General features: G+C 42.5%; 47 protein-coding genes, 1 tRNA gene and 3 pseudogenes (1 of these 51 only partly in view). 23 read left to right on the top strand and 28 right to left on the bottom strand.

What is annotated here, in order from left to right:
- The first annotated feature begins 222 nt into the window (after nt 1–222).
- The 9 genes and pseudogenes from IPP77_00200 (at nt 223) to IPP77_00240 (ending at nt 12,020) form a co-directional block, all read left to right on the top strand.
- Nucleotides 223–1,769, top strand: a pseudogene (locus tag IPP77_00200) (type I restriction-modification system subunit M).
- Nucleotides 1,766–2,863 (top strand): restriction endonuclease subunit S, encoded by a 1,098-nt coding sequence (locus IPP77_00205; GenBank protein MBL0308160.1) that lies wholly within the window; start codon nt 1,766–1,768, stop codon nt 2,861–2,863. Before IPP77_00200 ends, IPP77_00205 begins: the two are co-directional and overlap by 4 nt.
- A gap of 164 nt (nt 2,864–3,027) precedes the next feature.
- Nucleotides 3,028–3,477, top strand: a complete 450-nt coding sequence (locus IPP77_00210; GenBank protein ID MBL0308161.1) for a GxxExxY protein — start codon at nt 3,028–3,030, stop codon at nt 3,475–3,477.
- Nucleotides 3,478–3,495: 18 nt separating this feature from the next.
- Entirely contained in the window at nt 3,496–6,603 is a 3,108-nt protein-coding gene (locus IPP77_00215; GenBank protein ID MBL0308162.1) for a type I restriction endonuclease subunit R, read from the top strand.
- 480 nt (nt 6,604–7,083) lie between these two features.
- Nucleotides 7,084–7,827, top strand: coding sequence for a fibronectin type III domain-containing protein (locus IPP77_00220; GenBank protein ID MBL0308163.1), 744 nt, complete (start codon nt 7,084–7,086; stop codon nt 7,825–7,827).
- A gap of 224 nt (nt 7,828–8,051) precedes the next feature.
- Complete coding sequence (locus IPP77_00225; GenBank protein MBL0308164.1) at nt 8,052–9,341, top strand: ABC transporter permease; 1,290 nt, start codon at nt 8,052–8,054, stop codon at nt 9,339–9,341.
- A gap of 12 nt (nt 9,342–9,353) precedes the next feature.
- Nucleotides 9,354–9,632: an acyl carrier protein gene (locus tag IPP77_00230; GenBank protein ID MBL0308165.1), complete on the top strand. Its 279-nt coding sequence runs from the start codon at nt 9,354–9,356 to the stop codon at nt 9,630–9,632.
- Complete coding sequence (locus IPP77_00235) at nt 9,629–10,816, top strand: beta-ketoacyl-[acyl-carrier-protein] synthase family protein (protein MBL0308166.1); 1,188 nt, start codon at nt 9,629–9,631, stop codon at nt 10,814–10,816. Before IPP77_00230 ends, IPP77_00235 begins: the two co-directional genes overlap by 4 nt.
- 163 nt (nt 10,817–10,979) lie before the next feature.
- The gene (locus IPP77_00240; protein MBL0308167.1) at nt 10,980–12,020 is read left to right on the top strand and encodes a beta-ketoacyl synthase chain length factor; all 1,041 of its coding nucleotides are present in this window, start codon (nt 10,980–10,982) and stop codon (nt 12,018–12,020) included.
- On the opposite strand, the gene IPP77_00245 is transcribed toward IPP77_00240, so the two are convergent.
- The 11 genes and pseudogenes from IPP77_00245 to IPP77_00295 all read right to left on the bottom strand — a co-directional run bounded on the left by IPP77_00245 (nt 12,021) and on the right by IPP77_00295 (nt 24,871).
- On the bottom strand, nt 12,021–12,455 hold the full coding sequence (locus IPP77_00245) for a 3-hydroxyacyl-ACP dehydratase (protein MBL0308168.1): 435 nt from the start codon (nt 12,453–12,455) through the stop codon (nt 12,021–12,023).
- 72 nt (nt 12,456–12,527) lie between these two features.
- Nucleotides 12,528–13,616, bottom strand: coding sequence for a collagen-like protein (locus IPP77_00250; GenBank protein ID MBL0308169.1), 1,089 nt, complete (start codon nt 13,614–13,616; stop codon nt 12,528–12,530).
- A 197-nt stretch (nt 13,617–13,813) separates the two neighbouring features.
- Nucleotides 13,814–14,596, bottom strand: a pseudogene (cysQ, locus tag IPP77_00255) (3'(2'),5'-bisphosphate nucleotidase CysQ).
- 3 nt (nt 14,597–14,599) lie between these two features.
- A complete protein-coding gene (gene rfbD, locus IPP77_00260; GenBank protein MBL0308170.1) occupies nt 14,600–15,451 on the bottom strand; it encodes a dTDP-4-dehydrorhamnose reductase in 852 nt (283 codons plus the stop codon).
- Nucleotides 15,448–16,008 carry a dTDP-4-dehydrorhamnose 3,5-epimerase gene (gene rfbC / locus IPP77_00265; GenBank protein MBL0308171.1) on the bottom strand — a complete coding sequence of 187 codons (561 nt, stop codon included), beginning with the start codon at nt 16,006–16,008 and terminating at the stop codon, nt 15,448–15,450. The genes rfbD and rfbC overlap by 4 nt, the downstream gene beginning before the upstream one ends.
- Nucleotides 16,009–16,011: 3 nt before the next feature.
- The gene (locus IPP77_00270; GenBank protein ID MBL0308172.1) at nt 16,012–16,770 is read right to left on the bottom strand and encodes a capsular biosynthesis protein; all 759 of its coding nucleotides are present in this window, start codon (nt 16,768–16,770) and stop codon (nt 16,012–16,014) included.
- Between the two features lie 138 nt (nt 16,771–16,908).
- Nucleotides 16,909–18,390, bottom strand: a complete 1,482-nt coding sequence (locus IPP77_00275; protein ID MBL0308173.1) for a gliding motility-associated C-terminal domain-containing protein — start codon at nt 18,388–18,390, stop codon at nt 16,909–16,911.
- Nucleotides 18,391–18,396: 6 nt separating this feature from the next.
- A complete protein-coding gene (locus IPP77_00280) occupies nt 18,397–20,580 on the bottom strand; it encodes a hypothetical protein (protein ID MBL0308174.1) in 2,184 nt (727 codons plus the stop codon).
- Between the two features lie 24 nt (nt 20,581–20,604).
- Nucleotides 20,605–22,635: an OmpA family protein gene (locus IPP77_00285; GenBank protein ID MBL0308175.1), complete on the bottom strand. Its 2,031-nt coding sequence runs from the start codon at nt 22,633–22,635 to the stop codon at nt 20,605–20,607.
- Nucleotides 22,636–22,743: 108 nt separating this feature from the next.
- Complete coding sequence (locus IPP77_00290) at nt 22,744–23,772, bottom strand: PorP/SprF family type IX secretion system membrane protein (GenBank protein MBL0308176.1); 1,029 nt, start codon at nt 23,770–23,772, stop codon at nt 22,744–22,746.
- Nucleotides 23,773–24,154: 382 nt separating this feature from the next.
- Entirely contained in the window at nt 24,155–24,871 is a 717-nt protein-coding gene (locus IPP77_00295) for a hypothetical protein (GenBank protein MBL0308177.1), read from the bottom strand.
- A gap of 1,212 nt (nt 24,872–26,083) precedes the next feature.
- Between IPP77_00295 and IPP77_00300 the strand changes: the two genes are divergently transcribed.
- On the top strand, nt 26,084–26,773 hold the full coding sequence (locus tag IPP77_00300) for a fibronectin type III domain-containing protein (GenBank protein MBL0308178.1): 690 nt from the start codon (nt 26,084–26,086) through the stop codon (nt 26,771–26,773).
- Between the two features lie 106 nt (nt 26,774–26,879).
- Here the strand turns inward: IPP77_00300 and IPP77_00305 are convergent, their stop codons facing one another.
- The 3 genes from IPP77_00305 to IPP77_00315 all read right to left on the bottom strand — a co-directional run bounded on the left by IPP77_00305 (nt 26,880) and on the right by IPP77_00315 (nt 30,638).
- Nucleotides 26,880–28,052, bottom strand: coding sequence for a lamin tail domain-containing protein (locus IPP77_00305; GenBank protein ID MBL0308179.1), 1,173 nt, complete (start codon nt 28,050–28,052; stop codon nt 26,880–26,882).
- A 66-nt stretch (nt 28,053–28,118) separates the two neighbouring features.
- Nucleotides 28,119–29,561, bottom strand: coding sequence for an endonuclease (locus IPP77_00310; protein ID MBL0308180.1), 1,443 nt, complete (start codon nt 29,559–29,561; stop codon nt 28,119–28,121).
- 30 nt (nt 29,562–29,591) lie between these two features.
- Complete coding sequence (locus IPP77_00315) at nt 29,592–30,638, bottom strand: hypothetical protein (protein ID MBL0308181.1); 1,047 nt, start codon at nt 30,636–30,638, stop codon at nt 29,592–29,594.
- 173 nt (nt 30,639–30,811) lie between these two features.
- On the opposite strand from IPP77_00315, the gene IPP77_00320 reads away from it, so the two are divergent.
- Nucleotides 30,812–33,589: a TonB-dependent receptor gene (locus IPP77_00320; protein ID MBL0308182.1), complete on the top strand. Its 2,778-nt coding sequence runs from the start codon at nt 30,812–30,814 to the stop codon at nt 33,587–33,589.
- 36 nt (nt 33,590–33,625) lie between these two features.
- Complete coding sequence (locus IPP77_00325) at nt 33,626–35,032, top strand: hypothetical protein (GenBank protein ID MBL0308183.1); 1,407 nt, start codon at nt 33,626–33,628, stop codon at nt 35,030–35,032.
- A 215-nt stretch (nt 35,033–35,247) separates the two neighbouring features.
- Here IPP77_00325 and IPP77_00330 read toward each other — a convergent pair whose 3' ends face one another.
- The gene (locus tag IPP77_00330; GenBank protein ID MBL0308184.1) at nt 35,248–36,354 is read right to left on the bottom strand and encodes a hypothetical protein; all 1,107 of its coding nucleotides are present in this window, start codon (nt 36,352–36,354) and stop codon (nt 35,248–35,250) included.
- A gap of 144 nt (nt 36,355–36,498) precedes the next feature.
- Between IPP77_00330 and IPP77_00335 the strand changes: the two genes are divergently transcribed.
- Nucleotides 36,499–36,954, top strand: a complete 456-nt coding sequence (locus tag IPP77_00335) for an isoprenylcysteine carboxylmethyltransferase family protein (GenBank protein MBL0308185.1) — start codon at nt 36,499–36,501, stop codon at nt 36,952–36,954.
- Nucleotides 36,955–37,019: 65 nt separating this feature from the next.
- Here IPP77_00335 and IPP77_00340 read toward each other — a convergent pair whose 3' ends face one another.
- From IPP77_00340 to IPP77_00370, 7 genes and pseudogenes are all read right to left on the bottom strand, one after another.
- Entirely contained in the window at nt 37,020–37,544 is a 525-nt protein-coding gene (locus IPP77_00340) for a SulP family inorganic anion transporter (protein ID MBL0308186.1), read from the bottom strand.
- 36 nt (nt 37,545–37,580) lie between these two features.
- Nucleotides 37,581–38,648 (bottom strand): SulP family inorganic anion transporter, encoded by a 1,068-nt coding sequence (locus IPP77_00345; protein ID MBL0308187.1) that lies wholly within the window; start codon nt 38,646–38,648, stop codon nt 37,581–37,583.
- Between the two features lie 731 nt (nt 38,649–39,379).
- Nucleotides 39,380–40,348 carry a N(4)-(beta-N-acetylglucosaminyl)-L-asparaginase gene (locus IPP77_00350; protein MBL0308188.1) on the bottom strand — a complete coding sequence of 323 codons (969 nt, stop codon included), beginning with the start codon at nt 40,346–40,348 and terminating at the stop codon, nt 39,380–39,382.
- Nucleotides 40,349–40,405: 57 nt separating this feature from the next.
- Nucleotides 40,406–40,804 carry a 6-phosphogluconate dehydrogenase gene (locus IPP77_00355; GenBank protein ID MBL0308189.1) on the bottom strand — a complete coding sequence of 133 codons (399 nt, stop codon included), beginning with the start codon at nt 40,802–40,804 and terminating at the stop codon, nt 40,406–40,408.
- A gap of 225 nt (nt 40,805–41,029) precedes the next feature.
- Complete coding sequence (locus IPP77_00360) at nt 41,030–45,625, bottom strand: gliding motility-associated C-terminal domain-containing protein (protein MBL0308190.1); 4,596 nt, start codon at nt 45,623–45,625, stop codon at nt 41,030–41,032.
- A 93-nt stretch (nt 45,626–45,718) separates the two neighbouring features.
- A pseudogene (locus tag IPP77_00365) lies at nt 45,719–45,862 on the bottom strand (SprB repeat-containing protein).
- A gap of 11 nt (nt 45,863–45,873) precedes the next feature.
- A complete protein-coding gene (locus IPP77_00370; protein MBL0308191.1) occupies nt 45,874–46,359 on the bottom strand; it encodes a SprB repeat-containing protein in 486 nt (161 codons plus the stop codon).
- A gap of 183 nt (nt 46,360–46,542) precedes the next feature.
- Here IPP77_00370 and IPP77_00375 point away from each other — a divergent pair.
- Nucleotides 46,543–46,616 (top strand) — tRNA-Met (locus tag IPP77_00375).
- A gap of 8 nt (nt 46,617–46,624) precedes the next feature.
- Here IPP77_00375 and IPP77_00380 read toward each other — a convergent pair.
- Nucleotides 46,625–47,251, bottom strand: coding sequence for a DUF1571 domain-containing protein (locus IPP77_00380; GenBank protein MBL0308192.1), 627 nt, complete (start codon nt 47,249–47,251; stop codon nt 46,625–46,627).
- 479 nt (nt 47,252–47,730) lie between these two features.
- On the opposite strand from IPP77_00380, the gene IPP77_00385 reads away from it, so the two are divergent.
- Both IPP77_00385 and IPP77_00390 read left to right on the top strand, forming a co-directional pair.
- Nucleotides 47,731–48,798 (top strand): acyl-CoA desaturase, encoded by a 1,068-nt coding sequence (locus IPP77_00385; GenBank protein MBL0308193.1) that lies wholly within the window; start codon nt 47,731–47,733, stop codon nt 48,796–48,798.
- Between the two features lie 540 nt (nt 48,799–49,338).
- Nucleotides 49,339–49,902, top strand: coding sequence for a cupin domain-containing protein (locus IPP77_00390; GenBank protein MBL0308194.1), 564 nt, complete (start codon nt 49,339–49,341; stop codon nt 49,900–49,902).
- 169 nt (nt 49,903–50,071) lie between these two features.
- On the opposite strand, the gene IPP77_00395 is transcribed toward IPP77_00390, so the two are convergent.
- Both IPP77_00395 and IPP77_00400 read right to left on the bottom strand, forming a co-directional pair.
- Nucleotides 50,072–51,406, bottom strand: coding sequence for an MATE family efflux transporter (locus IPP77_00395; GenBank protein ID MBL0308195.1), 1,335 nt, complete (start codon nt 51,404–51,406; stop codon nt 50,072–50,074).
- A 32-nt stretch (nt 51,407–51,438) separates the two neighbouring features.
- Nucleotides 51,439–51,873, bottom strand: a complete 435-nt coding sequence (locus IPP77_00400; protein MBL0308196.1) for a PaaI family thioesterase — start codon at nt 51,871–51,873, stop codon at nt 51,439–51,441.
- Nucleotides 51,874–51,997: 124 nt separating this feature from the next.
- On the opposite strand from IPP77_00400, the gene IPP77_00405 reads away from it, so the two are divergent.
- The 6 genes from IPP77_00405 (at nt 51,998) to lipB (ending at nt 55,255) form a co-directional block, all read left to right on the top strand.
- Nucleotides 51,998–52,816 carry a DUF3822 family protein gene (locus IPP77_00405; GenBank protein MBL0308197.1) on the top strand — a complete coding sequence of 273 codons (819 nt, stop codon included), beginning with the start codon at nt 51,998–52,000 and terminating at the stop codon, nt 52,814–52,816.
- Nucleotides 52,813–53,382, top strand: a complete 570-nt coding sequence (locus IPP77_00410) for an RsmD family RNA methyltransferase (GenBank protein ID MBL0308198.1) — start codon at nt 52,813–52,815, stop codon at nt 53,380–53,382. The genes IPP77_00405 and IPP77_00410 overlap by 4 nt, the downstream gene beginning before the upstream one ends.
- Nucleotides 53,363–53,842: a pantetheine-phosphate adenylyltransferase gene (gene coaD / locus IPP77_00415; GenBank protein ID MBL0308199.1), complete on the top strand. Its 480-nt coding sequence runs from the start codon at nt 53,363–53,365 to the stop codon at nt 53,840–53,842. Before IPP77_00410 ends, coaD begins: the two co-directional genes overlap by 20 nt.
- A gap of 3 nt (nt 53,843–53,845) precedes the next feature.
- The gene (locus tag IPP77_00420) at nt 53,846–54,301 is read left to right on the top strand and encodes a hypothetical protein (protein MBL0308200.1); all 456 of its coding nucleotides are present in this window, start codon (nt 53,846–53,848) and stop codon (nt 54,299–54,301) included.
- A gap of 95 nt (nt 54,302–54,396) precedes the next feature.
- Nucleotides 54,397–54,606: a hypothetical protein gene (locus IPP77_00425; protein ID MBL0308201.1), complete on the top strand. Its 210-nt coding sequence runs from the start codon at nt 54,397–54,399 to the stop codon at nt 54,604–54,606.
- Nucleotides 54,607–54,610: 4 nt separating this feature from the next.
- Nucleotides 54,611–55,255, top strand: a complete 645-nt coding sequence (gene lipB, locus IPP77_00430) for a lipoyl(octanoyl) transferase LipB (protein ID MBL0308202.1) — start codon at nt 54,611–54,613, stop codon at nt 55,253–55,255.
- Between the two features lie 27 nt (nt 55,256–55,282).
- On the opposite strand, the gene IPP77_00435 is transcribed toward lipB, so the two are convergent.
- Nucleotides 55,283–55,633: a DUF983 domain-containing protein gene (locus IPP77_00435; protein MBL0308203.1), complete on the bottom strand. Its 351-nt coding sequence runs from the start codon at nt 55,631–55,633 to the stop codon at nt 55,283–55,285.
- Between the two features lie 175 nt (nt 55,634–55,808).
- On the opposite strand from IPP77_00435, the gene IPP77_00440 reads away from it, so the two are divergent.
- On the top strand, nt 55,809–56,156 hold the full coding sequence (locus IPP77_00440) for a T9SS type A sorting domain-containing protein (protein ID MBL0308204.1): 348 nt from the start codon (nt 55,809–55,811) through the stop codon (nt 56,154–56,156).
- 17 nt (nt 56,157–56,173) lie between these two features.
- On the opposite strand, the gene IPP77_00445 is transcribed toward IPP77_00440, so the two are convergent.
- On the bottom strand, nt 56,174–56,725 hold the full coding sequence (locus tag IPP77_00445) for a hypothetical protein (GenBank protein MBL0308205.1): 552 nt from the start codon (nt 56,723–56,725) through the stop codon (nt 56,174–56,176).
- Nucleotides 56,726–56,933: 208 nt separating this feature from the next.
- Nucleotides 56,934–57,671, bottom strand: partial view of a fibronectin type III domain-containing protein gene (locus IPP77_00450; GenBank protein ID MBL0308206.1) — the 3' portion only. 12 nt of this gene lie beyond the right edge of the window; 738 of the gene's 750 nt are visible here — the last part of the coding sequence; its start codon lies beyond the right edge, outside the window — the gene reads right to left on this strand; its stop codon occupies nt 56,934–56,936.

Here is a 57,671-nt window from a genome sequence, read left to right on the forward strand (position 1 = left end):
CGCTATGGTTTGACGTTTCTTTAACAACATCGTGGTGTCAATTAATCTGCGATTAATATTTTTGTGACACATTCCATCTTATGACACAAGGCAATCGGATTTTTGACCAGCAGGGTTTGTTTTTTTGCTTATCAAATGTAAACACAGGCCGTGACGTGGTCCTAGACTACGTCAAACGGGGATATTAGAAGTAAAAACAAAAGACCTATTAAAAGATAAAAAATGACAAGCACAGCACAAAGAGCAGAATTACAAGCTAAAATATGGAAGATAGCCAACGATGTGCGAGGCTCGGTAGATGGATGGGATTTTAAACAGTTTGTTTTAGGTACGCTGTTCTATCGCTTCATTAGTGAAAACTTTACCAATTACATTGAAGGGGGTGATGATAGCATTGACTACGCCAATTTTTCCGCTGAAAAAATATCTTCAGAAATAAAGGACGATGCCATTAAGACCAAGGGGTATTTCATCTATCCCAGCCAGCTTTTCATAAATGTGGCGAAAACAGCCAATACCAACCCGAATCTTAACACGGATTTAAAAGCCATTTTTGATGCTATTGAAAGTTCTGCAAATGGTTATCCATCCGAACCAGATATTAAAGGATTGTTTGCGGATTTTGATACGACAAGCACACGATTGGGTAATACTGTTGAAGGCAAAAACGACCGATTAGCTAAAGTTTTGAAAGGTGTGGAAGAATTGAATTTTGGAGATTTTGAGGATAACCAAATTGACCTTTTTGGTGATGCCTATGAGTTTCTGATCTCTAATTATGCCGCGAACGCGGGAAAATCTGGAGGTGAGTTTTTTACGCCACAGCACGTATCCAAACTCATCGCTCAATTGGCCATGCACAAGCAGGTCAAAGTGAATAAGATATATGACCCAGCGGCGGGTTCTGGCTCTTTACTTTTACAAGCCAAAAAGCATTTCGATAATCATATTATTGAAGAAGGCTTCTATGGACAGGAAGTGAACCACACGACTTACAACCTTGCTCGTATGAACATGTTTTTGCACAACATCAACTACGACAAGTTTAATATTGCCCTTGGCAATACGCTCATAGACCCACACTTTGGCGATGAAAAACCTTTTGATGCCATTGTTTCTAATCCTCCTTACTCTATCAAGTGGATTGGTGACGATGACCCCACGCTGATTAATGATGACCGTTTTGCCCCTGCTGGTGTATTGGCTCCTAAATCAAAAGCCGATTTTGCCTTTGTCCTTCATGCCCTGAGTTATCTGTCCAGCAAAGGCAGGGCAGCTATTGTTTGCTTTCCGGGTATCTTTTACCGAGGCGGTGCGGAACAGAAAATCAGGAAGTATTTAGTGGATAATAATTTTGTAGAAACCATAATCTCCGTAGCACCCAATTTGTTTTATGGCACTCTATTTCAGTTACCATTCTGGTGCTCTCTAAACACAAGACGGATACCAAAACCCAGTTTATAGATGCCAGCGGTGAAGATTTTTTTAAGAAAGTGACCAATAACAATTTGCTGACCCATGCCCATATTGAAAAGATTATGGAAATCTTTGACAGCAAAAAAGAGGTGGCGCATGTGGCTACATCTATAGGCAACAACAAAATTGCGGAGAACGATTATAGCCTATCTGTAAGCTCTTATGTAGAAGCGAAGGATAACCGCGAAAAGCTCGATATAACCGAACTGAACCAAGAAGTTTCAAAAACGGTGGTGAAGATAAATAAGCTGCGTGCCGATATAGATGCTATAATAAAGGAGATTGAAGCATGAGCTATTTGGAGAAATTGTTAGAGGGCGTGGAGGTGGAATGGAAGCCGTTGGGGGAAGTCGCTGAACTTAAACGAGGCAAAACTATTACGGCAAAAACAAAAAACGCTGGTAATATTCCTGTGATTAGTGGTGGTCAGAAACCTGCATACTATAATGCAGAATACAATAGAGAAGGTGAAACAATTACAGTTGCAGGAAGTGGTGCCTATTCTGGTTACGTTATGTATTGGAATGAACCGATATTTATATCAGATGCATTTTCGGTTATACCTAATCTTGCAGTTTTAAATACAAAGTATGTTTTTCATTTTTTACTAAATAACCAAGAGTGGATTCATAATTTACAGAAAGGTTCAGGTGTACCGCACGTGTACCCAAAAGACTTGGCTAAACTCCTCATCCCCATCCCGCCCCTCACCGTTCAAAAAGAAATTGTTCGTATCTTAGACAGCTTTACAGAGCTTACAGCAGAGCTTACAGCAGAGCTTACAGCTCGTAAAAAGCAGTATAGTTATTATAGGGAACAGTTGTTGAGTTTTGAAGAAGGGGAGGTGGAGTGGAAGACGTTGGGGGAGGTCTTCCAGATGAGAGCAGGCCAGCACATTTCAGCAGATAATATAAGTACAATCAAAGATGACACTTATCCTTTCCCGTGCTATGGAGGTAATGGTGTGCGTGGTTTCGTAAAAAATTATAGCCATGATGGTGGGTATGTTTTAATAGGTCGCCAAGGTGCTCTATGTGGAAATGTCCAACGCTTTAAGGGCAAATTTTATGCAACTGAACACGCTGTCGTTGTTACGGCAACTGATTCTATAAATATAGATTATGCCTTTTACTTTCTTACCATTATGAACCTAAATCAATATGCCTCAAAGTCTGCACAACCAGGTTTAGCTGTTGGAAAACTGAGTAATTTAAAAATCCCCCTTCCTTCCCTTGAAGAACAAGAACGCATTGTTACTATCCTCGATAAATTCGACATGCTCACTACCTCAATCAGTGAAGGGTTGCCGAGAGAGATTGAGTTAAGAAAAAAGCAGTATGAGTATTATAGGGATTTGTTGCTGACGTTTAAAATGTCTGTATTATGATTTTTAGGATTTTAAGATTATAGGATAAGGATAATAGGTTAAAGATTATAGGATAAGGGTAATAGGATAAAAATGAAAGGATTCATACTACATACTATTAGGATTGTAAAATTGCACCCTGTAATCTTACAATCCTCTAATCTTAAAAATCAAAATTCCGACAAATGAAACATGATGAATTGACGCATAAAATAATTGGTTGTGCTATGAAAGTGCATAGCACCTTGGGCAATGGTTTTCAGGAAGTCATTTATCAGCGGGCATTGGCTATTGAAATGGAAAAACAGGGTTTAGGTTTTAAGCGGGAAATGGAAATGAGTATTTTTTATGAAGGCGTTGATATTGGAACAAGGCGGGTAGATTTTTTTGTAGAAGATCTTGTAATGGTTGAACTGAAAGCATTAATAAAATTGGAAGATGTGCATTTGGCACAGGCGATGAATTATTGTCAAGCCTATAATTTACCTATTGGTTTACTGATAAATTTTGGATCAAAAAGTTTGGAATTTAAAAGAGTGTATAACGTAAACCACCCTGAAAACAAAGATTATATTAGGATGAATGGATTAAAAGATGATAAGATTTCATCCGACCCCAAAATCCTGAAATCCTAAAAATCCTAATTCAGACAAATGAGCACTTACAAAACCATAGCCGAATCGAACAACTTCATAGTACTTGATAAATACACCAAGTACGCTGAGGTGAATGAGGCACCAGTGGCTTATCAAACGGAGACAACTCTGGAGAAAGAATTAATTCAGGATTTAATCAATCAGGGGTATGAAAATCCGCTTGACCTTAATACCCTTGAAGCCATGTTGGCGAATGTAAGAGTACAGCTTCAGTCGCTTAATAATATGATGTTTACAGATGCTGAATGGACTCGCTTTGTGGAGGAGTATTTAGATAAGCCCAGCGATAACCTGGTTGAAAAATCAAGAAAAATACACGACAACTACATTTATGACTTTGTGTTTGACGATGGTCATATCCAAAACATCTATCTGGTAGATAAAAAAAATATAGCTCGGAATAAGGTGCAGGTCATCTCCCAGTTTGAGCAAAAAGGAACACAAGCCAACCGGTATGATGTCACCATATTAGTCAACGGATTGCCTTTGGTGCAAGTGGAGCTAAAAAAGCGCGGGGTAGCTATTCGTGAAGCATTTAATCAAGTGCATCGCTATACTAAAGAGAGTTTCAATAGAAAAACTTCCCTTTATAAATACATTCAGATTTTTGTGATAACCAACGGCACGGACAGCCGCTATTTTGCCAATACCGTTGCGCGCAATAAAAACAGCTTTGACTTTACCATGAACTGGGCCAAGGCTGACAATACGTTGATTAAAGATCTGAAGGATTTTACGGCAACCTTTTTCCAGAAACACACCCTTTTAAAAGTACTGCTCCACTATTCTGTTTTTGACACGAGTGATACACTGCTGGTCATGCGACCCTATCAGATTGCCGCCACAGAGAGAATTTTATGGAAAATTGAAAGTTCGTATCAATCAAAAAAATGGTGTTCCACGGATGGAGGCGGTTATATCTGGCATACCACCGGCTCCGGTAAAACGCTGACCAGTTTTAAAGCGGCCAGATTAGCCACGCAACTTGAATTTATTGATAAAGTATTCTTTGTAGTAGATCGTAAGGACCTGGACTTTCAAACGATGAAGGAATATCAGCGGTTTTCACCCGATAGTGTGAATGGCTCTGATAGTACAGCAGGTTTAAAGAGAAATATTGAAAAGGATGACAATAAGATTATAGTTACCACTATTCAAAAGCTGAATAACCTGATGAAAAGTGAGGGTGATTTAGCCATTTATCAAAAGCAAGTAGTTTTCATTTTCGATGAAGCACATCGTTCTCAGTTTGGTGAAGCCCAAAAGAATCTGAAAAAGAAATTCAAGAAGTATTATCAGTTTGGTTTTACCGGTACGCCTATCTTTCCTCAAAATGCTTTAGGCGCCGATACAACAGCCAGCGCTTTTGGACGTGAATTACACTCCTACGTTATTACGGATGCTATTAGAGATGAAAAGGTACTGAAATTTAAAGTGGACTATAATGATGTTCGGCCTCAGTTTAAAAGTGTTGAAACCGAAATTGATGAGAAGAAACTAAGTGCTGCTGAAAACAAAAAAGCCCTTCTTCATCCGGCACGCATTAAAGAGGTTTCCCAATACATTTTACAGAATTTCAAATTAAAGACCCATCGCAATCAGGGAAGCAACAAAGGCTTTAATGCCATGTTTGCGGTAAGCAGTATAGATGCCGCTAAATGTTTTTATGAGGAGTTAAACCATTTACAAAAAGGCAGCGATAAGCCTTTGAAAATTGCTACCATCTTCTCTTTTGCCGCCAACGAAGAGCAGAGTGCAATAGGGGAGATAGTGGATGAGAGCTTTGAACCCTCGGCAATGGAAAGCAGTGCAAAAGAATTTCTCGCCAATGCTATCAATGACTATAACGCTATGTTCAAAACCAGTTATGGTGTTGACAGCATAGAGTTTCAAAACTACTACCGTGATTTAGCTAAACGCGTAAAGAATAAAGAGGTGGACCTCGTCATTGTAGTAGGAATGTTCTTAACCGGGTTTGATGCCCCAACTTTGAATACGCTGTTTGTAGATAAGAATTTGCGTTACCACGGTTTAATTCAAGCCTTTTCGCGCACCAATCGTATTTACGATGCTACCAAGACGTTTGGCAATATTGTTACGTTCCGAGATTTAGAGAGGGCAACTATTGATGCCATTACGCTCTTTGGTGATAGCAATACCAAAAACGTGGTTCTTGAAAAGAGCTATAAAGAATACTTAGAGGGCTTTACCGATGTCATCACAAGTGAAGCACGCAGGGGTTATATTGAAGTAGTAAAAGATTTAAATGAAAAGTTTCCTAACCCCGATGCGATTGTAACTGAAAAGGACAAAAAAGAATTTTCAAAGTTATTCGGAGAATATTTGCGAGTAGAAAACATACTCCAGAATTACGATGAATTCAACCACCTTAAAGCGTTTCAGGCCATAGACCAAAATGATGCTGCGGCTATTGAAGCATTTAAAAAGGCTAATTATTTGACAGATGAGGATATAGCCTCTATGCAAAAGATTGATTTGCTGAAAGAACGGACCATCCAGGATTATCGCTCTACCTATAATGATATACGGGATTGGTTGAGACGGGAAAAATTTGGTAAAGAATCAGAAGAATCAAAAATTGATTGGGATGATGTAGTGTTCGAGGTTGATTTATTAAAGTCGCAGGAGATAAACCTTGATTATATCCTTGAATTAATTTTTGAGCATAACAAAAAGACGAAAGACAAAGCGACTTTAATAGAGGAGATTCGCAGAGTTATCCGCGCCAGTGTAGGTAACAGAGCCAAAGAGAATTTGGTAGTTGATTTTATTAATGAAACTGAACTGGATACCCTTCAAGATAAAGCGAATGTTATAGATTCATTCTTTGAATATGCCCAAAGCAAGCAAAAAGCAGAAGCGTCAGAATTAATTGCCGAAGAAAATTTAAATGAGGAAGCAACCAAACGTTATATCACCGTTTCTTTAAAGCGGGAATTTGCAAGTGACAACGGAACCGAACTCAACACCCTTTTACCAAAAATGAGTCCTTTAAACCCTCAGTATTTGTCAAAGAAGCAAAGTGTGTTTCAAAAGTTGACCTTATTTATTGAGAAGTTTAAGGGTGTAGGTGGCAAACTTTAAATACACAAAGATAATCGGTATCGCTCTCGCTCACTCCACTGGCACGAGCGTCCGCTCGTGCCACCTTTTCGCATTTAATTATCGTCACCCAAAAATATATCGCTAACCTTTAGCGGACTTTCGGAGCAGGCGTTGCTGTAAAGATATTTGCTACGAGTGCGGCTCGCAAATCCTCTTTCTCAAAAATATTTTCATCCCTATGTATTACGATACATTGACAATCTTTTGGGGTGAATGTATCTTGGTATTGTAAACGAAGAATAACATAACCAAAACACAGCGTATGAAACAAGCTTAACGCCCTTCAGCAAGGCCAGCCGAGAAGCCGGTTCTGAACCTTTCTTTCCTGCTTCAACAAAAAATGAATATGGTCCATGCACAGCCTTTAGTTCCGACAATTCGGAATGCGGCGAGCGGTAGGACGCTTCAGCCCTCTCACGGCGAGTGAGCATTATTTTTAAATAGTTTAAAACAACAATTATGAAAACGTTAAACAGAAGCCAGCGCCGGATGAGCTGGAAGCGCTTCAACAAACAAGCAAAAAGTAGAATCGCTAAAAAACCGGTATCTCTTATAGGTATCCTATTTCAAATGGTGGTGATCATTCTGACCATCTATGCTGCTAAAATCGGTCTGACCGGCACCACGCCGCTTCAACTGTTGGAGCGCTGGAGAACAGTCATCGTCAAGATGACCGGCAATCCGAATTTCGCAACAACAATACCGTCACTGGCAGACCAGACTCTAATGTGTGATGCGTTGGAAGTGGCTATTCAGAATGCGGAAAGCGGCGACCATGATAAAATAGCACTTCGCGACGAAATATTCGACGATGCCAAGGATATGTTCCGGCTCGTGGTGTATTATGTCACTCAAATAGCGCAGGGCAATTCCGAGATCATTCGCAGTGCAGGTTTGGCAGTGAAGCAAGGCCGTGGTCCATCGCAAATACCCGCACAGGTGCAAAATGTGAAAGCCGCTTATTATGGTGTGGCGAAGATCAAGTTGCTGTGGAGGTCGGTTGGTACTCATCCGCATTACAACATCGAAAAAACCACCGACCCCATAAATGGTCCGTGGCAGTTCGTGGATATCGGTACTTTCCGCACCAGGTATGTGGTAGAAGACCTGACTCCGGGTGTGGAGTATTTCTTCCGCATCAGTGCGGATAACTCACTCGGTCAAGGCTTTGTGAGCGAGGTGGCTAACTTCCGTTGCGGATAAATCTGCCACTCATTTTTTTCAGAAAGGTTCCTCGGTCAACGAAAGTTGGCCGGGGATTTTTTTGAGTGCGGTAGAAGCTGCTTATAATTTGTAACGAATGATTTACCCAACAGACCTAACCGAGAGACAAAGCCAAATCTTATCATTCCCGAATCAACTGCTTTTGTAAACCATCAAAACAGTTCCTATAATTTTACCTTATTTGCCGCGCTTTTTACAGCACTATGTTTAAACTTTATTGCGCCATATTGAAGGAGTTCCGAATCTTGATTCGCGACAAGGCGGCATTGACGGTGATGTTTGCGATGCCTATCTTGCTGGTGATTGTCATCACGAGCATTCAGCATAGCACCTTTAAAATGGTGAACGATAACAAGGTGCCTCTGCTGTTTTGCAACCGCGACGGTGGCGAGAGCAGCAACCGGTTGCTCGATGCGCTGAAAGAAATTGGGATGTTTGATGTGCTTATGGCTGATTCATCTGTTGCAGATTCCAATCTCACGGGTTTAATGCACCAGCACGACGCGCTGATTGCCATCGTTGTTCCGACAGGATTTTCACAGGCCATCTCGGTCAAAGCAAAATCAGTAACCGATAAGGCCTTGACTGAATTTGGAATGGAGGTGCAGAAGGAAGCAAAGAAATCTACACCGGCTCAGGCAGTGCAGCCGGTTACTATGTTTTATAATCCGGTGTTGCAGGAATCATTTCGCTTATCCGTGCAGGGAGCCTTGCAGAGCGCACAGCAGTTTACGGAGAACCGCGAGGTGTTGCAGGCTTTATATCGGGCTTTGAGCAACAAGCCCATGCCCGATTCTTTAGAACAACAGATTCTGCGTAACCAGTCGTTGATTAAACAGGTGCCTGTGGCAAAAGACGGCAGCAAGAATATTCCAAACGCCACGCAGCACAACGTTCCAGCATGGACCATCTTCGCGATGTTTTTTATTGTGGTTTCGCTGAGCACCAATGTGGTGAAGGAGAAACAGAGCGGCAGTTTCATTCGTTTGAAAACACTGCCTACGAGTTATGCGCTTACACTGGCTGCCAAACAAATCACCTATCTCTTCGTCACTCTTTTGCAGGTGCTGGTTATTTTCTCACTCGGCATCTTTCTGTTTCCGCATATTGGTTTGCCTATCTTGGTTTTGCCATCAAATCTTTTGAATCTGTTTGCCGTCTCCGTCATTTGCGGATGGTGCGCGGTGAGTTATGGAGTGCTGCTCGGTGTTTTCGCCAAAACATTGGAACAAGCTATTGGCTTTGGTGCGGTGTCGGTAGTTATTCTGGCAGCGATTGGCGGCATCGTGGTGCCCGCCTTTGCCATGCCCGAATCGCTACAAATGATGATGAAGATATCGCCGCTTCATTGGTGTATGGAGGCTTATTCCACCCTGTTTTTGGAGGGGGGAAATACGAAAGATGTTTTGCATAGCTTATTTCCCCTGCTTGTTATTATAATTGCAATGCAATCCATTGCTTTTGCCGGATTGAAAAAACAACGTTTGATTTAAAGGAAAGATAACATGGATAAAGAACAAGAAAAACTCGAACTGAAACAGCACATCATCAAGTATCTGAATTTGCTGAATGTAACGCCAGAAGACATCAAGGATGATATGCCAATGTTCGGCGAAGGACTGGGACTGGATTCTATTGATTCTATCGAACTGGTGGTGATGCTCGAAAGAGAATATGGTTTGAAAATTGAGAACCCGAAAGATGGCCGTAAGATTTTGCAAAGCATCAATAGTATGATAGACTTCATCGAGCAAGGCAGAGCCGCGAAGTCAGACCCGACATGAGTAGAATCCTCATCACCGGAGTCGGTATCATCACGCCGATTGGCCGTTCCGTTTCAGAAAACCGCGAAGCTCTAAGGGAAGGACGAAACGGACTTTCTTCCTTAGAACAATTCCCCACTAAGTATGCTTCGCTGCTGCCCTTTGGTGAAATAAAAATCAGCAACGAAACCTTCCGGCAACAATTGCAGGTGACCGAAAAAGGAGTTACCCGCACTACCTTCCTCGCGCTGCATGCTTTTCAGCAAGCTATAGCAGACAGTGGCCTTTCTGCAAACGAACTGCAATCGTCCGGTACTGCTTTAATTGGCGGCAACACTATTGGCGGTATGTGTTTGAGTGATGAACTTTATATGGATTCCAACAAGAATGAGGTAGGCTCGGAATATATCTCTTCCTACTATTTAGCCTCGGTGAACATGTACATACAACAACGGTACGGGATTGGCGGCGTGGTGAATACCTTCAACACGGCTTGTTCTTCTTCTGCCAATGCCATCATGTACGGTGCGCGATTAATTCAAAACGGTTTTGCACAAAGAGCCATTGTGGGTGGTACAGATAGCCTCGCCAAATTCACCATTAACGGTTTCAACTCGCTCAATATTCTTTCTTCTTCTCCTTGTCGTCCTTTCGATGCCGACCGGTCGGGATTGAACTTAGGCGAAGGCGCAGCATTTCTTGTTTTGGAAAAGGAAGAAGATGTAAAGAACAAAAAGATTTATGCTTGTTTAAGTGGCTGGTCGAATAGCAACGATGCTTTCCATCCATCTTCTTTGTCGGACGATGGCGAAGGGCCTTATCTGGCAATGAAAAAAGCTTTGGATGTTGCAGGCCTTCAACCGCAGCAGGTAGATTATATCAACACACATGGCACTGCTACTGAAAACAATGATGAGAAAGAAAGCGTGGCGATGAAGCGTTTGTTTGAAACGCCTCCAGCCTTTTCTTCAACGAAATCAAATATAGGCCATACGCTTGGTGCTTCCGGTGCCATTGAAGCGGTGTTTTGTCTTTTGAATCTTCAGCATCAGGAAATATATCCCAGCCTGCGTTTTGATAAACCAATTGAAACCACCGGTCTTGCTCCGGTGACTGAATATCGTCAAGCTGATTTAAGCCACGTCATGTCTAACTCTTTTGGTTTTGGAGGCAATTGCAGTTCACTTATTTTTTCAAAAGCATAAATGGAAAAGTTCACGGTTCATAGTTCATGGTTCACAGCAACAAGATGGGTAGTTGTACTACTTGCATCTTTTGTTGCTCGTATCAGGTATGCTATGTACTGTTTTCATTCGATTGCGTATTTCGTTCTGTCAACGGCCAACCGCCCTTTGTAAACTATTCGCCATGTTCTTCATCCATCAAAGTTCATGTATCAGTCATCAGCCCACTTTCAACGAGGTGGACTTGGAGCATATAAGACCTTCGGAGAATAATCTGATTCATGCTATTGAACCGAAGTACGAAAACATTCCTTTAGGTCAATTGCGTCGAATGGGTAAGGCGCTGCGCATGGGTGTTGGAACAGGAATGAAATTGTTGTCGCAATATCCCGCTGATGGAATTTTGATTGCTACGGCAAACGGAGGTATTGAAGACAGCATCATGTTTCTGAACCAGATTATGGAGTATGAAGAAGGCAGGCTGACTCCCACACACTTTGTTCAAAGCACCTATAATGCCATAGCGGGAATGATGGGTATAATTAATAAGAATACCGGTTATAATGCCACGCACGTTCATAGGGGCATTGCCTTTGAAAATGCTGTATTGGATGCTGCTATGCTGCTAAATGAAAATCCTGCACATCAATATATTGTAGGAGGGGTAGATGAAATTTCGGCGCGCAATCACCGTCTGGTTTTTTTAGCCGGTTGGTATAAACAGGAGCCCACATTGAATACGGATTTGTATTCAACAGATTCAGCCGGCACTCTTCCCGGCGAAGGTGCTGCTATGTTTCTCGTAAATAATAAAGCCGAGGGAGCATCGGCACACCTTCGAGACTTGGAAATGGTGAATACAAAGGATGAAAATGTTGTACAACAGCGATTGAAACTTTTCCTTGATAAAAACCTTGTTGATGGCAAGTCTGTTGACCTTTTTCTGCATGGAGAAAGTGGCGATAACCGAATATTGAAATATTATACCGGTGCTGAGCAATGCGTCGGAGAGGCAACAACAATAGCCCGGTTTAAACATATCACGGGAGAATTTCAAACCGTATCGGCTTTGGCCTTGTGGATGGCTTGTCATGTTCTAGAAACACAGAGTCTGCCTCAACATATAGTGAAGCAAAAAGGAAGGACAAGTTCATTTAACCGAATCCTGATTTATAATAATTATCAGGGTGCGCAGCATGGGTTCATGCTGATTGATAAAGTTTGATTACTCCGGTTCCGGTTCAAAGAAAACTTTCATACGGCAGGATGCAATTTCATTTCCCGCGTTCATAATCCTTCCTGAAACCACCGTAACAGTTCCGAAGACCTGATTTTCAATGGTAATTTCGGTGGTTAACTCCTCTCCTATTATGGGCAACCGCGTATAAACAAAGTCCCGAATTTCACCAATAAATCCTATGCGAGGGGGCTTTCCATTCAAATAATCTTCATAACCCAATTTGCAACCAGAAGTCTGAGCCATGTTTTCAAGCAGTCCGGCCATACTCAGTTTTCCATCCTCACAAAGAACATGATCTGCATCAAAACTAAAGGTAGTGGTACAAGTTTTATCAGTCACGGATGATAATGAGCTGATTAATACAAAAGGTTTCTTTTGAGGAATAAGTTGTTCTAATTTTTCACCGTTAATGGGAAACATGAATGTGGTCTTTTTTGAAAAAAAATGCCTCCACATAAAACAATATGTGAAGGCACAAAAATGTATTTCTAATTACTGAATGACAATAGTTTGAAGGATGCCTTGCATTACCGCCGAAGCATCGCTACCAACAGTGGCAGCAGAGCCTTGAGAATGCCGCGCTCTTACATCTATAGTATAGGTTCCTGCCGGAAGAACATATACATTGGGAGTGGTCGCCGCAAAGGTGCTCATAGACCAATATTCAAAGCCCCCGTTAAACCCGTTTCCATTAATGGCCCATAACCTCTTGTAAGCACCATCGGCGATCTGAGTACCATTAATGGTCAAGCTAATATCTATGATTGAACCCTGTCCGCCTAAATTGGCCGTCCCCTGACTCTGTATACCACCGGTTGTAATAATCTGGATGGATGCTGTGTTTGCTAAAGTGATTGTCTGAGTCAATCCTGGAATATTCTGCCAAGCTCCAAGTGGAGAAGCTGTAATACTTGCAATCTGAGCTACTTGATTAATCACCCAATTAATTCCGCCACTAGGTCCTGTAGGGCCGGTAGCACCGGTTCCAGTTGGCCCGGTTGGGCCCGTAACACCGTCTGCCCCAGTTGGACCTGTAGCACCATCCGCGCCAGTGGGCCCGTCTATACCATCAACACCTGCTGGGCCGGTTGCACCATCAGCGCCAGAAGGTCCTGCAATTCCAGTTGGTCCAGTAGGGCCATCAGCACCGGATGGTCCAGTTGGTCCAGTTAAACCATCAGTTCCCGAAGGACCGGTTAAACCAGGTCCACCTGCGGCACCAGTTGGCCCGGGTACACCAGTAGGTCCCGGAGGGCCGGCTAAACTATTTGCAGCAAAAAGTGCATACGGAACGCTCATCAACTGCGAAGTTCCCATATCCACATAATTAGCTCCCCCATTGGGATCCACCAAAACTTGCAGATATTTTGGACCGTTACTCCAATCTACAACTGCCAAGTTGCCATTGGTACCAATAGAATAGTTAATCAGACCAAACTGATTGGTTGTGGTGGATGCATCCTCCTGAAATACAGTTGCGCCATTCAAGGTAAGGTTGTGAATAATAAATCGGACCGAGACATTTCTTCCATCAGGCAAAGGCTTTCCTGTATTGTCACGAACTACCGCTTGATAATTCATTTTTTGAGGCGACTGAGCAAAAGAATCGGACTGCGTTGACGTTAAAATGAAACAGAAAAGCAATCCTAAAAAGTTGTAGCTGTAAATTTTCTTCATGTAATCGTTTTATTTATAAAGAGCCAAAGTAGTGAAAAGATTACACCAATTCTATCTTTTCCGGAAATAAAATATTTTCTAAAAATCAGTGCAACCAATTTTTACTCCACCATGAAAAAAGGGTTCTTCAAGCTCATCTTATTATAGGTCAAAGGTTGATTTGTTGTCGTATTTAGAATCTCTCGATCGGCATTAATGGCCACCGCATGTGCCGCCGCAGTGTCCCATTCCATAGTGGGGCCATAACGAGGATAAACATCAGCAACACCTTCCGCTACCAAGCATATTTTTAAAGAGCTACCGGAAGAAATAAATCTTACTTCTTTTCCCTGTTTTTTCAAAAGGTTCACAAAATCCATTGTTTCAGGTGTGAGGTGAGAACGACTGGCAACAATCACCACTTCCTTCTTGGACGAGTAATGACCGGTAGAGTGAAGTTTTATCTCACCTTGATCGTTTGAGGTATCACGTTTAAAGATCCCACCCTTTGATTCCATAGTATAGCACCTCTTTGGCCGGTGCATAAACTATCCCAATGACAGGAACGCCATCCTCAACCAAAGCGATATTTACCGTAAATTCTCCATTTTTCTTAATAAACTCCTTTGTGCCATCAATAGGATCTATCAACCAAAATCGGTCCCAATCTTTACGTTCATCGAATGGAGTCTGCTTTGTTTCTTCTGAAATATATGGAATGTCAGGATGAATTACCGATAGGCCATCTAAAATAATCTTATTGGCTTTTTATCGGCATCAGTTACTGGAGAGTAATCAGCTTTCTTTTCAACAGTGAAGCCCTCATGATATATCTTCATGATCTCCTTTCCCGCATTCAGAGCGATAGAAAGAAGAGGTGAAACGTCAATATCTTTATATTTCATCTGCTATTTAATTAAGGCAATGCACTCGGCTAAACTATCGCGCCAATATGGAATCTGTAGGTCAAAGGTCTGCTTAATTTTTGCCTTGTTCAGCAGGCTGAATTTGGGCCTGATAGCCGGTGTTGGATATTGAGAAGTCTCAATCGGATTAATAATTGTATTGAATCCTGCCAAATCACGAATAGCAATTGCAAAATCATACCAGCTTGCTACCCCCTCATTACTATAATTATAAATTCCTGACTTCCACTTCTTGTCGTTGATAATATGTAGAACCGCCGCAGCTAAATCACGAGCGTAGGTAGGTGAACCGATTTGGTCATAAATAATGTTGAGTGATTCACGCTCTTTGCAAAAGCGAAGAATTGTCTTCACAAAATTATTCCCGAAAGATGAATATACCCATGAAGTTCTGATGATTAAAGCATCGGGGCAATATTGTACGGCCAACATTTCTCCTTCAAGCTTAGAAGCACCATATACACTTAATGGATTCGTTATATCCTCTTCACACAGCGGACGTGAAAGGCTTCCGTCAAATATAAAATCAGTACTGAAGTGAATGAAACGAATATTGTTCTGTTGACACGCCTTGGCAAGGAAGCCTACCCCAGTTCCATTTACAGACAGTGCCATATCTTTTTCAGATTCAGCTTTATCAACTGCCGTATATGCAGCAGTATTTATGACAAAATCAAATTGGTTTTCTGAAAAGAAGTTTGTCACGAAACTTTCGTCTGTAATGTCTAACTCGGATCTAGTAACAAAATGAAAGGAATGTGTTGATCCAGTAGATATGAACTTCAATTCACTACCTAACTGTCCATGAGCACCGGTTACTAATATCCTACTCATTTTAAAAATGCAAAATTGTTTTGGCAATCTTTAAACAGGGGAAGCACCTTGTCCTTATCTGAGATGATAGCCGAACTAACTTCAATACCCCAATCAATTTGCAGCGCAGGATCATTGTATAAAATCCCGCCTTCACTCTCTTTTGAATAGTAGTTATCACATTTGTACTGAAAAATGGCGTTTTCACTTAGAACTGAAAAACCATGGGCAAAACCTCTGGGTATATAAAGTTGTTTTTTATTTTCTTCTGACAACCGTATCCTATAATTTTTTCCGTAGGTCGGCGATCCCTGACGAATGTCCAACACAATATCCAACACTTCTCCTTCTACTACACGCACCAATTTCGCCTGTGCGATCGGATTCAATTGATAGTGCAGCCCTCGCAACACTCCCCTCTGTGAACGGGATTCGTTATCCTGAACAAACTCTACATCAATTCCTGCTTCTCTAAAAATATTCTTATTAAAGCTTTCAAAAAAATAACCTCGACTATCGGCAAATACTCTGGGTTCAAATACTTTCAAGCCCTGAAATCCTGTTTCAACAAATGGCATAAATTATAGTGTGGGGTTTAGCAACTTGCCGGAAGCCAGCAATTTGCCTAAATATTTTTCTTTTAAACATTTCTGCATCATTTCCGATTGATTGGGAGTGTGAAGATCGGAACCAACAAATTCAACCATGCCTAAATCAATCATTTTTTCAGCAGTGTATTTAGCAGGGGCTCCGTATTTGCCAATTAATGAACCTAAATTGATTTGAAAATAAACACCACGGTTCTTCAATGATTCATAAGATTCAAAGTCCTTTTCGTAAAAAAATGAATAGCGTTCCGGGTGCGCTAAAATTAAATTGTAATCTGCAACTTGCAATTTATAAATCACCTCATTCAGGTTGTTCGGCCTAAGAGAGAAGTTCAGTTCCATCAAAACAAAATTTTTGCTGATGCACAGCAAATCTTTCTTTGCTACTTTCTCTAAGAAAGCTTCGTCAAAATAATATTCTGCAGCTGCATCAAACTCCAATTGAATTGAATTCTTGGCTATTGCTTCCCGTACTTCATCTCGCAATTTGAGAATTTTATCATTAGGATTCACATATCCTTCTGCCATGCTGTGCGGCGTAGCTACCACCTTTTTATATCCTAACTGTTCGAATTGACGAAGCATCATGATAGAGTCATCAATAGTTTTTGCCCCATCATCAATGCCCGGAAGAATGTGATTATGAAATTCCACTACCACACCGCTATAATCCACCGGAACGGGATGGTGTTCTTCCTTCTCTCCAAATAATTTTAAGAATTTGTCAAACAAGTCTTGCTTTTGGGGCGAATATATCCATTCTGAGAATTAGCTTGGCAATAGAATACTGATAGTAGCGCTAATACAATCAACATTCTGTATCAGGCCAAATATGTCGCTACTTTTTTCTAAAATCTAATTAGTTATGAACTACCTAATAAGCGTAAGATTCCCTTTCTTTTCAGCTACCTCTAAACTGTTATTGTTCTTAGCCCAGATGTAATAAACATAAGTACCTGCATCTTGTAGTTTGCCTTTAAAGGTACCATCCCATAGATCATCGCTTAGTCCCTCAAGACCGCTGGTGATTACTTTTGAGTCATAAACCAACTCACCCCAACGATTATAAATTCTTACCTGATATTCATCTGCATGATTACCGTAAATTTTAAAATGATCATTATGTCCATCATCGTTCGGAGTAAATGCCTGAGGAGCCTCTAAATCTATAGCACAAGGTTTCAAGCCAATGCTCACAACGCAGGTTTTTCTGCTGCCTTTATCGGATATAGCTGTCAACATATAATCGGATGGTACTGATGATTGAAAAACAGGATTTAGGATAGCTGGATTACTTAACCCGTCAATCGGCTCCCAAAGAAACTGTTGAATATATGAAGGTGCAGTAGCAGGCATTACATATATATCTTCATCGCAGACGGTGGTATCAGGTCCTGGATTTAATACACCAATCCGAATGGTATCGGTAGCCGTACATCCATTGATACCACTAATTGCTGTCAATACATATTCTCGGCTCACTATATCAGAGAAAATAGGTGTCAAAATAGAATCCATATTCAAGCCAACAGAAGGCATCCAGAAGTAATCTGAAGTTTCTGTTGCGGCCTGTAGTTGATATGTCTGGCCAATACATAACAAAGTGTCTGCCCCCGCATCCACCATCGGTACAGGATAGGCAGTTATTACCACGGTATCTTTACTTCTGCATCCACTGGTATCCACTACTGTAATGATATATTCTGAAGTCTGAGTGGGGCGGACTTGAATGCTATCTCCCGATTCACCGGTATTCCAAACATAGGAAAGACCAGCTTTTGTTGTGTAATAAATTCTTACGTCAAGTACCTGACCAAAGCCCGGAACGAAGGCTCCAAAGAAATATTTATTGGTTGTTCCTTGAACAAAATCAATAATGCCATCGCTTGTATAAACCGTTCCTTGCTGACCGTTACCGGTGCTATAGGCCATATTTATGGCCGGTGTATTCACTGTAGTTATATAAAAAGCAAATGAATCACCGCCTGCTATACTTTGATAAACCTGTGTAGGAATAACCGTGAATTGTCCAGCAGGTTTAGGCGTGAAGTTATAATAGGAAGCTATTGGATCCCATATCCCGTTGTTTTGTTCAAAGGTTCGATAGGTCCCCGATTTACCCCAAATTTCAGCCATGATAGATTGATTTGACTGAAACCTGACCGCAAAGGAATCAATGGTAACATCCTGATGGGCGCGAAGATAAAACATGCCACCCTGGTTACCGGAACTTGAGTTTTCTTTGGTCGTTAAAACCTTACTGACCGGATCGGCAGTAGCTTTTAGGTCCACCGGATTGCCGGCACAAATGGCTGTATCCGGTTCCGCTTTTTTAACATTATAAAGGGTCACGACTTTTTACTGAGTGCTTACCTGTGTTAGCACCACACTTATTAAAGAATAATTTTCGATTTCATAGGTACCCAATGTGTCAAATATCATGGAAACCTGACTATTCCCTTCATCCAGGATTTTAACTCCGGGTGGAGCATTCCAATCATAATAGGTTTCTTTAAAGAAAGTTGTATTAAAGGTTACTGTATCCCCTAAACACACCTGCACCGGCCCGGTAAGCTGGCCGGTAGGAATGGTAATAATGGTATAAACATATTCATCAGAATAGGGGCCATAGCAACCAAAATTTTGTTCGCGGATACGGAAAAGATAATCACCGGGTGGTGCATTGGTCAGATTGCCGTAGAAATAATTAGGCGGAGGAACCCGTTCAAATTCTTCTCCATTATTGAATATCTGTGAAGACCACCAATATTTAGAATCAGGATTGTATGGCAGAGCTACCATTCCAAAAAGCCCGGCATTGCAAAAGACTGTGTCAGGCTGCAAACCATAGATAACCGGAGGACTGGTGTTTGGAACGCCGATAGTGATACGGATAACACTACCGGTTTGATTCCATGAACTACTGGAACAATCACTTAGAATCCGCATATAATAACTTCCCGGTGCCACCGGTAAGGTAGCCGCTTCCACACATAGCGTATAGTCGCCGCCAACACTATCATGATAAATTCCTAATCCTCCAGAATTTACCAAACCAAAAGTCTTCATGCTTCTCAGTTCAATAGTCCAATTGTTACAGGTATCATATTTAGCTTCCATATCCCATTGATTGGGATGGATGTTCAACTGTGTACATGAAGGAAAAGGAATGCTGTCCGGAACACAAAGTTGAATATCGGTATGGTCATTGGTCAGTATATCACATTGCGCGAAGCAAAATGGACCAATGGTTGTACCGGTTACTGCCGGGTTGGATGAAATAACCCGAATATAATAACCACAACCGGGCGGGACATTTGCAGGAATCAAACCGGCTACGTTGCCTTGCGGAATACTGGGGTAAGTTTCATTAGAAGGGTTATCGCCCAATTTAAAAGGGTTGGCAAAACTTCCGGTGGAGTCAGATAATTGGGCGGTGTATTTATTTCCGGGGTTGAAAACACCGAAAGAATTAAACTTCACATCAATCACGCTTAATAAACAGGTAGTATCCGCATCATTCATCACCGGTGCATTTCGGGTGATGATGCTTTCAGGGCAATCCAGAATGGCAAAGCAAGGACTTGCCTGACCAATGATTTCCGGCTGACCGGTTCTGTGCAGTCTTATTTTAAAACAATTACCAACTACGTTATCAGGAACAGGCCATGAAATACTACCGGAAGTGACTCCTGAACTGATAGAGATAAACTGATTCGTACTTGGATTAGGACCAAAGTTTCCGTTGCCGTCACTCAATTCAATATAATAGTCACCAAAACAAAGAGCTGTGCTAAGCGCCCAAGAAAATGTCAGTAACTCGCCTTGACATACCGTAGTAGGATTGACCGTCGGAACAGTAATGACCGCCGGGTTGGTAGTAGAGTTATAAGAGCCTATGGCAATCACATCATCAATACCAAACGAAATGCCCGTTTGTCCTCCGCCACCGGGGTTCACCCATCGAAAACCGAATTGGATATTACTAACGTTATTAAAGGCAACATCCTGAATTTTCTCATATTGCCATTTAGTCTGGTTGTTGTACTTAGCTCTCCCAGTTTTAATCCAATTTCCGGTGCCAATCCTATAATAAACCTCTCCATAAGCATCGTTAGTTCCTTCCCCGATCCAAAAGAAAGTAAAAATGACATCAGTCATTCCAAGCGTACAAAAAGCATCTCCGATAAAAGCAAACCGGTCGCTGACATTGCTCGGATTCCAATTCGCATTGGCCGTTCCCGAACTGGCAGCCTCCACTTCATCATGAATATGAAGGTATTTGGAAAAAGGGGCGCCATTAATCTGGCCCAAAACGATGCTATCCTGCGGGGGTGTATTGGGATATAAAGGAACTCCACTGTATTTATTGTTGACCACCCAATTGTTGGTTCCTGAATTGGTGCCCACACCACCGGTTGTTAAGTCAAAAGCATGACTGGCGTTCTCAAAAGATTCGGTAAGCAAAAGAATCTGTTGCTGTGCAAAAAGAACAGAACACAGCAGGACAAAACAAAAAGATAGCGCGTATTGTTTTTTCACTTCGCTTTAATTTCCTGATGTAATTTATTCATTCTCATAAATCAGTTTGGCATCCAGTTCGCCGATGATTTTAAATTCTGTTCTTCTATTCAACTGATGGCAAGGACAGTCTGCGCTTTGATCTTGCGGACAATCTTCATATTTACTACAGTCGTCCAAAGGCAAACTTTCTCCATATCCTTTTGCAGAAATCCGCTCTTTAGAAATCCCCTTTTCGCGAATCAGGTAATTCACACAACTCTCTGCCCGCTTTTGAGATAAGTTCAGATTGTACAAATCAGAGCCTCTCGAATCGGTATGTGAACTCAATTCGATAATAATCGTTGGATTCTCCACTAAGATAAGATAAAGGGTATCCAACGTTGCTTTTGATTCAGGGCGAAGATCCCATTTATCAAAATCATAGTAAATATTGTTCAGGCGATAGGCCTTGTTCTTTTCCAACTTCTTCAAATAAATATCAACTACCTGCGTATCACTTTTTGTTAAACCCTGTGTGTGAAATGTTTGCGAGGCGGTGAAATATCCATCCTTTATAGCGCTTACCTTATAATATTTGTCTGTCTTCAGGTTGAAGAAATAAGGAGTGCTCTTTGTAGAAGTATCGCTGGCAATCATCACATCTGTTTCAGAAGTATTGTCACTGCGCAATGACAGGTTCACAGCCGCACCGGTCAGCGCTTCTTTCGTGGCTTCGTCATAAACTTTGCCCTTAACAGCTAGGAAGAACCTACGGTCATATTTGAAACTGAAAATATCATCACAACATGTCTTGCCTCGAACAGAAAAAATACCGGGACGGTTGGAAACCAAATATCCTTCATCACTATTTTTTCCGAAAAGAAAATAGTTGTCGTTGCAGGGAGAATTAAAAGGAGCCCCCAAATTCTCAGGGCTACTGCTATACTTTAAAGAAGCATCAGCCTGCGACTTGAAAATGTCTGTACCGCCCATATTTATCCAACCATCGCTGCTGAAATAAAGCGTGCTTGACTTAGAATCAAAAAAAGGAGTCTTCTCATCGCGGTCCGTATTGATTTTATTCCCGGCATTCTTAGGTGCAGTAAATTCGCCCTTCTTATTCACGGTAGAATACCAAATATCCAGACCACCCTTCCCTCCTGTCCGGTCGCTGACAAAATACAATACATCACCGATGACTGTATTGGCGTAATAAGGTTGTGTGCTGGTAGATTCTTTCAGATTGATTTCATCATTCAAAGGTTTTCCATCACTCCATTTATCCTCTTTCCATTCGCTTTGATAGATGCGACAAGGATTGTTCAACAAATCAGCTTCACATATATTATAGAAGAATTTAGAACCATCCTCGCTAAAAGAACCATTGGTGATATGTTTCCCTTTCTCCGTAAATATTTTCAATTGCTCTGCCTCGGAATAATTATCGCCGTTCACGTTGCTGGTATATAATTTCAGCAACAAACTTTCCTTTCTCATATCGCTCTTGTCCGACATCATCCAAATCACGGTGTCCGAATGAATAGAAGAAAAATACAGCACATTATCTCTAAGTGCCGGAGCCATATCGGCGTAATTTGAATTCACCTCCTTTCCCAAATGCTTCAACTTGACAAAAGGATCTGGCTTGGCTTCTTTGATAGCAAAATTGCAACCATCCAAATCGGTGCGCGCCCACTTTTTCATTTTCACCGCATCTTCTTCTTTATAGGTTTTGAGAAATAGCCGAAACAAATCAGCGGCCTCTTCATACCTACCTTGCATCTTGGTAGTTAGCGCCCCGTAATAAAGACTAATCATGTTTTTTGTCGGATCGGCTTTATAGGCCTTCAAATAATAAACTGCTGCATTTTCATAATCTCTGGCAAGAAAATAGGCTTTAGCCAAATTGGGCAGCACAGATGTTTCGGTTGAATCGTGCTTTAATACTTCCAGATATAAATCAGCAGCAGAGAAAATACTTCCGGTCTTCAAAGCCTCATCTCCGGCCTTGATGTATTGTTTCTTGTTGTATTTCTGATCGGTGGGAGAAGCAGAGGAATAGAAAACAGAGAATAGAAAACAGAGAACAGACATTAGGGACAAGACATTATACATAAGGCTTGAGACCTTTGACCCGTAAATATTATTCCTTGTAAAAACCTTCATTATCAAATGGTCATATCTTCAAATTATCAAATCGTCCTACATCATGGGGCAAGGCACCATCACCGGATAAATCACTTTGTTTGATTTAATGATACCGGTATAAATAATAGCCAATTCAAAAGCGCCTCTATTGTTCGTTGCCGGTCTGAGCGATGAGGCATTTATATCATAAGCAAATAGGGCTTTCACCTTATAGTATTCCATTCCCAGCGTAATAATGGCCGCGTCTTTGATACGATACCAGCCGCCAATGCTTCCCACAAAATCTGATTTACCCAAAGTGGTTCGATATTCAAAGGAAGTGCCGAGATTGAGCTCTTGTGCTTTGTTTTGATTTTGATAAATGATATTCGGATTGATATAAAAACTCTTTGCAACCTTTATCCGCACTCCGGCATGGGCAGTATAGCGTGTAGAAAGGCGCTCCGCTTTATCATTCATAAAAGATTGTCGGGGGCGAGTGATATGGGCTATCGAAACACCGGTCATCACGCCAATCATGTCGTTGATATTCGATTGATGCAACAAGCCCACCTGCATATCAAAATAGCCGATGTTGGGATTGGAAATGTTTTCGCCGCTTGGCTGGTTGATGTCAAAAGTACTCGTACCGGAATTAAACTGATCGGGGAAAGTTAAGCGTTGGTACTGAAGACTTTTATTGGTGTATCCCAACTGAACACCCAAACCGAGGAAGTGTCGCTTTTCGCGGTCCAGACTTTTATGAAAGGCCGATGAAACCATGATGCTCTTCATGGTCAGTCGGCCATCGCCCGACCGGTCGCCGACAAACACAGCACCTACACCAAAAATATCTTTGGGCAGTTTATCCTGCAACAGCTTCATATCATAAGAAGCAGAGTAGGTATTGAAAGGGGTGGAAATGCTGCGCCATTGATTGCGGTAGATGCCCGCTGCGCGGTAACTGCCTTCGCCGGCACCGGTCATAGCCGGATTGAGCGTGAGCGGACTGGCATAGAACATGGAGAAGTGAATATCCTGCGAAAACAACTGATGGCCGGAGGCAAGTAGAAAGAGTATCAGTAAGCGGATAAAATGTTTCAATCAGCCGGTTTGTTTGATTCGTCAATAAAAATAATAAAATACATCATCCACCCAAATCGAGGGATGTGAATAAGCCTATAAGCCGGCTTGATTAAGTAGACACAGAAAGCTCAACCAACTTAGACCACGATGGGACAGGAATTTCTACATTCATTATTGGGCGTTCGATATTCGATATTTAAAAACAATAAAGAACATCGAATATGGAATGAGGAATAAGGAAGGCTAAATACCAATGAAGATTATACGGTTCGAGCGTCCGCTCGGACCTCTTGAGTTTGGCACGAGCGGACGCTCGCGCCAGAGGGGGCAAGTCTGGAGACTTGCATTAATTAGTTCTTCCAAGTGCGCTTCGCAACACTTGGAAGAACGGTGGAGAAATCTATAAATTCCTATCCACGAAAACTCCTTGAAATATACCGTTGTTTAATAGTAGTGAATCGTGCGGGGCGTAAAAATTATACAATTTACAACGGAAGTTAATAGTGACTAATATCTTCCAAGCGAATTCATTTAAATTATTGGTATTGAGACTATAAGGCAACCAGTTAATATTCGAGGCTGAATTGGTTATTACTATATTATTGAAGGTGTCAAGAGAAGGTGGAACACTAGTATAGTTTGCAAATGAGTAGCTTTTAAGCAGTTCTGGCATTAATACTAAGCTAACCCCTTCTGCTCTATAATTCACAGAATCAAAATTGATTATTGGAAGAGGATTATCTTCAAACACACTAAAAAAATCTTCGGCATTTTTCGGATAGTAACATCCATTTATTGAAACCAAATTATTTTTTGCAAAAGACTTACATATCCTCACTATCATGGTAGGATAGTTATTACTATCTTTAAGTGTGCTGTGATAACAAATTAGAATACTATCAGGCGATGAACTTGAGTTCGAACATTCAATACCCGCATTATTCGATAAAATATTATCTTCATTTCGCAGCGTATATAGCCATGAGTTTGAATATGCTATACTATTAGAAGTGTATTCTAACATAATTTCTGGAGAGGGATAAGTATCATTTTTCCCACAACTCTCAAAAGAAAAACCAACAGTGCTAAATAGTAAAAGGGAAAGTAAAGTTCTCATTTGCATTGGGGTATTCTGACTTCTACCGTTCCACTTCCCACATTAGAAACAACTAAATGCGCAGATCCCACTTGTTTAGTTTTTATAAAAATTGGGAAAAGACGGTAAGCCATAAGCGATACCACTCCCCCCCCGGCAGAGTCTCTTTTTCAACAAAAATAAAAGAAAAAAGGACTCTGCGCTAAGCTAGCTTACTCTTTAATTCGCGTAGAGTCCGATTTAGAAACCTTCCAATAATTTTAACTCTTCAACAACTCCACTCCCCACACACTACCATCTTCCAACAGGTCAATGGCTACAAACATAGAGTCCGTATGATTGAGGGCAAAAGGCTTCTTTAATACGTGTATCAAATTTACTTTTTGACACAGTCTAGTGAACAGTCCCTGATTTCATTCTAACAAAGAGACTTTTCACACTAAGATACACAGATTTCAAACTAACAAAGAAAGATTTCCCACTAACAAAGAGGTTTTCCTCCCTAACAAAGAAAGATTTCCTACTAACAAAGAGATTTTTCTCCCTAACAAATGGAGATTTCACACTAACATAGGGGCTTTTCCCACTAACATAGAGAGAGTTCACACTAACATAGTGGCTTTTCCCACTAACATACAGAGATTTCACACTAACAAAGGAGCTTTTCACACTAACATAGAGAGAGTTCACACTAACATAGTGGCTTTTCCCACTAACATACAGAGATTTCACACTAACAAAGGGGCTTTTCACACTAACATAGAGAGACTTCACACTAACAAAGGAGCTTTTCACACTAACATACAGAGACTTCACACTAACATAGGGACTTTTCACACTAACATACAGAGACTTCACACTAACATAGTGACTTTTCACACTAACATACAGAGACTTCACACTAACAAAGGGGCTTTTCACACTAACATAGAGAGTTTTCTCACTAACAAAACGAGATTTCTCAAAACAAAATGTAAAGGCTCTAAAAAATATTTGAAAATTATCTTAGTGGCTAAAATCGCTTGTAACTGCTTACAAGAAAAGCAATTAACTTATTATAAATAACTTTAAATAATGTAGAATGAGCTACTACTTTGTAACCTTTTATTACTCTGTTGCGTAAAAGAAAGGGTACATCGGTACGAAGGATTAAAAAGCCACACAGTGGACATCTGAAACCGGAGTACAAATTTGACAGTTCTATATTTTATAACCATTTTTAAACCAAAGATCATGAAAAAAACCATGAAGAAAGGAAAGCGCCAATTGCGCTCACTCCAACAGCAGTTTTCTGCAATTGTATTGTTACTAATTATTAAACTCGAACTCGCTAGATTAAGCGTGAGCGATAAAATCATCGAGGCGCGAGAGATTGTGCGGAAGATGATGGGAAATGTGAACTTCCCTGATCCAGATCCTACGCTGGCTGATGTGACCACCGCCATAGATGCGCTGGAGATTGCTGAAGGCGCCATGCCCGGAGGCCCGGAGGTGACGATTATCCGCAATGAACGTCTAGCGGAATTCAACACCAAGATGTCTGACCTGCGCAACTATGTAGAATTCAAATCGAAGGGAAATCGTGAGGTTGGAGCAAGCAGTGGCATGAAAATTCGCACCTCTAAAAATCCGGTAGGAATTTTGCCTGCACCGGAATGGGTAAAGATAAAGAGCGGAGTGGTAGATGGTTCAGTTGCTTTAAGATGGAAGGCCAATACTAAGTCTTCGGGCTATCGTGTCGAAATGACTACTGACCCTGCTCAGGGCTGGCCTACAACCTTTGATACTGAAAAGGCCAATATCAACATTGATAACCTGACGCCTGGTATAAAATATTATTTCCGCATTGCGACATTAAGTCATGCAGGATATTATGGCTATAGTCTGGCGATTACTTTCCGTCCTAATTTTTCGAATCTGTAGATTACATTAGGAACTGTCAACAAAAAAGGCGCATCCCCAACGGGAGCGCCTTTTTTGTTTTAATAAACTCGCTAAGAACAGATATGCTATCTGTGGTTGCAACTATTTATTTCCTGATATTCACTTTGGTGTGCAGCAAAGCATCACCGGTATGTAGTTCAACAATGTAGATTCCTTCTGGAAGGTCGGAAACATTGACGTTGATTTTGTCTGAAGCTATTTCTTTGGTAGCATAAACCGTTCTTCCCGCCAGGTCAAGCAATTTCAAATCTGCCGCAGCAGGGGTTTTGAGTTGAATAGTGAATTGTCCCTGATTTGGATTGGGATAGATATTGCCGAACTGATTGAAAGAAAGTGACGCAATGCCATTAGGCAACACCACCGGAGCATTGAGGGTGAGTGTAAACAAAGAATCATCCCCTACTAGAATCCCTCCGGTTTCATTTGTGAGGCGAAACACAATGACGTTCACACCACCGCCAACGGTGTCGTTGGTAATAGTTAGCGGTAGATTCATTTGGTTAACCCCCGCTGCAAAGTTGATGGTTTGCGTAGCGTACCCATTTACATTGAGTGCATCGCCGCTTTTAATTTCTACATCCACCGAATAGGCATCATCATGATTGCTGTTGAGGACTAGGTTTAGGCTATAAGCACCGTTCACACCGGTGAATGAATAGGATGTTGGTGAAAAGTTAGCCAACGTATCGGTTGGGGCAGCACAAGGAGTCATAGTGTGAGCGCCCAGACGAACGGTATCGCGAGGGAAAACATTCCATTGCAGGTTTCCGATGGACCAATCTGTGGTTCCTTCCTGAACACTTGCATTGCGCACGAAGGTGTGATCTTTACCGGTATCTGCTCCAAAGATTATATTAGTCGCAAGCCCTATTTGCCCAATCCGGTCGAGTGTATCTGTACCGTTCAGCAGCGCGACGACATCGTTGCCGTTAAACTGAAGAACAGGATTGGTCGTCAAGCTGTCCGAAGCATCTTTAATGAATGTTGCTGCAAGGCTATTGCAAATCACATAGGTTTGACTAGGTGCTATAGTCCCTTTCAGGTTGATTTTATACAGGGCAGAACTGCTGCCGTTGTTATACTGAATCACGGAGTAGCCATTGAGGTCAATGGTATTGATTGTGGGGTTATAAATTTCAAGTGCTTTGTTGTTGTCATAGCCTTCTACATATTCAGAGAAGAATAGTTTAGAACAGGGTTGGGCAAAAGTAGCGACGGCAATAATAGCGAGCGCGAGCGTGGTGTAAATCTTTTTCATGTTGTATAAATTTTGTGCTAAAGTATTAGAAAATACGAATGAAGAAAAAATGGGGAAATAGGCTTTCTATTCCACCATCATCATTTTGCGGAAGGAGTTTTTGCCTTCGGGTGTCACCCGGACTACATAACTTCCTTTTGACAAATTTGATTGGTGGATGAGGAGGGAATTAATCCCGGAGTGAACATCCGCTACCGTTTGAAAACATTTTTCGCCCAGCATATTCCAAATTTCTATGGTAACCGTTTCGGCACGAAGGCTGTTAACCTTCATAGAGAAAATCCCTTGGTTTGGATTGGGATATAGTTGGAAGTTTTCTTCAGCCGTTTCAGCTTCAATACCGGTCATGAATCCGCAGTAGGATGTTTTATCCAAGTTATCGAAGCTGATACAGTCTGCCCAATCGGGATGATCAATAAAGGGATTTCGGTTGTTTTGAATGGAGTAGATAAATTCATTTTTCGTCCGTTCAAATTTATCTGGCGGGTCTTGTTGGTGCCACAGTTTCAACACCGATTGTTGTTGGTCAGCGGCCTCGGCCAGCAAAGAGTTTAATGCCCAACTGCCGTTTAGTCCATTATAAGCAACCATTTCATACATCATGCAACGGGCTGCGTCCCCTTTTTTATCATCGCGGGGTTCAAACACTTTTTTCCCTCGGCTGTCTAAGCCAAATTTTGTTCCTTTATATTGAGAGGTGATGTTCGTGACAATCCCGAGTGAATAGTTGGAGCGAACGGCATTGACGGAGTTTTGTTCGGTAAGAAGTAGATTAAAGAAATCTGCCCCCTCTGTATAGTTGATGACCCCTGAACCATAGCTTACATAGGTTTTCATCCAGCTTTTGCAAAGCACATGCTCTCGGCTATAGTTGACGGTCGTAAAATCAAAAGGAGGAGTATAGACCGTAACCTCTTCGCTATACTCACAGTTGATGACCGCGTTTCCGCCGATGGTATCTCTTTCATAAATCGTGGGAAGAATGGTGGTGCGGTATCCCGGAGAATAGCTGATGAAAGTGTGGTTGTTAATCAGGTTGTGCAATTGGTCAACGAAGGGCCCCGCAGAAGTGTCAATGGTGAAATAGTAGTTTCCCGCATTGGCTGCAAGCGATTGAACGGAACCCGATAGCGGATTGCTTTGCAGATAGTTGATATTGCTTCCGGTGCCGTTATAGGCAAAGACCTTGAAATAGTAGTTGGTATTCTCCACCACCTCGCGCACACCGAAACTATCCGCGCTGCTCACCGACAGAACTTTGCTGGTAGCCAAACCCTGACCTTTTTCATACATCGTTCCATCTACCGGCACATCGGTAATGTTCTGATTGCTTTTCAAAACCAAAAAGCCGGTGGCCACCGAGGGGTTGAACTTCATAGTGAAGCCATAGGCCTTTACATTATTGAATTGGATGTTCGTTGGCTGCGCGCTGGGTTCAGAGGCTTGGGCATTGGCTAAGAAGGAAGCACAGACAAAAGAAAATATCAGGCAAAAAGATTTATGCAACATCGAATCAATTTTAATATGCGAAAAACGAATCTATGGATTCGGAACTTCTTTTAGGAAAATACAGTAAGTAGGGAAGTGGTCACTATAGCCACCGGCATATTTCACTCCTTCATAAGTCCGCAAAGGGTAGCCTTTGTACTTTCCCGAATCTACAACCATAAAACTCTTTTTAAAGATCTGAGCCGACTTAAAGAACAAGCCGGGTTGTTCTTTATTTAAGAATCCATAGGAAAGCATAATCTGGTCGAACAAATTCCAAGAGTCGTTGTAGGCCAAGGTGCCAATGCCTTTGCTATACTTCTCCACCCAAGGGTTGAACATACCTCCTTCGCGAACTTTTTTTGCCTCTCCCTTGGCACCAATCACCTTGGTCACACTTTCACTCACCGGATCGTCGTTTAAATCGCCCATCAAAATCACTTTGGTATTTGCATCGGCGCGCATTAATGAGTCAATCACCTTTTTGCAAACCGTAGCCGCAGCAGCCCGGTTGGGTGCCGAAGCATCTTCTCCTCCCCTTCTGGATGGCCAGTGATTAACAAACACGTGAACAATCTCTCCATCCAGCAACCCGGAAACCCAGAGTACATCGCGAGTATAGTAAACACTACCCCCTGATCCCGCCAGATGCACAAACAGAGGTTCGCTATGCAACACTTTAAAATATTTGGGATTGTAGAACAGCCCCACATCAATACCTCTGTAATCAGGCGAATTGTAATGAACTATCTGGTAATGACGATTAGCCAAACTGGGTTGAGCAATCAAATCTTCCATCACCTTTTTGTTTTCCACCTCAGCTACACCCAACAAAGCCAAACCATCCGGCGACTGCTCCTTGCCTATCTGCGAAACGACCTCAGATAACTTGCTGAGTTTGTCTTTATATACAGCGCCGGTATATCCGTTGGCCCCGTTCGGCAGAAAGTCTTCATCATTCTTTTCCGGGTCGTTAATAGTATCATAGAAGTTTTCGAGATTATAAAAGCCTATGCAGACAATCTTGTATCTCTTCTCCTGCGCCTGTGATGAAAACACAGAAATGAAAAGCAGGGTAACGGCTATAATTTGCTTCATAGATATATAATAGAAGAACAAAACTAAGAAAAGCCCTTGCCCATTATGGGGTGGTGGATAAGTTAAAAGTATCTTATTTCTTAATTCACATGAGCCTCTAATTTTGGAAAGATTTATTTATAGATTTGGCGCGTTGTTTCTAAATTTTGGATATTAGCCCTAACCTTCGTCCTATGAATAAAAAAGTTCTACTGCTTTTAACATTTATTTTACCGGTGTTCATCTATGCACAGACTTCTTCTGTCAAAGGAAAAATAGTGTTTCCTACAACCGGTATTGCCGTCCCTAACGCCATCGTTGATTTCGTAAATCGAGATACGATGATTGTTGTCAATTCTGATAAAGACGGAGTCATTGTTGCCGACCTGCCCTATGGCGATTACAATTTGCTTATCCACCTGGGGGAGGCTACCTATTCGCCGAGAGCTATTGTGGTACAGAAGGAGCAATTAGATTTAGGTGAGGTACGTTTGGAAAATATTGTGGTGGATTATAAAGCGAACGAGGAAAACATTCCCACGGTCAGCCTGTCAGAAACAGATGTGGCAGATGAAGGGTCACAAAACATTTCCAGCGCTTTAGGTGCTTCGAGAGACATCTTTATCTCTACCACTTCCTTTATCATGAGCAATGCCCGTTTTCGTATTCGCGGTTATGATCCAGAAAACTTTCTGACTTATATGAACGGTATTCCGGTTAATGATTTGGAAAGCGGAGCAACTACCTGGGGGCAGTGGGGCGGTTTGAACAACGTGTTTTATAACCGCGAAAACAGAATCGGAACGCAACCTACCTCTTTCACCTTTGGCGGTGTGGGCGGTGCTTATTCTTTTGACTCCCGCGCTTCCACCCAACGGAAACAATTGCAGGTTTCCTATGCCAACACTAACCGGAGCTATCGTCACCGTCTAATGGCTACCTATTCCACCGGTATGATGAAACATGGATGGGCGCTTTCGCTTTCTGCCTCCAGAAGATGGGCGCACGAAGGGTATGTGCCCGGCACTTTCTATGATGGTTACTCCTATTATATTTCTGTGCAAAAATACTTTGGCAATAAACATTCAATCAATCTAACGGTAGTGGGTGCCCCGACCCGTAATGGCAGTTCTGCCCCAGCCACCAAAGAATCATACAACCTGGCCGGAACTAATTATTACAATCCTAACTGGGGATATTATCAAGGGGTAAAACGAAATGCCACTGTTGGGAATACGCATCAGCCTTTGATGATCCTGACTCACGAATGGAAAATCAATAAGAGTTCCAGTCTTTTGACCGGTGTAGGATTTACTTTTGGCAAAAGAGAAAGAACCGCTTTGGACTGGAACAACGCCGCCAATCCACGACCTGACTATTATGCCTATCTACCCAGCTATATAGAAGACACTATTTATCGCCTGGCATCTCAGGCCGAAATGCGAAACAATGAGGAACTCCGTCAGATAGATTGGGACAAAATGTACGAGGCCAACCTGATGAGTTTTGAAACCATCAGCAATATTGATGGCAATGCCGACAGCAGCATCACCGGGAAGAGAGCCCGCTATATTGTGGAGAACCGGGTGAAAGACACTAAGAGGTTTAATTTCAATACCGTTTATAATAATCACTTGAGCGAGAACATCATGCTCACAGCCGGGCTAAATTATCAGATGCAGGTGAGCCGGTATTATAAAGAAGTAGCAGACCTGCTCGGTGCTGATTTTTATGTGGACGTGAATCAGTTTGCACAAAGAGACTTTCCAGATAGTTTCAGCGTGGCTCAAAATGATTTAAACCACCCGAATCGAATCTTATATGTGAACGATCGCTTTGGATATGATTATGTAATTACCGCACACCATGCCAACGGCTGGTTACAATCGGTGTTTCAATACAATCACTTTGACTTCTTCGTATCTGGTCAGGTAAGCTATACCGGATTTCAGAGAGATGGCAAGATGAAGAATGGTTTGTTCCCTGACAATAGTTTTGGCAAAAGTGAAATGAAAAATTTCATCAATGGTGCCGCTAAAGCCGGAGCTACTTATAAAATCAATGGAAGAAATTACATCCATCTCAATGGCTTTTTTGAAAATCGTGCGCCCTTTTATGAAAACGCCTTTACCTCACCGAGAACCAGAAACGACTTTGCCCCTAACTTAAAAAGTATGAATATTTATTCGGGAGAACTTGGCTATCAGTATCGCTCACCGAATGTGAGATTGAAGGCCAACCTTTATTACACTCAATTTGTGGACGATACCCGTACCTTCTCTTTCTATGACGACGATGAACGCTCTTTAGTGAATTATACACTTACCGGTATGAATTTACGTCATTATGGAGGGGAACTGGGTTTGGACGGGAAGATTTATAAAGGCTTCTCTGGAAGTGTTGTTTTGGCAATGGGCAGATATACTTATACCAGTAGGCCTTTGGCAACCGTTACGCAGGATAACAGCGCTACCATCTTGAGAGAAAACGAAGTGGTTTACGCTAAAGGGTTTAACGTAGGCGGTACTCCACAACTAGCTACCTCTTTCGGTTTGAATTACCGGGCACCTCAATTCTGGTTTCTTTCAGTCAATCTAAATTATTATGATTGGATGTGGTTGGATTACAGCCCCGCAAGAAGAACCGAAAGCGCGGTTGAACTCATTGAGCCTAATAGCGCACAATGGCATAGTGTTTTAGATCAGGAAAAATTGAAAGGGCAGTTCACGATGGACTTGTATGCAGGATATTCTTGGAAGCTAAACAACAACTTTCGTGACATGAAACGCAATATCTATCTGGTGTTTAACGTAGGAATAAACAACATCACGAATAACAGACAATTTGTCACCGGTGGGTATGAGCAAACCAGATTTGATTATCGGTTTGCTAACGCCGACAAATTCCCGAACAAATATTTCTACAGTTCTGGAACCACCTATTTTGTGAACGTTACCTTTCGCATGAACTAAACTATTTAAAAACAGTAAACCCATCAAACGCGCAATATGAAAAAACTGATTTTCAACACCATCCTTCTTCTGATTCTGGCTTCTATGTCTTCTTGCCTAAAAGAAACTTTTGATCCACCACCTTATGGCGGCAAGGATCCGATTATTGATGTCAACTTCAACATTGATCAACTCAAGGCGCGCTATGCGGGTACAAATTATTTCATCAATGAAGACCTCGTCATTTCTGCTGTGGTTGTGGCTGATGACAAATCAGGCAACTTCTATAAAACATTGATTATTGAAGATAGTACTACCCATTCGGGTATTGCTCTATCGCTCAATAGTTCTTATCTCTATACCAACTATCCTATAGGGAGACATATTGTCATCAAACTGCGTGGGCTGTTTCTAGTCTCTGACCATAATTTGTTGAAAATCGTCGGTAGTATAGCCCCCGATGGTTCTTTTGATGGTATTCCTTCTCCCCTATTAGACCGTTTCATTCTCAAGGGCACCTATTTTCATGATGTCGCTCCGATACCGGTCACTGTTTCTCAACTTAATAGCAACATTGCTCAGTATCAAAATAGCCTTGTGGAATTATCCAATGTTGAATTTCAGCAAAGCGATGCCGGAAAAACCTATGCAGATGGTTACAATAAGATTTCTCAGTCACGCACTCTTAAAGACTGTAACGGAAATTCCATAATTACTTATAACAGCGGCTATGCCTCTTTTGCCAATGCCTTAACTCCAACCGGTAACGGCAAGATACAGCTCATTGTCAGTCAATATGGCAACACCCCGCAGATGCTTATCCGCAATTTGAGCGATTTACATTTAGATAGCGTTCGTTGTGGCGGCTCGGTAACTCCCGGTGTAGGGATTGCGGGCATACGGAGCAGCTACGGTGGGAATAATGTAACTCTTCCTGCCGGCACTTCGCTCACCGGAATAGTCATTTCAGACAAAACCTATTCTAATTGTGACCCCAAGAACATTGTAATACAAGATTCTACCGGTGGAATGGTAGTTAGATTTTCGGCGACTCATAGCTTTAAACTAGGGGACCAACTAACCATTGATTTATCAGGGATAACGCTTACTTCCTTCAGTGGATTGATTGAAGTAGAAAATGTTCCTCTATCAGCCGCTACGGCTATCGGAACAGGCATCATCACACCGCGTACTGCGACTATTGCCGAAATCAATGCAAATGGCAACGCCTGGGAATCTACCTTGCTTAAAATAGTAAATGTGACCATTACCGGAGGGACCGGAGGCAACTATTCCGGTACTTGTACCCTGAATGACGGTACAGGTAGCGTTGCCCACTTTACCCGTTCTCAAGCAACGTTTGCATCCACTCCGTATCCCACAGGCACCGTTTCTTTGACTGGATATCTAGCTGATTTCAACGGTTTCCAAATGCAAATCAGGAGTACCACAGATGTACAGTAAGCATCGTCTATCATAAAGACTAATACAGATAAAGGCCTGTTGAAGTATTGAATCTTCAGCGGGCTTTTTCTTTGCTGCCCGGCAGTTTTCTTCTTCTCCTAGATACTGGAATAGAAACTAGTTCAATCCTATAGAAACTTTTCTATGTCGAACTTTTTCATTTGCATAAAAGCTGAATCTCGCCCATATTGATGTTTCGTTTTCCAAAGACAATATTAGATCGGGCACCAACAGCAAGAAACGCAGCCCAAATCACCGCGCGCCCCCACTTCCTTGGGTTGGGGGGGGGAAAAGGGGGGGGGGGGGGGGGGGGGGGGGCCGTGGTGCCCCCACAATTTTGGGGGGGGCTTTTTAATTGCCGCCAAAGATTCCTCCCGTGGCCCCCCCCCCCCCCCCTCCACCCCCCCGGGGTTTGTTGGGGCCGTAGCCCGGGAAAATCCTCCCAAGGATTTTTCCCCCCCCCTCCCCCCCCGCCCCGTGGGGGGGGAGGATTTTTTTCCCCTTTTTTTTTTTCTCCGCAAAAAAAAAAGAAGGGGAGGGGGGGGAAACCAAACGTTGCCAAAATCTTCCGCTTTCAAAATCTGCGGCCAGTCTTCAATAGCTTTGCGCATGGCCTGCATTTCGGGAAATATCTGCTGCTTGACGAATTTCAACTCGGCGGCGGTCAGTTGATTTATAGGCGGAAGGTCCGGCAATCTGAACGTGATCACCCGGGTATTTTTATCGGCTTTATCATAAGGACTGATGGCGATTTTTTGTTCTTCCAGATATTCCCAAAAAGGATGAGTGAAACAGTAAGCCTGAATTTCGCCCGTCCAGTATTGTCGAAGAAGATTGCTGAAAGGCAAATTGCCCTTTTGGGCAGATTCGGGATTTTCACTATCGCTGATATAGGTACTCAGTTCGCCGGTGTCTTTCAGCAATGCCAGTTCTAGATAACCGTACACCTCAAACGCATCTTTTAAATCTTTTCTGCTGGCCTGAAAAATAGCCTCTAACCATTTTTCTAATTTCTTACGCTGAATAATTTGATCCTTTGTTTCGTGCTTCACCGTTTTTCTCTGAAGATCCAGATATTCATAGCCGTTTTTTACATCGGTTAAATATTGAGGATTGGAAACACGCGAACTATATTCTAACACCATTTTCTTCTTAAATAATGGAGAAAGATTTCCCCAATTTTTATCGTAATCAATGGGAAACACAGTGGCACCACCAACCAAAACGCGGTCTGATAACAGATAAGCGGTTCTTATCAGTTGGCCATCAAACTGGAAAATAATCTTAGAATCTTCGTAGTTGATACTTGACAGTTGCAGCATAAGAGTAATTATATTGAAGTAAAAATAGAGAGTCCTGAATACTTACAAAATCATTTCCTCTTTGCGCTTGTTGCGTTTTAGCTTGTCGAGCAGAATTACTACATTCATTTCCAATTGGGAGAACTAAATACCCATAGCCAAATTATGAAACGAAATCCAAAAGACATCGTCTTTGTCAGTATTCAACTGGTGCTATTTGTGATTTATCTCTTTCGTATTTCACCCATTGATTTTGTAATTATCGGATGGATAAAAAGCATTGGATTAATGCTTGCGGTGGGAGGATGTATCGTTCTTATAGCGGCGCTCATCACTTTAAACAAAAACCTTTCGCCATTCCCCACTCCAAAACAAACGGCTGAGTTGATCCAAACGGGTCTTTATAAATATATACGCCATCCTATCTATACCGGTATTCTGTTCATGGCATTGGGCTATGGCCTCTATTCTGAAAATACTTTGCGACTGATAATTTTCGTTCTGCTTATTATTCTATTCAAACTGAAGGCGACTTACGAAGAACATCAATTGCAAATTAAATTTTCAGACTATGCCGAATACAAAAAAACAAGTGGCATGTTCTTGCCCAAATGGGGATAGCCTTTACCCTGATTAGTATTTAGCTTCGCGATAAAATAATAGTATAGCCGGGGTTGCCTCATCGGTCAATGGACTGCCGAGATATTCACCTTCTCAATTCCCTTTAGGTGCAATTCAATATGTCTATTGTGCGCTTTATTGAAGTATTCGCTGATGATTTCTAAAATGTCGTAGTCAATGAAATTACATTCACTGCCGTCAATTATCAGCACACTATATTCTGGAATTTCTTCTAATGCTTTTCTCAATTTCACCTTGTTAAGAAAGGTGACATTGCTATTGAGTTTGATCAAGAAGGTATCAATACCCTGATATTGCGTTTCAGTGATTTTATAGTCTGCCTTGAAATTATTCTGAATGATAAAGTAAATGGAAATTAAAAGCCCAATGGTTACGCCGATGAGTAAGTCTGTCGCAAGAATTACAACGATGGTGATAAGGAATGGGGCAAATTGTTTCCATCCTAAACTCCAAACATTTTTATAGAGCTTGGGTTTAGTCAAATTGTATCCTGTTATAAATAAAATCGCGGCAAGCGATGCGTACGGAATTTTATTGAGCAGAAACGGAACCAGTAAAACAGCGAGCAACAGAAAAAGCCCGTGCGTGAAAGCAGAAAGCCTTGTTCACGCCCCTGCATAGGCATTGGCGGCACCTCGAACCACGACTGCTGTTATGGGAATACCCCCTAAAAGCCCACAAGTCATATTGCCAATTCCCTGCGCAATGAGTTCACGATTGACGGGCGTGATGCGGTTGCGAATGTCCAATTTGTCAATGGCCTCGATACAAAGCAGCGTTTCCAGAGTGGCCAGTAGCCCCATAATTATTCCGTCTTTCCAAATCTCGGTAGTGGAGAATATTTTTGAAAAGTCTGGGAACGAAATGCTAGCGAAAAGATTGGAAGGGATATAGACTAATTGAGTTGGTTTGAGCGCGAAACTGGAACCGGCATTGGTAAATAGAATGTTTAAACCAATACCCATCACCACCACTAATAAAGGCGCGGGAATTACCTTGAGTCTTTTGGCATAAGGTTGTTGCAAAACGACGAGAACAATTAGCGAGATAAGGGTGATAAGAATAGCTCCTCTGGTGATGTGATGATTGAAATTTTGGAAGTTTTCGAGAAAGTTTCCGGAAGAAAACAATCTTGAAAAACCACTGGTCCAAAAGTCGGGGCGGTCATAACCCATAGCTAATGGAAGTTGTTTTGAGATTAAAATAATACCGATGGCCGCTAACATTCCTTTGATGACCGATGAGGGAAAATAGTTGGCGATGGCCCCCAGTTTAAGCAGTCCCAGCACTAACTGAAATAGCCCTGCAACCATCACCGCCAATAAAAATATTTTGTAGTCGCCCAACGAAATGATAGAAGCCGCAACCAAGGTGGTCAAACCCGCAGCAGGCCCCGAAACGGCCAATCGCGAACCGCTGATAATGGAAACGACCATTCCACCAATGATGCCCGAAAGAAGCCCAGAGTAAAGAGGTGCGCCCGATGCCAAAGCAATACCTAAACAAAGCGGAAGGGCAACGAGAAAAACCGAAAGTCCGGCGGGCAAATCGTGCTTCAGCCAAATCAGTCGGTAGTATTCAATAGTTTGTTTCATAGGGAAAACAAATAAATCTGCCAGCAAAGTTAGAAAGTTCTCCTGCTCCTTATTGCGGCACTCCCCTCCCGATTCCACAAAAATTATTTAGGATGAATCAGGAGGAGGGTCGGACTTTTTGTATTGTTCTCCCTCCGGACCTGCCCGCAGGGTAGAGACGCAAAATTTTGCGTCTCTACGTATTGTCGGGTTCTATCTGCCGATTAACGCCAAAACAGATCCTTTTGAGTAAGTAAAAACCTGAATAGCGCTCATTAGACAAAAATTAGGGCTATTTCTCCTACGATTAGTGCTAACCAGAAAAAAACTAAGGCTAATTTATTTTCGTTTGGCGCCAAACGACATCCGGTTAGCACTATTATTTTCCCAATCAGCGCTAATTGGATTTAAAGTGCGGCTAATTTTCTGCCGATTAGCGCTAATTTGGCTTCGATTAAGGCTAACTCAAAGAAAAGTAACGCTAATTTCTTTCCGATTGACACTAGTTTGCCGACAGTTGGTGCTAATTCTCTGCCGATTAGCGCTAATTGGAGTAAAAGTGACGCTAATTTTCCGCCGATTAGCGCTAATTTGGTTTCGATTAAGATTAATCGAACTTAAACCGCGCTTGGTTTCAGATAAACTACGCGACATCAAAAAAAAGCAAACTCGTTCTGTTTGATTTCCCGCGCAGCGAAATCAATTTCTCGTTTATTTTTACTGTTATGAAGCGCATGTCACTTCCGGCTATGGACAGTCCCCCCTGCAGCGTCTTTTTTCAATAAATATAAATGCTGAAAGCACTCTGCTGATTGAAGGTTTTGGGATTCTTAGTCTATATGCTTCTCTACCTCCACAATCCGATTCTCATTTTCGGCGTAGAGAGAGTACATAAAGCCGGTCTGGATGGAGTAGGCGCCGATGTCGCCCTTTTTTGTTGATGGCGAGGTAGCCTGCGATTTGCTGCAGTCGTATTTTTTGACAATGCGGCGGATGGCTTCTTCGCAGGCTTGTTGGGGAGTCATGCCCTGGCGCATGAGTTCGACGATGAGGAAGGAGCCGAGGGTTTTCATGACCAGCTCGCCGACACCGGTGGCACAGGCGCCGCCTACTTCGTCGTCCACATACATTCCGGCACCGATGATGGGCGAGTCTCCTACCCTGCCGTGAACTTTGTAGGCCAGTCCGCTGGTGGTGCATGCCCCGGCGATGTGGTTGTTGGCATCAATGGCGAGCACGCCGATGGTGTCGTGGAGTTCTATGTTGATGACCGGTTCATATTTGGATTCTTTTTTCCACTCCAGCCATTTTTCTTTGGCTTTATCAATAAGCAGGTTTTCTTTTTTGAAGCCGTTCTCGATGGCGAACTGGAAGGCGCCGTCGCCGCTGAGCATGACGTGTGGAGTTTTCTCCATCACCTTTCTTGCCACGGAAATAGGGTGCATGATGTTTTCGAGAAAAGCAACAGAACCGGCGTTGCCTTTGTAGTCCATGATGCAGGCATCCAAGGTAACCTTGCCGTCGCGGTCGGGCAGGCCGCCGTAGCCCACGCTCATATCGGCGGGATCGGCTTCGGGCACCATCGCACCGGCTTCTACGGCATCGAGGGAACTTCCGCCCTTTTGCAGCGAGAGCCATCCGGCTTCGGTGGCTTTGAGGTTCTTCCAGGTGGCGATGATTAAAGGCGGTTTTGTCTTCATGGTTGTTTTGTTTTCGGTGGCGGCGAGTGCTTCAAGCCCGATGGTACCGGCTCCGGCAGCAAGGGTGGATTTGATGATGAAGTCTTTTCGTGAGAACATAACGATTTGGTTTATGAAGGATGAATTGTATCGGTTCCGCGAAGCAAAGGGGAGCCGTTAGGGTGTGACTGTTTTAGCGCCATCTACAAAGAAGTTGGTTTCTCCTTGCCAAAACATGTTTTTGATTTTTTCTTTGTAGTGAAGCGATACGCGCTTGCCTTCCATTCGCATGAGGGAGTCGGCCACCGCTTTGTCGTTCACGGAAAATTCCCAAATCTGGTTCAACTGGGCGGTGTTGGGGAGGTTGCCCATGCCGCCGAGATTGAGTTCGCCTTCATAGGTCTTAAACAGAAATCCTTTTTCGGAAAACTTAACCAGCACTCCGGCTCGGTTGCCTTCGCTGTAGGTGTATTGGGAGAAAAGGTAGGCAAAGGCAAGCCCGGCAATCAAGATGCCGAGAAAGATGTAACCGATTGTTTTGAAGATAGAGGTCTTTTTTACGCTGGGTTCGTTCATGTTATTTTAGTTTTAGAAAACTAAAGTAGCATTCTCTGGCTTGAAAAGGTTTTTTTTAGGATAAAAGGGATTTGTGCAAGAGCAGCAGGGGAAATGCTTTTTCGCGCAAAGTGCGCAAAGGGTGAAGCAGTAGAGAAATACTTTGCGCTCTTTGCGATAGCCTTAGCGACCTCTGCGTGAAACAGTATTGTAGTTTAAGCTGATAGAAAGAATCTGACGAAGCGACTAACGAAGAATTGTCACAGACCCTTGCAGGTCTTTTCCGGTTCCGTCGGCAAAGACGAGGTGCATCATGTAGCGATATACGCCCATGGGGGAGGTTTCGCCCCGATAGCTGCCGTCCCACTGAAAGCCATGGTCATCGGTTTCGTACACCTTTTCGCCGAGACGATTGAAGAGCACAAAATTCATTTGGCGGACATCGCTCATGTCTCCAAAGAGTTGAAGCACATCGTTGTTGCCGTCGTTGTTGGGAGTGAAAGCGTTAGGCAAGAAAATATTGTCTGTTACCTTTCTCACCTCCACCCGAAGGGTATCGGTAGCCCGGCAACCGTTCATGTCCACCACCTGAACGGTGTAAGTAGTGCTCTCCTGCGGAAAGGCACGAGTGTCTTTGCACTCGTCACAGACCACCGAAGCAGCAGGGGTCCAGGTATATTTATTCCGATGGTCGTTATTGGCCGCCACCCAGATGTCGGCAGTTTGTCCTGAAACAATCGAAGCATCATCCGAAGCCTGAATAGTTAAATCATAATCATAAGTAATCGTGAAGTCAGTTAAAGTTTGGCATCCCCTTGAATCAGAAACCTTTACAGAATAGCTTCCTTCGGAAAGTTGCTTCATGTCTTTGGAAGTTTGTCCGTTATTCCATTCAAAGGTATAGCCGGGAACGCCACCTGTAACGCTCAATTCAATCCGACCATTGTTAACGCCGGGACAAGATGTGTTATGGGCGTTTCCAATCACGTTGACCGGCTGGGCAGTCAGCACGCTAAATGTCTTTGATATAGCGCAGCGTTTCTGGTCGGTAATAACCACGGAGTAATCGCCCGGATTCAGTTGGTGAATAGCAGCGGTGCTGTCCTGATTGTCCCATGAAAAGCGGTAAGGTCCAACACCACCACTAACTGCCAGTTCAACAGAGCCACTGCTTTGCTCAGAGCATCCAACCGGAGTGATGGTGGGTTGCACCTTAATTTCTGATGGTTGATGAATGATCAGATTACTCTTAGAAGAGGTGCATTGATTCGCATCGGTAACCGTAATAGAATAGTTTCCTGCTACCACATTGGAAAGATTCCGGGAATTGCTGTTGTTATTCCAGTTGAATGTGTAGGGGGCGGTGCCGCCATCTATATTAACGTTGATCGCTCCGTTGTTCTCTCCATAGCAACTGAGTTGTTGGATGCTGTCGTTGATTTGTATGGAAACACCCGATGCAATGGTTTCATCGTAGATCGTGGCGCATCCGTTTCCGTCGGTAATAGTTATTTCATATTGTCCGGCGGCGAGGTTGCTTAGGTTAGGTGTTGTCGCTCCGTTATTCCAGAGATATGAATAACCAGGTAATCCACCAGAGACAGAAGTATTCAATTTGCCAGAGAGCGAACCATTACAAACGATATCAGTTTTAGTTATAGTGGCATTCAGTTGAGAAAGTGAGGCAATATTGACTCCTTTGGAAGCCGAGCAGGAAGCCACATCCGTCACGGTGACACTATACGCTCCTGCCACCATGTTGCTACGGTCTTTGATTGTGGGACCGTCATTCCATCCATAATGATAGGGTGGAGTACCTCCGGTTACACTAATAATGGCTGTGCCCGGCTTATTGGAACAGGCAAAGTCGGTATGCTGTTCAGCAATGGTAATATCTGAAGTCTGGTTTATGGTTATGTTTTGAACCACCGAACAGGAATTGACATCTGTGACGGTCACGGAGTAATCTCCTGCGCCAAGGTTATTCCGATTGGGCAATGTGGAATTATCTTCCCAATGATAGGTATGGCTACCGGCACCACCGCTAGATAAGATGCTAATAGTTCCAGATGCGGTTCCGTTGCAGGAAACATCTTGATGCGATTCTGAAACCTGTATGGAGCTTGGCTGATTGATGACTACCGAAGTGGAGACCGAGCAGTTGGAGATATCTTTGACCGTGACTAAATATGTAGCCGCAGCCAAATTGTTCAAGGCAGGGGTTGTTGCAGAAGTATTCCAGGAATAAGTAAAGCCGTTTTTACCACCAGAGGCTGTAGCTGTTATAGAGCCATCTGAATTGCCGAAGCAAGTAATATCGGATTTGCTTATTGCTACATTGATGAACGCCGGCTGATTCAGGCTGATGGATGTTAAAGCCGTGCATTGGTTCGCATCGGTTACGGTCACAGAATGATTACCCGCCAAAGCATTGGTCAAGGTTTTGTTCGTAGAACCGTTACTCCATAAATAAGTATAGGGTCCGGTTCCGCCGTTTACTCCAATATCTACCTTACCATCAGAGAGACCATGACAGCTTGGATTAGTAATAGAGAAGATGGTGGTGGACATTTGGGTTGGCTGTGATATTTCTTCACTGGCCGTACCTGAACAGCCGTTATTATCTATTACGGTTACGGTATAGGTTCCGGTGGAAACACCGGTAATATTCTGGGTAGAAACTGACCCTCCCCAATCAAAAGTGTAGGATGGGGTGCCGCCTGTTACGTTCACATCAATTCTTCCTGAAGACTGAGCAAAGCAAGCAATGTCTAATTTGGAGGTGGTGATAACCAGGGGGTCTGGTTCCGAGACCGTAAAAATTTTGTGGGCAATACAGTAATTAGCATCGGTAACGGTTACGGGATAGTCTCCAGCTACGAGGTTATTTCTGGATATGCTGTTAATTCCTCCACCCCAATCATAAGTATAAGATGAAACTCCACCGTTTATACTCAGATTGATGGAGCCATTATTTCCGCTATTACAGGAAATGTCATTTACTACTGCACCGATACTTAATTCGGTGGGTTGAGATATAGAGACTGAATGAGTGGTGGAGCAATTGGAATTATCTGAAACAGTAACCGAGTAATTTCCGGCAGTGACGGCATTTCTGTTTTGAGTGGCAACTCCCCCACCCCAGTTGTATGAATAGCCGGAAGTTCCGCCAGTGGCAGATAATTGAATAGCTCCATTAGTTCCGTTGAAGCAGGAAACATTGTTTACAATAGAGGTAACATTCAAAGCACTTGGCTGGCTGATAACAAACGAATTCATACTGGTACAGCCTACATTATCCGTAGTGGTGAGATAATAAGTACCATCAGACAAGGAAGATCGGTTGGCCGTACAGACAGCGTCCGACCACTGGTACGAGTAAGGAGCTGTTCCTCCATTCACATTTACTTGAATAGCGCCATCACTTCCAGCATAACATTTTACGTCCACTTTTGTAGAAGATACAACAATAGAGCTTGCTTGACCCACGGTAATGGTGTCCGTAGCGGTGCAAGTAGCAAAGTCTGTCACCGTCACAAGGTAATTGCCAGTAATTAGTCCGATTCTGCTTTGTGTAGTATATCCGTCATTCCAGAGATAGTTATAAGATGATGTACCTCCAGTTACATTCAAAGATATGGCTCCATTTGTCCCTCCGTTACAGGAAGCATTCGTCACGGCAGAACTGATAAGCAAAGAGGCCGGTTGAGTAACAGATGCAGTAGTTGAAAATGTACAACCAGCGTTGTCAGTAACCATTAGGGTATAGTTGCCAGCCGAAATGCCAGTTCTATTCAGAGTAGTGATGCCGCTTCCCCAATTATAGGAATATGGTGCTGTCCCGCCTGAAGGACTGGTATTTATCCATCCGTTTGAACCTTTATTACATGAAACGTGTCCAACAGCAAGGCTTGCTGTCAGAGGTGTGGGTTGATTGACTGTGGCAGAAGTAGTAACTCTACAGGCATGATTATCCGTAAGTGTTAGGCTATAGGCTCCAGCCGGAACGGCCAGCAAATCTTCAGTAGTGGCCGTATTGCTCCAGGAAAATGTATAAGGAGCCCATCCTCCGGTAGCATCAATATTCACCTGACCATTATTTGCACCAAAGCAGGTAGCGTTTACAGCTGAAGAAGATATATTTAGTTTACTTGGTTGATTTACATCTAATGAACTGGCTGCAGAACATCCGAGATGGTCGGTAACGGTTACCAAATAATTCCCTGCCGCCAAACCCGATCTGCTCTGAGCAGTGCTTCCTCCTGACCAATTGTAAGAGTAGGGTGTACTTCCATTCAAAATAGTCAAGCTGATAACCCCGTTGCTGTCTCCAAAACAAAGTTGATCTGTGATGGTAGAATTTATAACTATCTTAAAAGGAGGCTGAGTAATAGTTGCTGATTTAGTAATAGTACAACCGTGATTATCTGTAACCGTTACGTTATAAGAACCAGCCGATAGCGATTGAACGTTCTGTGTAGTACTACCATTACTCCACAAATAAGAATAGGGAGCCCATCCGTTATTCACCACAGCATCTATAGTTCCTGCGTTTACCCCAAAACAAACATTGTCCGTTTTGCTGGTAAAGAGTGACAAAGCCGTATATGTGACTATGGTTGCACTCGCTGTAGAGGAGCAGCCATTAGCATCGGTGACGGTTACCGTATAAGTTCCTGAATTGACGTTCATTCTATTAGGGGCAACAACTCCAGAGCCCCACCAATAAGAATAAGGACCGTTTCCTCCAGTTACCGTAGTGAAAACAGAACCCGTTGGGCCACCAGTGCATGCCAAGTCAGAAGGAGTCGCTGTAGCAGTTAGTTTAAGCGGTTGAGGCACGATAGTAAAGGCTGGGGCGGAACCATTACAATTTTTAGAATCGGTGATGGTAACTGAATAAGTTCCGGAAGAAAGGCCGGTTCGGTTCTTTGCAGTTCCGCCATCAGACCAAAAATAGGTGTAACCAGGACTACCTCCGCTAACGACAGTGTTAATGGCTCCATTATTACTGCCAAAACAAGTAAGCGGTACAGGAGATAGGCTAACGGAAATTGCAGCGGGATCACCTATAATGATTTTACTACTGCCTACGCAGCCAGTCCCAGAAGTAGCAGAAACCGTGTAGCTGCCCGCCGATAGACCAGATAGATTTTGCGTAGTATCTCCATTGCTCCAAAGAAACGTGAAAGGCGAAACACCTCCTGTAACAGAAAAATGGTGATAGTTCCATTGTGGCCGCCGCTACAAGCAGGATTAGTAAATGTGGTATTCACAATTACATCTGTGGCTTGTGTAATGTTAACTGAGATACTAGCGGTTGCACCCAGATTATCTGTAGCGGTTACAGTATAAAGACCCGAGGCAAGTCCGGCTCTGTTTTGTTGTGTGCTGCTGTCGCTCCACAGAAAGGAAAAAGGGGCAGTACCACTGGTGGTCGCAATGGTTATAGTGCCATTGCTTCCACCGTAGCAGGTAACATGGGTATGAGTCTCGCTAAGCGTACTAGCCTGGGCGCTTATTGTTGATATTAAAAAACAAAAAATAAATGCTGCTGCACCTAAAAACTTTCTCATGTTCAGGATCTCCTATTTTATGCTCTCCAATACCCATTATAGTATCCAAAGAGCAGCTCCTGACTATTTATACGTGAGAATTGCTTAAAAGTTATAGAAGATTCAATCGGGATATAGTTTTATACAATACGCTGATTGTGTTGGAACCTTTCGTGAAGTAATTATATTTGCGCCCCTGTTGAAGGCGAGGTAGCTCAGCTGGTTAGAGCGCAGCACTCATAATGCTGAGGTCGGGGATTCGAGCTCCCCCCTCGCTACTCAAAAATCAGAATTTATATTCAGCGAAGTTTTCCGAAAACTCATCCAGCTTAAAGGCTGGGTTTATGATTAGGTTGCTGATTTCATACCGCTCAAATACCCCTTTATTGTCGCTCATTTCCTGAAAAATCGGAAAATGTGTCTCTTTATCAATATAAAACACAGTTTTACGAGCATAGGTTGTAGGAATTTTCAGGACTCTGCCGGTCAAATCTTCCTCAAAACTCTTTACCCCATTTAATTCTGCGATGCTATATTCGGGTATCAGAAACTTCAGAGCTACATCATACATTTTCTCGCCCTTTAAGGCCCGATAGGTCGTTAAGGCCCAAGTGGGATCATAAATCACAACTCGGTAGCAACTCTTTCCGCTCCAATTCACCTCTCCTTCATACATGAAAACCGAATCGAATTTGCCCACAGCATCTGCCCTTTCTACCCCCTTTTTGACAATATCACTTACAATATTGAACCCCGATGAAAGAATCGTATGGTGTTGATTTTTAGTCAGCAGATTATTAAAGGGACTCATTTTAAGAGTAGGCAAAAACCTTCCTGCGTTCACCAGCGCTTTATTATCACGCATACCCTCCACGTAAAGTATCTCGACACCCAGATTCGGCTCTGTCACCATCTTCAGGTAAATCTTTTAGGGTGGACGTTTACTTTAGTCAAGACATTGGTCTTGTGCAAGGCGCTTTGATTTGGAATCCGCTCGTTGGTATGCATTATATACGTGCAGCCCTTATGCGAACCTATGGCATCAAACATCCCATTTATAATGCTCCGAGCATTGGCCTCGTCCTGCGCGGATACAAAATGATTAAACGAAACTGATAGTAAAATGATTAGTAACCCAGATCGAAGACTTGTAAATTTCATTAGGCAAACTTACCGCAAAATATATTAGAACAGCTATTGAATTGCAAATCAGCACACTTATACATTGCGCCTACCTATAGAAATGAAGACTACATTAATCCTTAAAGTCGAAAATTTCAAAGCGCTACTATCAATGCGTACAAACAAATAATGTTATGTTCAAAGGTTTGTTTCAATACAGAAATTTTTAGAGTATTTTTGTTCTTTGAATAAATCTAAATAATGATGAGCATGGTCCCGAGGTTTTCGCCTGAGCGTCCCGTTTTTCAGCTAGAATTGAAAAAACGAGTAGAAGCCTATTTTAAGGAAAAGGATATTCGTATGACCGGCAACTGGAAGTTGTATGTAAAGTCCGGGGTACTTACACTTAGTTTTATAGTGCTTTACTCTCTACTCGTATTCTTTACTCCCCATTGGACTCTTGCCCTCTTGCTCTGCGTGATATTCGGAGTGAACGTAGCGGCTATAGGCTTTAACGTGATGCACGATGGTGCGCATGGCAGCTTCTCTACTTCACGAGTATGGAATAATCTAGCGGCAAACAGTCTCGACTTTTTGGGAGCCAGTTCCTTTATGTGGCGAGTGAAACACAACCTTATACACCATACCTACACCAACATTGACGGATTGGATGATGACATTGATGTGAAACCTTGGATGCGCATGACTTTGACACAGAAAAAATATTTCTTTCACCGTTTCCAGCATATATACTTCATCCTGCTCTACTCCTTTCTCTATCTATTGTGGATTGGGGTGATGGATTTCCAGAAGTATTTCAAGGGTAAGGTAGGCGAAATTGCCATCAAGGAAATGGCAGCTAAAGACCATATCATTTTTTGGGCAAGTAAACTTTCTTTTATCGCTATTTTCATCGTCTTGCCTATATATATGACTGGTATAGTCAGCTATTTAATCGGCTTTTTCGTTTTTTCCGCCACCACCGGTATCATTATCAGCTTGGTGTTTCAATTGGCACATGCAGTAGAAGATGTCGAATTCCCTTCGGCAGCCGAAGGGAAAAACGTGATGGAAGATGAATGGGCAGTCCATCAGGTAAAGACAACGGCAAATTTCGCTACAAAAAACAAAATCGTCACTTGGCTGGTGGGTGGTCTAAATTTTCAAATCGAACATCATCTATTCCCCAAAATCAGCCATATCCATTATCCGGAGATTAGCAAGATTGTGAAAAAGACCAGTGAGGAATTTGGCATAAAATATCAAGAATATACCAAAACGCGCCATGCCATCGTCGCACACTTTCTGCTGCTCAAAAAAGTAGGAGCGGCGGCCTAATAAAGAACCGCTATTAAGAATCATGACCTGTAGCTTTTGGCTATATTTTGGCGGCTATATGCCGCTATCTTTCTTCATTCGCGCAGAGTCCGAAACGAGTCTCCTCGGTAGGGGAAATATTTCCAAAGCCCCGATTTATGGTGGAATATATAAGAGCTATTTGTTTATTGCCTAAAACTTGATTTTTCATCAAAAAACCAGTTATTCTATAATAAAATCAGTTTTCCTTTGATAAAATCAATTTTCTAATGGGAATCTGGAAATTCTAATGGAAATCTCAGGATTCAGTAGGAAATCTGGGAATTCCGTAGGATTTCTCGAAATTCCATTGGAATGGCTAATTTATGCCTTAATTGACCATTTTTTTGTTGAAAGTCTATTTATTTATCCATGTAAAGTATTCCTCCCCCACCAGCAGAGCCTCGTTTCGGACCCTGCGCGAATGAAAGAGTAAGCTAGCCTTCAACCGCAGAGTCCCTTTTTTCTTCTATTTTCGTTGAAAAAGAGACTCTGATAGGGGGGAGATATAACCACAGGACAATGAAACGAATGAATTTCATATTAACTACACTTGCATCTGTACCTATACTGACATTTGCAAAAATGAAATCAATAATTTCTATGAGAACAGACAAAGGATTTAAAGTTGCTTCGGGTGAAGCACGGTTTGGCACTCACTACAAAATGAAAGGGGTCACCATAAACACATTGGACATTAAAATATCGGGGAAAGATACCGAAAACGATTTGGCAGTTTTTGAGCAGACAGGTTTAACTCCTAAAGGCGGGCCTCCTTTGCATATTCATCCAAACCAAGACGAATGGTTTTATGTTATTGAGGGAGCCTATTTATTTCAGGTTGGCGAGGACAAATATCAAATGAAAGCAGGTGAGACTATTTTTCTTCCACGAAAAGTTCCACATGCTTTTGTTCAACTCACTGAAAAAGGAAAAATGATTGTCTCTTATCTGCCGGCAGGCAAAATGGAAGAGTTCTTTGCCGTTACTGACAAGTGGACTTCACTGCCAACGAAAGAAGAAATAGCAAAAGTATTTGCAGACCATGATATGCAAGTAGTTGGAGCACCATTAAAAGCTGAATAACAAATTTCCCCTCCACAGAGCCTCGCTTCGTGACTCTGCGTGAATGAAAGAGTAAACTAACTCAGCGTAGTGAATCTTCCTAACTAAACCAATCTTTAGTTTTTACAAAAGAAGTCGCCCCTGTTAAGAGCAGGAAGGTGCCTTTTTTGTTTTGGCTAAACTGAAACTTTTAAACCAAATTCAATTTCCTGAATCGGAAAAAGAGGAGGCTGCCTACCAGAATCAGGAACCAGTAAAGCCATTCGGCGGTCCAAATCCAAAAGGTGTTGACAAAAGGGAAGGTGAACAGCACTTGAAAATAGATGACGTAAATTATGACGGCGGAAACCTGTATGGCGAGCGCAACATAAATGTCGCCTATGCTAATGACTCCGTTAAAAATGATGTTGGTGAAAGAAGCGAGAAGAAGCACAACAAAAGTGACCGGTAGTATATGAATAGCAATAGGAATCAAGTCGGCATCTTGCGGGCTAGTAAATATCCCGATAAAAAATTTCGACATCAGAAAGATGATGATACAAGAAACCACTGCCATGACCAAACTCACCAGACTTATTCGGCGGATGGCTATCTTAATTCCTCCAAAATCCTTTTGGCCGACCAAATTGCTGATTAGCGTGTTGGCCGTTGAGCCGAGCGACCACGTGGGTATAGTGAAAAACAAAATGATTTGCCGAAAAATAGAAGAAATGGCGAGTGAATCTTTTCCCAAGACGGTTTCTATTCGGGCAAAAGAAAAGCCAGCCCCGACCGCCGCAAACGATTGTACCATTAGAGGCACGGCTATGTTGCTCATTTCGCGCAGGGTACTTGCCTCAAATTTATGAAATCGAAATAGCCTGTATTCATGGACTCTTTGTTTGTAAAAACATCCTCCAAACATCAATAGCAGGCAAAACACTTCAGCAATACTGGTAGCAAGGCCAGAGCCGGCAATGCCCATTTCGGGAAGACCGAGTTTGCCATACACTAAAGCGTAATTCAGCACAATGTTGAGCACGGTCATGAGGAAAACAGAAAATGCCAAAATAGGTGTGCGCCCGATGCCGGAATAAAAGGCAATGAACACGAAAGTGATAAAGCTGGGAACGATGCCTAAAATCCGGTACCGAAGAAATTCATCACACATGGAGATGATATCTTCATTGGAAAGCATAAACGATAGAATGTCATGCGAAAACATTTTGATGACGAAGAACAACAGGGTAGAAACAATGAGCAAGGATACGAGTGTGGTATCCACGATAACGCCCACTTGGTTTATTTTCTTTTCGCCCATACGGCGGGCAATAATGATTTGTGTGCCCCGCGTAAAACTGAACCCCATCATAAAAAGAACCGAATAGAAAATGCTCCCAAAACCGATTGCATCTAATTGTAACTTTCCCAGATTGCCAACAAAGATGGTATCAAACACCCCGTTGAATGTCCAGGCCGTATTCCCTAGAATCAAGGGAAGAGCAATTTTCAAAATCTCTTTATAAGTTGCCTTTAACTGTGCCATTTCTCAAGTCGAAGATTCAAATAATTTTCAATTCACACAATCACCATCGTGGAAGATCCTTTAGCCACGATCACTTCCACTCCATCTTCCTTCAAATAATAAACCTCTCCTTCGCAGAAATGAAAACGATTGCCGGGTTTCGCTACGCTCCCTCTAACAAAAAATCTTTTTGCTGTACCGGGATTGAAATAGGAAACCTTTGCTTCTACCGTAAATACCTGTTGTTCTGCTGTCACTAAGGTATAGGCAGCAAAGCCTTGAACGATATCCAGCAGGGCGGAGGTGACTCCTCCATGCAGCCATCCATTTTGCTGTTCGTGGATTTCAAGAAAATCCATTGTGCCTTCAACAAATCCTGCTTCGATGCGTGAAAAAACAAAGCCCAAATAGTTCATGAACTTGTTTCCTGCAATTTTCTGCTCCGTATATTTCTTGAATTCTGGATTTCTGGATTCCTGTTTTATCATGCCATCAAACATAATTTTTTTAGATGAGGATTAGACGAGACTAAAAGATAATCAGATTATAAATACAGGAAATAGTACCGATTCATGCCCCGGTTTCTTTGCTCAATAATTATACTTTCGCACAATGTCATCGGCACAAATCAAGAGTACATACATGAGCATCGGAGCGCTGGACGTAAGCATCCCTCCCTCCTCGCTTGTCTTGAAATTGGCGATTAACTTAAAATCCATCCGATATTACATTCAGGCTACCTCACACAATCAGATCATCCTATTCGGAAAATACACGCTCCATCATGTGAAAAACACCGGTGACTTGATTTCGCGTTTGGAGAGAATAGTGGAAAAGGATGAGTCGCTGCAACTCGCCTTTTCAAAAGTAGTGATTGGTATAGATACCGCATATACACTTATGCCTTCCGAGGGTTCACAACCGCAGGAAAACGTGTTAGTTCAGAAAATAGAGGAAGCGGGACTGGATATTGCTTTTAGTACAGATGACCTGCTGAAATACAGCCTAACCAAACTCTTCAAAAATACAGAGATTGTTCATCTCAACTCTTCGTTATTGAAGTTACTTCCCGAATATGCGCGACGGGAAACGACCGATAAATTGTTTGTGAATGTAGAACAGGATTATCTGGACATCATTCGTTATTCATCAGACCATCAGTTGCAATTAATGAATCGCTATCCCTATCGTCATGAGAATGATTTTATCTATTACCTCTTGCTCTGTGCAGAAGATTTAAAGATAGACCGACAAACCGTAGATCTGGTGCTGTTGGGCGAGGTGGATATACAATCGCAGATTTATGCCTTGTGTTATCGCTATTTTCGTAACCTTGGTTTCATTCAACAGCCTTCTAACATTTCATTCACTAAGGCTTTTGATTTATATCCGAAACACCTTCATTTCAATCTCTACAATCTGAGCGCATGAGAATCATCGGGGGAAACCTTAAAGGCATCCGCTTTCAGCCACCACAGAATATACCTACTCGACCTACTACCGACTTCGCTAAAGAAGGCATGTTCAATATGTTGAGCCACAGTTTCAATTTTGAAAACACCAAAGTGCTCGATCTCTTCGGCGGAACCGGAAGCATCTCTTATGAATTTGCATCAAGAGGATGCAAAGACATTACGACGATTGAGATATTTCCCAAATGTGCCGCCTTTATTAAAAAAACAGTCCTCGACCTGAATTTACCAGCAGTTCATGTCTTACAAATGGATGTGTTTCAATTCATCAAAAACGCACATCATAAATATCATCTCATTTTTGCAGGCCCACCTTACCCATTAGAAAACCTGGCAACGCTTCCTGATTTGATTTTTCAATATCAATTGGTGGATGGCCCTGGTTGGTTTATTCTGGAGCATAATCCAAACCATGATTTCAAAAACCATCCCCACTATTATAAAGAGAAGAATTATGGCACTACTATCTTTTCTATCTTTGTAAATCATCCCGAAAAGAAAGAAGATGAAGTTATCGAATCATAAAATTGCTGTTTTCCCAGGCTCCTTTGACCCCATTACTATCGGGCATGAAGACATAGTGCGGAGGGCGTTACCTTTGTTTGACAAAGTTATTATCGCCATTGGCAGCAATTCGCAGAAGAAATCCTTGTTTTCCTTGGAGCAGCGTATTGAATGGATTGATAAAGTTTTTACCGGCGAAAAAAAGGTTTCTGTAGAAAGCTACGAAGGCCTGACCGTTCATTTTTGCGAAAGAAAAAACGCTAACTATTTACTGCGCGGCATCCGTTCGGCTGCTGATTTTGAATACGAAAAAACGATTGCCCACCTGAATCATGACATGCTTCCCCAACTGGAAACCATCCTCATTCTTGCTCGGCCTGAATTGTCTTCTATCTCCTCTACCATTGTCCGCGAAATCATTCAGGGCAAAGGCAAAATGAAGAAGTTTGTTCCTAAAGCTATCGCGGGAGATTTCAAATAGGTAATGAAGAATTCTATTTTTCTGATGGCCTTCTTGATGGTCGGTCTATGGACATTGGCACAGGACCAACAAAGTGCATCTGCCACACTTCGCGAGCTGAAACACGGCAGCTTGATAGTCCGCCTCAAAACCAATCAGAAGAGTGTAGATGCCTATCGGCGAGCCGGGAAACAGCAGATTGCACAACGTATTGAAGAAGAACGCAGAAGTCAAAACCAAAGAATCTACTGGGCTTTCAAAGGCTATTTTCGTTTTTGTAAAGTATATTTCATTTACGCATACGAAACAATGAATTTTCTAAAGGGCACACCGGGCCTCTTACTCAATCAGAATTTAGACCCCGACTCTTCGATTATATTTTCCGACTCCAGTTTTGTGTTTTGCGAATATGGCAGCGCACAGCCTTTTGCTGATTTTGAAGCCAACCTTTTGAGAACAGTTCTGCGGATAAACTCATAAAAGCCAACGCGAATACCGAGCCTGCTAAAGATGCCGGAATACCACAACCAACTAGGGTTGAAAAGTCAACCGCCACAGCTACCACAAGTGGTTTAGTGCTATCTGATAAAAACCTTCACCAACTGGAAAGACCGTTTCCTTATGTCATTCCCGTACTGGGCGAGAATTATAATGGTCCCGTTAAATCCCTCACCCGCGAACTGGAGCGAGCCTATGGCCGCCTGGTGATCCGCAGAGATTATAAAGAGAAGGTGAAGGAAATGAAGAAGCGGCAAAAAGCACAGATGAAGTCTCTCCAGAATTGATGCAATGAAAATCCTCGACCTTGGTTTAAAAAAGTATGCAGAAGTCCTGCACATGCAGGAGGAACTATTTAATAATAATGTCGAAGCCAAACTCCGAGGAGTGGCTACTCAAAACACAATCATTCTCTGCGAACACGAGCCCGTTTTTACCTTGGGAAAGAGTGGTCATCGTGAAAATATTTTAGTCAGCAAGGAAGAAATGAAGGCTGAATTTTATCACACCAACCGAGGGGGTGATGTTACCTTTCATGGGCCCGGACAGTTGGTCGTCTATCCCATTCTGGATTTAGACAAATTGGAAATCGGCTTGGCCAAATACATTGCCAAACTGGAAGAAACCATCATCGAAACGCTTAAAGCCTATAACATTATCGGGCAGAGACTCGATGGTGCTGCCGGCATCTGGATAAAAGACAAAGGGCCTGAACGAAAGATCTGCGCCATCGGGGTAAAAGCAAGTCGCAACATTACCATGCACGGACTAGCCATCAATATCAATACCGACCTCTCCTATTTCGGTAAAATCATTCCATGCGGATTGGAGAATAAACAGGTTACTTCTATTCAAAAAGAACTGAACCAAGTTGTTGATTTAGAGAAATACAAGAAGGCATTTATTACGACCTTTGTTCGGGAATTTGGTCTGTAATAACCACCACAGAGTTATCTGCTCTGTTCAGCTTCGCTCATAAAACATCCATAGCCAGAATATTCGGGAAAGACGAAAGAATACCGGACTCAAAATAAATATCAGAATCCCATTCACCAACACGTAATTCAGATTCAGCGAATTCATAAAACCAAACATGATGGTAGAAATCACAAACACCAGCCCGCTGAAAGCCACCGTCAACGCATAAGCCACATAAGTGGCTCCCCAATAAAATCCAATCTCAGGAATGTAGTTTAGATTGCAATGCGCGCACCGCTTATGCGTGTTGAGCATTTTTGACACCAAATATGGATTGCTTGACTCAAACACTTCGCCCTGCTCGCAGCGAGGACATTTTCCGGTTATTATATTCATCAGACGACTCATATCCGACGCAAATTTACGCGGCTTCTTGAATAAAGATAATGAGTTCAATCACTCACAACACAAAAAATGATTTAGCACTCTCTTCAACTAATCGAACTCTGCGGGTGATAATTCATATCTTTACAGCGTTCCACTAAAGGGTGGAGCAACTGGCTGCTAACCCATGACAAAAATCCTTTTTACACTTTTTGCCTGTCTAATCATATTTATATTACCTGCACAGACTTCACAAAGCCAACCCCTCGCTTATAAAACGGATTCAAGCAAGAAAAAGAGCAATCACAAAGACGCTGAATTTTCCATCTTTCCCAATGCCTCTTCAAACTTTATAAAGATAAGAAGTACCGGTGCGCCACCAGATGCTATATCTGTTCATGACATTGCAGGAACCAAGTTGATGGAAGATAAATCAGGAAGAGTACTGAGTATTTACTCCCTGCCACAAGGGATATACTTCGTGTATGTCCGCTTAGGCAATAAGACAGAAAAAATAAGATTCGAAAAGCTTTAGGCTTTTACTTCCGTTACTTAAAAGGTAACCCCTCCATTCAAGAAAGTAGCGCCCCATCCTGCTTCGGCAAAGACACCAAAGTTGGGTTTAACCCAATAACGAACTCCTGCATGTGGACCAGCCACCAAGAAACCGAATACACCACCACCTGAAACTAAAGGAAAAGCAGGACCGCCACCAATCGTAACTCCTGCAAAAACATCCAGTTTGACGGCAACGCTCGCATTCACCGCTTCCAGAATATGTACATCACCCCGCGCTACAAACGGAATACCTATTGATGCTACATCTGAATAAAAGAAGAAATCGAGACCGGTATGAAAACCAACACTAATGAAACGATGGACTTTAAAATCTCCTGAAACATTTAAGGACAAACCAGGAGCAGTTAACACATTGTATCTTGAACTTCCATATCCTCCATTAAAGCCTGGAGTAAAGGCCATGACACCTCCCACTCCGACCGAATAAATACCTATCCTATCTTGATTCCAGCCTTGTGCCGAAACAGGTTTGTCAGTTATCAGAAATAAAATAATCAGTATAAACGGAGCTGCTATCTTTTTCATGGTTTATGTTTTAGTTGATGCAATAATATACAAATGATGGCAATAATCCGGCATATCATCAACAGAAGTATTCAGGATAAATAAATTCGAGATAGACTCTCCAGAGAGAGACAAATGGACGATTTTCCGAAGAAGTACAGTAAATAAAAAAAGCCCCGCATTGCTGCAGGGCCCTTTCGGTAAAACAGGGTGCTAAAACCGAATGAAACTATCCGCACCTGAAGTTACAGACCTCACTTACATCGCCCATGCCGAGCGAGTTTTCTGCACTCATGCGGAAGTAATACTCCACGCCTGACGTCAGGTCGTAAACGATATACTTCAGGCGAAAAGTACCGGGCTTCACCTCCACCCAGGTGCCGTTCACCGGATCGGTGGTGATGTAAATCCGGTAAAGAACATCGGTACTCACGCGCTTCCAAAACAGCCTGACCTTTCCGATTCCGAAATACTCCGCCTGCAATCCCAACACCCGTCCGGGAACATGCGACGGACCCCTGCCCATTTTTTCCACCAGGCCGGCGCTGCGGATGATCTCACGATTGCCCTTCGCGGTGGTCGTGACATACCACACCATCAGCCGGAACATATCCTTGGCATCATCAAACACGTCGTTGCGATGCGCGATCTTATCATGATCTCCGCTGTCGGCATCCAGTATGGCCGCCTCCAGTTCATCACACATCAGGGTTTGATCTGCCAGCGTGGGGTCCGGTGTGGCAAAATATGGGTTACCGGTCATCAGTATGATGCAACGCCTCCAGCGCTCCAACAATTTCAGCGGACTGGTATTGCTTAAACCAACCTTCGCTGAATAGAGCAAAAGAATAATGATGACATACTGCACTATAAACCCAATGGGGTCCACCCATTTTTGCAGGCCCTTGCTGCGGTTCTTGTTTTTACCGCTTTGACGCTTGCCAGCCTGCTGCTGCGCGCGCCTTTC

The sequence above is a fragment of the Bacteroidota bacterium genome, from assembly GCA_016722375.1.
Lineage (GTDB): Bacteria > Bacteroidota > Bacteroidia > Chitinophagales > LD1 > Bog-950.

Bases quoted from the DNA above. Each gene is read 5' to 3' on its own strand.
- IPP77_00395 (MBL0308195.1), bottom strand. From the start codon at position 51,406: ATGGCACAGTTAAAGGCAACTTATAAAGAGATTTTGAAAATTGCTCTT.
- IPP77_00445 (MBL0308205.1), bottom strand. From the start codon at position 56,725: ATGAAAAAGATAGCAGCTCCGTTTATACTGATTATTTTATTTCTGATA.
- IPP77_00325 (MBL0308183.1), top strand. From the start codon at position 33,626: ATGAAAAAACTGATTTTCAACACCATCCTTCTTCTGATTCTGGCTTCT.
- IPP77_00380 (MBL0308192.1), bottom strand. From the start codon at position 47,251: ATGGTGACAGAGCCGAATCTGGGTGTCGAGATACTTTACGTGGAGGGT.
- IPP77_00235 (MBL0308166.1), top strand. From the start codon at position 9,629: ATGAGTAGAATCCTCATCACCGGAGTCGGTATCATCACGCCGATTGGC.
- IPP77_00420 (MBL0308200.1), top strand. From the start codon at position 53,846: ATGAAGAATTCTATTTTTCTGATGGCCTTCTTGATGGTCGGTCTATGG.
- IPP77_00250 (MBL0308169.1), bottom strand. From the start codon at position 13,616: ATGAATTATCAAGCGGTAGTTCGTGACAATACAGGAAAGCCTTTGCCT.
- IPP77_00390 (MBL0308194.1), top strand. From the start codon at position 49,339: ATGAAACGAATGAATTTCATATTAACTACACTTGCATCTGTACCTATA.
- IPP77_00330 (MBL0308184.1), bottom strand. From the start codon at position 36,354: ATGCTGCAACTGTCAAGTATCAACTACGAAGATTCTAAGATTATTTTC.
- rfbC (MBL0308171.1), bottom strand. From the start codon at position 16,008: ATGCCATTTGTTGAAACAGGATTTCAGGGCTTGAAAGTATTTGAACCC.
- IPP77_00285 (MBL0308175.1), bottom strand. From the start codon at position 22,635: ATGTCTGTTCTCTGTTTTCTATTCTCTGTTTTCTATTCCTCTGCTTCT.
- IPP77_00310 (MBL0308180.1), bottom strand. From the start codon at position 29,561: ATGTTGCATAAATCTTTTTGCCTGATATTTTCTTTTGTCTGTGCTTCC.
- IPP77_00405 (MBL0308197.1), top strand. From the start codon at position 51,998: ATGTCATCGGCACAAATCAAGAGTACATACATGAGCATCGGAGCGCTG.
- IPP77_00295 (MBL0308177.1), bottom strand. From the start codon at position 24,871: ATGAGAACTTTACTTTCCCTTTTACTATTTAGCACTGTTGGTTTTTCT.
- lipB (MBL0308202.1), top strand. From the start codon at position 54,611: ATGAAAATCCTCGACCTTGGTTTAAAAAAGTATGCAGAAGTCCTGCAC.
- IPP77_00355 (MBL0308189.1), bottom strand. From the start codon at position 40,804: ATGAACGAACCCAGCGTAAAAAAGACCTCTATCTTCAAAACAATCGGT.
- coaD (MBL0308199.1), top strand. From the start codon at position 53,363: ATGAAGTTATCGAATCATAAAATTGCTGTTTTCCCAGGCTCCTTTGAC.
- IPP77_00335 (MBL0308185.1), top strand. From the start codon at position 36,499: ATGAAACGAAATCCAAAAGACATCGTCTTTGTCAGTATTCAACTGGTG.
- IPP77_00350 (MBL0308188.1), bottom strand. From the start codon at position 40,348: ATGTTCTCACGAAAAGACTTCATCATCAAATCCACCCTTGCTGCCGGA.
- IPP77_00225 (MBL0308164.1), top strand. From the start codon at position 8,052: ATGTTTAAACTTTATTGCGCCATATTGAAGGAGTTCCGAATCTTGATT.
- IPP77_00305 (MBL0308179.1), bottom strand. From the start codon at position 28,052: ATGAAAAAGATTTACACCACGCTCGCGCTCGCTATTATTGCCGTCGCT.
- IPP77_00320 (MBL0308182.1), top strand. From the start codon at position 30,812: ATGAATAAAAAAGTTCTACTGCTTTTAACATTTATTTTACCGGTGTTC.
- IPP77_00315 (MBL0308181.1), bottom strand. From the start codon at position 30,638: ATGAAGCAAATTATAGCCGTTACCCTGCTTTTCATTTCTGTGTTTTCA.
- IPP77_00370 (MBL0308191.1), bottom strand. From the start codon at position 46,359: ATGAGAAAGTTTTTAGGTGCAGCAGCATTTATTTTTTGTTTTTTAATA.
- IPP77_00400 (MBL0308196.1), bottom strand. From the start codon at position 51,873: ATGATAAAACAGGAATCCAGAAATCCAGAATTCAAGAAATATACGGAG.
- IPP77_00240 (MBL0308167.1), top strand. From the start codon at position 10,980: ATGTTCTTCATCCATCAAAGTTCATGTATCAGTCATCAGCCCACTTTC.
- IPP77_00210 (MBL0308161.1), top strand. From the start codon at position 3,028: ATGAAACATGATGAATTGACGCATAAAATAATTGGTTGTGCTATGAAA.
- IPP77_00410 (MBL0308198.1), top strand. From the start codon at position 52,813: ATGAGAATCATCGGGGGAAACCTTAAAGGCATCCGCTTTCAGCCACCA.
- IPP77_00245 (MBL0308168.1), bottom strand. From the start codon at position 12,455: ATGTTTCCCATTAACGGTGAAAAATTAGAACAACTTATTCCTCAAAAG.
- IPP77_00205 (MBL0308160.1), top strand. From the start codon at position 1,766: ATGAGCTATTTGGAGAAATTGTTAGAGGGCGTGGAGGTGGAATGGAAG.
- IPP77_00215 (MBL0308162.1), top strand. From the start codon at position 3,496: ATGAGCACTTACAAAACCATAGCCGAATCGAACAACTTCATAGTACTT.
- IPP77_00440 (MBL0308204.1), top strand. From the start codon at position 55,809: ATGACAAAAATCCTTTTTACACTTTTTGCCTGTCTAATCATATTTATA.
- IPP77_00300 (MBL0308178.1), top strand. From the start codon at position 26,084: ATGAAAAAAACCATGAAGAAAGGAAAGCGCCAATTGCGCTCACTCCAA.
- rfbD (MBL0308170.1), bottom strand. From the start codon at position 15,451: ATGAGTAGGATATTAGTAACCGGTGCTCATGGACAGTTAGGTAGTGAA.
- IPP77_00385 (MBL0308193.1), top strand. From the start codon at position 47,731: ATGGTCCCGAGGTTTTCGCCTGAGCGTCCCGTTTTTCAGCTAGAATTG.
- IPP77_00230 (MBL0308165.1), top strand. From the start codon at position 9,354: ATGGATAAAGAACAAGAAAAACTCGAACTGAAACAGCACATCATCAAG.
- IPP77_00220 (MBL0308163.1), top strand. From the start codon at position 7,084: ATGAAAACGTTAAACAGAAGCCAGCGCCGGATGAGCTGGAAGCGCTTC.
- IPP77_00435 (MBL0308203.1), bottom strand. From the start codon at position 55,633: ATGAATATAATAACCGGAAAATGTCCTCGCTGCGAGCAGGGCGAAGTG.